The organism is Flexivirga sp. (assembly GCF_051955415.1).
Taxonomy (GTDB): Bacteria; Actinomycetota; Actinomycetes; order Actinomycetales; family Dermatophilaceae; genus Flexivirga.
Genome location: NZ_JBQCGS010000081.1, coordinates 1 through 57,671, shown reverse-complemented (window position 1 = coordinate 57,671; position 57,671 = coordinate 1). Strand labels below are relative to the sequence as shown.

At 68.7% G+C, this 57,671-nt stretch carries 47 protein-coding genes and 2 tRNA genes (1 of these 49 running past the window's edge); 27 read left to right on the top strand and 22 right to left on the bottom strand.

Annotated features, from left to right (window positions below; all coding sequences use genetic code 11):
* The 4 genes from ACTHL4_RS14105 to ACTHL4_RS14090 form a co-directional block, all read left to right on the top strand.
* Window positions 1-1,382 carry the 3' portion of a DNA polymerase III subunit gamma and tau gene (locus ACTHL4_RS14105; protein ID WP_440283399.1) on the top strand. 844 nt of this gene lie to the left of the window's left edge, so only the last 1,382 of its 2,226 coding nucleotides appear in the window; its start codon lies off the left edge, out of view; it ends in the stop codon at window positions 1,380-1,382.
* Between the two features lie 70 nt (window positions 1,383-1,452).
* Complete coding sequence (locus ACTHL4_RS14100; RefSeq protein ID WP_440283398.1) at window positions 1,453-2,130, top strand: lysophospholipid acyltransferase family protein; 678 nt, start codon at window positions 1,453-1,455, stop codon at window positions 2,128-2,130.
* Between the two features lie 59 nt (window positions 2,131-2,189).
* Complete coding sequence (recR, locus tag ACTHL4_RS14095; RefSeq protein WP_440283397.1) at window positions 2,190-2,789, top strand: recombination mediator RecR; 600 nt, start codon at window positions 2,190-2,192, stop codon at window positions 2,787-2,789.
* A complete protein-coding gene (locus tag ACTHL4_RS14090; protein ID WP_440283396.1) occupies window positions 2,782-3,357 on the top strand; it encodes a DUF5063 domain-containing protein in 576 nt (191 codons plus the stop codon). Before recR ends, ACTHL4_RS14090 begins: the two co-directional genes overlap by 8 nt.
* 147 nt (window positions 3,358-3,504) lie before the next feature.
* Here ACTHL4_RS14090 and ACTHL4_RS14085 read toward each other — a convergent pair whose 3' ends face one another.
* A complete protein-coding gene (locus ACTHL4_RS14085) occupies window positions 3,505-4,416 on the bottom strand; it encodes a phosphatase PAP2 family protein (RefSeq protein ID WP_440283395.1) in 912 nt (303 codons plus the stop codon).
* 228 nt (window positions 4,417-4,644) lie between these two features.
* Here ACTHL4_RS14085 and ACTHL4_RS14080 point away from each other — a divergent pair, with 228 nt between their 5' ends.
* From ACTHL4_RS14080 to ACTHL4_RS14045, 8 genes are all read left to right on the top strand, one after another.
* Window positions 4,645-5,913: an aspartate kinase gene (locus ACTHL4_RS14080; RefSeq protein WP_440283394.1), complete on the top strand. Its 1,269-nt coding sequence runs from the start codon at window positions 4,645-4,647 to the stop codon at window positions 5,911-5,913.
* Complete coding sequence (locus tag ACTHL4_RS14075) at window positions 5,910-6,950, top strand: aspartate-semialdehyde dehydrogenase (RefSeq protein ID WP_440283393.1); 1,041 nt, start codon at window positions 5,910-5,912, stop codon at window positions 6,948-6,950. Before ACTHL4_RS14080 ends, ACTHL4_RS14075 begins: the two co-directional genes overlap by 4 nt.
* Before the next feature lie 4 nt (window positions 6,951-6,954).
* A complete protein-coding gene (locus tag ACTHL4_RS14070; RefSeq protein WP_440283392.1) occupies window positions 6,955-8,016 on the top strand; it encodes an aspartate-semialdehyde dehydrogenase in 1,062 nt (353 codons plus the stop codon).
* Window positions 8,017-8,159: 143 nt separating this feature from the next.
* Window positions 8,160-9,602 (top strand): ABC transporter substrate-binding protein/permease, encoded by a 1,443-nt coding sequence (locus tag ACTHL4_RS14065; RefSeq protein ID WP_440283391.1) that lies wholly within the window; start codon window positions 8,160-8,162, stop codon window positions 9,600-9,602.
* Entirely contained in the window at window positions 9,599-10,378 is a 780-nt protein-coding gene (locus tag ACTHL4_RS14060) for an amino acid ABC transporter ATP-binding protein (protein WP_440283390.1), read from the top strand. Before ACTHL4_RS14065 ends, ACTHL4_RS14060 begins: the two co-directional genes overlap by 4 nt.
* 49 nt (window positions 10,379-10,427) lie before the next feature.
* Window positions 10,428-11,396, top strand: coding sequence for a DUF2332 family protein (locus ACTHL4_RS14055; RefSeq protein ID WP_440283389.1), 969 nt, complete (start codon window positions 10,428-10,430; stop codon window positions 11,394-11,396).
* Between the two features lie 64 nt (window positions 11,397-11,460).
* Complete coding sequence (locus tag ACTHL4_RS14050) at window positions 11,461-12,990, top strand: AMP-binding protein (protein WP_440283388.1); 1,530 nt, start codon at window positions 11,461-11,463, stop codon at window positions 12,988-12,990.
* Window positions 12,991-14,358, top strand: a complete 1,368-nt coding sequence (locus tag ACTHL4_RS14045; protein ID WP_440283387.1) for an alpha-hydroxy-acid oxidizing protein — start codon at window positions 12,991-12,993, stop codon at window positions 14,356-14,358.
* Here the strand turns inward: ACTHL4_RS14045 and ACTHL4_RS14040 are convergent.
* The 7 genes from ACTHL4_RS14040 to selD form a co-directional block, all read right to left on the bottom strand.
* Window positions 14,321-14,893 (bottom strand): cysteine hydrolase family protein, encoded by a 573-nt coding sequence (locus tag ACTHL4_RS14040; RefSeq protein WP_440283386.1) that lies wholly within the window; start codon window positions 14,891-14,893, stop codon window positions 14,321-14,323. The two genes, ACTHL4_RS14045 and ACTHL4_RS14040, sit on opposite strands and share 38 nt — an antisense overlap.
* 4 nt (window positions 14,894-14,897) lie before the next feature.
* On the bottom strand, window positions 14,898-16,424 hold the full coding sequence (locus ACTHL4_RS14035) for a purine-cytosine permease family protein (RefSeq protein WP_440283385.1): 1,527 nt from the start codon (window positions 16,422-16,424) through the stop codon (window positions 14,898-14,900).
* Window positions 16,425-16,484: 60 nt separating this feature from the next.
* Window positions 16,485-17,597, bottom strand: coding sequence for an NrfD/PsrC family molybdoenzyme membrane anchor subunit (gene nrfD / locus ACTHL4_RS14030; RefSeq protein ID WP_440283384.1), 1,113 nt, complete (start codon window positions 17,595-17,597; stop codon window positions 16,485-16,487).
* Window positions 17,594-18,523 carry a 4Fe-4S dicluster domain-containing protein gene (locus ACTHL4_RS14025; protein ID WP_440283383.1) on the bottom strand — a complete coding sequence of 310 codons (930 nt, stop codon included), beginning with the start codon at window positions 18,521-18,523 and terminating at the stop codon, window positions 17,594-17,596. The genes nrfD and ACTHL4_RS14025 overlap by 4 nt, the downstream gene beginning before the upstream one ends.
* Window positions 18,520-21,813 (bottom strand): formate dehydrogenase, encoded by a 3,294-nt coding sequence (gene fdh, locus ACTHL4_RS14020; RefSeq protein WP_440283382.1) that lies wholly within the window; start codon window positions 21,811-21,813, stop codon window positions 18,520-18,522. The genes ACTHL4_RS14025 and fdh overlap by 4 nt, the downstream gene beginning before the upstream one ends.
* On the bottom strand, window positions 21,813-22,403 hold the full coding sequence (locus tag ACTHL4_RS14015) for a hypothetical protein (RefSeq protein ID WP_440283381.1): 591 nt from the start codon (window positions 22,401-22,403) through the stop codon (window positions 21,813-21,815). Before ACTHL4_RS14015 ends, fdh begins: the two co-directional genes overlap by 1 nt.
* A 75-nt stretch (window positions 22,404-22,478) precedes the next feature.
* Window positions 22,479-23,468, bottom strand: coding sequence for a selenide, water dikinase SelD (gene selD / locus ACTHL4_RS14010; protein ID WP_440283380.1), 990 nt, complete (start codon window positions 23,466-23,468; stop codon window positions 22,479-22,481).
* Window positions 23,469-23,566: 98 nt separating this feature from the next.
* Here selD and ACTHL4_RS14005 point away from each other — a divergent pair.
* The 3 genes from ACTHL4_RS14005 (at window position 23,567) to selB (ending at window position 26,812) form a co-directional block, all read left to right on the top strand.
* Window positions 23,567-23,662 (top strand) — tRNA-Sec (locus ACTHL4_RS14005).
* 56 nt (window positions 23,663-23,718) lie between these two features.
* Window positions 23,719-25,017 (top strand): L-seryl-tRNA(Sec) selenium transferase, encoded by a 1,299-nt coding sequence (selA, locus tag ACTHL4_RS14000; RefSeq protein WP_440283379.1) that lies wholly within the window; start codon window positions 23,719-23,721, stop codon window positions 25,015-25,017.
* Between the two features lies 1 nt (window position 25,018).
* A complete protein-coding gene (selB, locus tag ACTHL4_RS13995; RefSeq protein ID WP_440283413.1) occupies window positions 25,019-26,812 on the top strand; it encodes a selenocysteine-specific translation elongation factor in 1,794 nt (597 codons plus the stop codon).
* A 9-nt stretch (window positions 26,813-26,821) separates the two neighbouring features.
* Here the strand turns inward: selB and ACTHL4_RS13990 are convergent, their stop codons facing one another.
* A complete protein-coding gene (locus tag ACTHL4_RS13990) occupies window positions 26,822-28,285 on the bottom strand; it encodes an MFS transporter (protein WP_440283378.1) in 1,464 nt (487 codons plus the stop codon).
* 67 nt (window positions 28,286-28,352) lie between these two features.
* Here ACTHL4_RS13990 and ACTHL4_RS13985 point away from each other — a divergent pair, with 67 nt between their 5' ends.
* Both ACTHL4_RS13985 and icmF read left to right on the top strand, forming a co-directional pair.
* Window positions 28,353-28,850 carry a MarR family transcriptional regulator gene (locus ACTHL4_RS13985; RefSeq protein WP_440283377.1) on the top strand — a complete coding sequence of 166 codons (498 nt, stop codon included), beginning with the start codon at window positions 28,353-28,355 and terminating at the stop codon, window positions 28,848-28,850.
* Window positions 28,851-29,081: 231 nt separating this feature from the next.
* The gene (gene icmF / locus ACTHL4_RS13980; RefSeq protein ID WP_440283376.1) at window positions 29,082-32,312 is read left to right on the top strand and encodes a fused isobutyryl-CoA mutase/GTPase IcmF; all 3,231 of its coding nucleotides are present in this window, start codon (window positions 29,082-29,084) and stop codon (window positions 32,310-32,312) included.
* A gap of 137 nt (window positions 32,313-32,449) precedes the next feature.
* Here the strand turns inward: icmF and ACTHL4_RS13975 are convergent, their stop codons facing one another.
* A complete protein-coding gene (locus tag ACTHL4_RS13975) occupies window positions 32,450-33,628 on the bottom strand; it encodes a trans-sulfuration enzyme family protein (RefSeq protein WP_440283375.1) in 1,179 nt (392 codons plus the stop codon).
* Between the two features lie 102 nt (window positions 33,629-33,730).
* Here ACTHL4_RS13975 and ACTHL4_RS13970 point away from each other — a divergent pair, with 102 nt between their 5' ends.
* Window positions 33,731-34,213, top strand: coding sequence for an Lrp/AsnC family transcriptional regulator (locus ACTHL4_RS13970; RefSeq protein WP_440283374.1), 483 nt, complete (start codon window positions 33,731-33,733; stop codon window positions 34,211-34,213).
* Between the two features lie 113 nt (window positions 34,214-34,326).
* Here ACTHL4_RS13970 and ACTHL4_RS13965 read toward each other — a convergent pair whose 3' ends face one another.
* Window positions 34,327-34,908, bottom strand: a complete 582-nt coding sequence (locus ACTHL4_RS13965; protein ID WP_440283373.1) for a helical backbone metal receptor — start codon at window positions 34,906-34,908, stop codon at window positions 34,327-34,329.
* Between the two features lie 64 nt (window positions 34,909-34,972).
* Between ACTHL4_RS13965 and ACTHL4_RS13960 the strand changes: the two genes are divergently transcribed.
* Window positions 34,973-36,679, top strand: coding sequence for an AMP-binding protein (locus tag ACTHL4_RS13960; RefSeq protein WP_440283372.1), 1,707 nt, complete (start codon window positions 34,973-34,975; stop codon window positions 36,677-36,679).
* On the opposite strand, the gene purU is transcribed toward ACTHL4_RS13960, so the two are convergent.
* The 7 genes from purU to glyA form a co-directional block, all read right to left on the bottom strand.
* Window positions 36,676-37,548, bottom strand: a complete 873-nt coding sequence (purU, locus tag ACTHL4_RS13955; RefSeq protein ID WP_440283371.1) for a formyltetrahydrofolate deformylase — start codon at window positions 37,546-37,548, stop codon at window positions 36,676-36,678. The genes ACTHL4_RS13960 and purU overlap by 4 nt on opposite strands.
* Window positions 37,549-37,625: 77 nt before the next feature.
* Window positions 37,626-39,017, bottom strand: coding sequence for an L-serine ammonia-lyase (locus ACTHL4_RS13950; protein WP_440283370.1), 1,392 nt, complete (start codon window positions 39,015-39,017; stop codon window positions 37,626-37,628).
* Window positions 39,017-39,625 (bottom strand): sarcosine oxidase subunit gamma, encoded by a 609-nt coding sequence (locus ACTHL4_RS13945; protein WP_440283369.1) that lies wholly within the window; start codon window positions 39,623-39,625, stop codon window positions 39,017-39,019. The genes ACTHL4_RS13950 and ACTHL4_RS13945 overlap by 1 nt, the downstream gene beginning before the upstream one ends.
* Window positions 39,618-42,524, bottom strand: coding sequence for a 2Fe-2S iron-sulfur cluster-binding protein (locus ACTHL4_RS13940; protein ID WP_440283368.1), 2,907 nt, complete (start codon window positions 42,522-42,524; stop codon window positions 39,618-39,620). The genes ACTHL4_RS13945 and ACTHL4_RS13940 overlap by 8 nt, the downstream gene beginning before the upstream one ends.
* A complete protein-coding gene (locus tag ACTHL4_RS13935) occupies window positions 42,521-42,817 on the bottom strand; it encodes a sarcosine oxidase subunit delta (protein WP_440283367.1) in 297 nt (98 codons plus the stop codon). Before ACTHL4_RS13935 ends, ACTHL4_RS13940 begins: the two co-directional genes overlap by 4 nt.
* 21 nt (window positions 42,818-42,838) lie before the next feature.
* Window positions 42,839-44,071, bottom strand: coding sequence for a sarcosine oxidase subunit beta family protein (locus ACTHL4_RS13930; RefSeq protein WP_440283366.1), 1,233 nt, complete (start codon window positions 44,069-44,071; stop codon window positions 42,839-42,841).
* Window positions 44,072-45,352 (bottom strand): serine hydroxymethyltransferase, encoded by a 1,281-nt coding sequence (gene glyA, locus ACTHL4_RS13925; RefSeq protein WP_440283412.1) that lies wholly within the window; start codon window positions 45,350-45,352, stop codon window positions 44,072-44,074.
* Between the two features lie 144 nt (window positions 45,353-45,496).
* Here glyA and ACTHL4_RS13920 point away from each other — a divergent pair, with 144 nt between their 5' ends.
* The 7 genes from ACTHL4_RS13920 (at window position 45,497) to ACTHL4_RS13890 (ending at window position 52,245) form a co-directional block, all read left to right on the top strand.
* Complete coding sequence (locus ACTHL4_RS13920; protein WP_440283411.1) at window positions 45,497-46,156, top strand: GntR family transcriptional regulator; 660 nt, start codon at window positions 45,497-45,499, stop codon at window positions 46,154-46,156.
* A gap of 373 nt (window positions 46,157-46,529) precedes the next feature.
* On the top strand, window positions 46,530-48,074 hold the full coding sequence (locus ACTHL4_RS13915; protein WP_440283365.1) for a purine-cytosine permease family protein: 1,545 nt from the start codon (window positions 46,530-46,532) through the stop codon (window positions 48,072-48,074).
* Window positions 48,071-49,030: a polysaccharide deacetylase family protein gene (locus ACTHL4_RS13910; RefSeq protein WP_440283364.1), complete on the top strand. Its 960-nt coding sequence runs from the start codon at window positions 48,071-48,073 to the stop codon at window positions 49,028-49,030. Before ACTHL4_RS13915 ends, ACTHL4_RS13910 begins: the two co-directional genes overlap by 4 nt.
* The gene (locus ACTHL4_RS13905) at window positions 49,027-50,280 is read left to right on the top strand and encodes a M24 family metallopeptidase (RefSeq protein ID WP_440283363.1); all 1,254 of its coding nucleotides are present in this window, start codon (window positions 49,027-49,029) and stop codon (window positions 50,278-50,280) included. The genes ACTHL4_RS13910 and ACTHL4_RS13905 overlap by 4 nt, the downstream gene beginning before the upstream one ends.
* Before the next feature lie 127 nt (window positions 50,281-50,407).
* On the top strand, window positions 50,408-50,890 hold the full coding sequence (locus ACTHL4_RS13900; RefSeq protein WP_440283362.1) for a nucleoside deaminase: 483 nt from the start codon (window positions 50,408-50,410) through the stop codon (window positions 50,888-50,890).
* Window positions 50,891-50,928: 38 nt separating this feature from the next.
* Window positions 50,929-51,720: an IclR family transcriptional regulator gene (locus tag ACTHL4_RS13895; RefSeq protein WP_440283361.1), complete on the top strand. Its 792-nt coding sequence runs from the start codon at window positions 50,929-50,931 to the stop codon at window positions 51,718-51,720.
* Window positions 51,721-52,041: 321 nt separating this feature from the next.
* A complete protein-coding gene (locus ACTHL4_RS13890) occupies window positions 52,042-52,245 on the top strand; it encodes a cold-shock protein (RefSeq protein WP_440283360.1) in 204 nt (67 codons plus the stop codon).
* A 438-nt stretch (window positions 52,246-52,683) separates the two neighbouring features.
* Here ACTHL4_RS13890 and ACTHL4_RS13885 read toward each other — a convergent pair whose 3' ends face one another.
* A complete protein-coding gene (locus ACTHL4_RS13885; RefSeq protein WP_440283359.1) occupies window positions 52,684-54,594 on the bottom strand; it encodes a penicillin-binding transpeptidase domain-containing protein in 1,911 nt (636 codons plus the stop codon).
* A 73-nt stretch (window positions 54,595-54,667) separates the two neighbouring features.
* Window positions 54,668-56,302: an LCP family protein gene (locus tag ACTHL4_RS13880; RefSeq protein WP_440283358.1), complete on the bottom strand. Its 1,635-nt coding sequence runs from the start codon at window positions 56,300-56,302 to the stop codon at window positions 54,668-54,670.
* 204 nt (window positions 56,303-56,506) lie between these two features.
* Between ACTHL4_RS13880 and ACTHL4_RS13875 the strand changes: the two genes are divergently transcribed.
* A tRNA-Ser gene (locus ACTHL4_RS13875) sits at window positions 56,507-56,597 on the top strand.
* A gap of 63 nt (window positions 56,598-56,660) precedes the next feature.
* Here ACTHL4_RS13875 and ACTHL4_RS13870 read toward each other — a convergent pair.
* Window positions 56,661-57,089, bottom strand: a complete 429-nt coding sequence (locus ACTHL4_RS13870; protein WP_440283357.1) for a GtrA family protein — start codon at window positions 57,087-57,089, stop codon at window positions 56,661-56,663.
* Window positions 57,086-57,671: sensor histidine kinase (locus ACTHL4_RS13865; protein WP_440283356.1), on the bottom strand; the 586-nt coding region annotated here is incomplete at its 5' end. The genes ACTHL4_RS13870 and ACTHL4_RS13865, both read right to left, overlap by 4 nt.

Here is a 57,671-nt window from a genome sequence, read left to right as displayed (position 1 = left end):
GGTTCGTCGAGGACCTGCTCGAGCGGTTGCGTGACCTGATCGTCATCGCGGCGGTGCCGGACGGCGCTGCCCAGGTGCTGCGCGGGGTGCCCGAGGACCAGTTGGAACGCATGCGGCAGCAGGCTGCGTCGTTCGGTCCCGGCGAGTTGTCCCGCGCGGCGGACATCGTCAACACCGGCCTGTCCGAGATGACCGGCGCGACCGGCCCGCGGCTGCAACTGGAACTCATCTGTGCGCGCGTGCTGCTGCCGGCCACCTCCGGCGAGCAGGGGTATGCCGCCCGCCTGGACCGCCTGGAGCGTCGCATGGACATCGGCGGCGAACCGCCGGCTAACGCTGGTCGAGTAGGCGGGGGGAGCGCGGCGGAGGAGGCCGTATCGAGACCCGAGCCGGCCGCCGCAGCCCCGGAAGCCGTCGCCGAACCCGCGCCGCAGCCGGCTAACGCTGGTCGAGTAGGCGGGGGGAGCGCAGCGGAGGAGGCCGTATCGAGACCCGAGCTGGCCGCCGCCCCCGCAACCGTCGCCGAACCCGCGCCGCAGCCGGCCGCGCCGACGGGCACGGTGACGACCGACGCGGTGCGCCGCGCCTGGCCGGACGTGCTGGATCGCATCGCCCGCACCAAGCGCGTGACCTGGGCGCTGCTCAGCCAGCACGCGCACGTCGCTGAGTTCGACGGCGAGACACTGGTGCTGGGCACCAGCAGTCCCGGGCTCGCCTCGGCGGTCGAGCGTGCGCCGCACCCGGACGTCGTCGCCGCCGCGCTGTATGACGCCCTGGGCGTCCGGGCTCGGGTGCAGGCCCGGCCGGATGCCGGTGCGCCGGCGCCGCATCTGCCGCCGGAGCCGGATCGACCGGGCCCCCCGGCATCGGGCCCCCCGGCCCAACCCGGACCTGACCAACCCCGACCTGACCAACCGCGACCTGACCAACCGCGACCTGACCAGCCGCGAATGACGGCGTCCTCGCCGACCGACGGTGCGATGCCGCCGTCACTCGCGGAGCAAGCCGTCACTCGGCAGAGTTCGGACGGTCCCGGTGGACCGTCGAGCGACGACGCCGACATACCGCACGCGGCGCCGGCGACTTCGCAGCCCGCCCGGCGTTCCCGTGCGGCCGAGGCGCTCGCTCAGGCCGGGCTCTCGGCTGCCTCGGGGGCCATGGACAGCGGCGGTGGATGGGGTTCGGTCAACGCGCCGCCACCGGAGTGGGCGACCGCCGAGAACCCCGCTGCGCCGGCCACGTCAGCGGAGCCGGACAAGCCCACGGAGGACGAGATCACCGAGTCGATGGACGACGAGGACGTCGACGATCCCGGCCAGGTGGGTCTGCCGGTGATGCAGGCGGTGCTGGGCGCCACCGTGATCGACGAGCAGGTCGACTGATGAGCGAGCGCAGCGAGCGATCGAACAAGGGCAGGGCTTACGACCGCACCCGCGGAACGAGGGGTCGGTCATGAGCGGCGGTCCGCTCTACCCGTTGTCGCGGATGACCATCTCGCCGATGCTCCGCGCGATCTGGCGGCCCCGTGTGGAAGGTGCGGACAACATCCCGAGGACCGGTGGCGTGCTGATCGCGAGCAACCATCTGACGTTCATCGACAGCGTCGTCATACCGCTGGTCGCGCCGCGCAAGGTGATCTTCCTGGCCAAGGCCGAATACTTCACCGGCAAGGGGGCGAAGGGCATTGCCATGCGCGCCTGGTTCAACGCGATGGGGATGATCCCGGTCGAGCGCGAGGACTCCCGCGCCGCCGTCAATTCCCTCGACCAGGCGTTGCGGGTGCTGCGGGAGGGCGAGGCGTTCGGCATCTACCCGGAGGGCACTCGCTCCCGGGACGGGCGGCTCTACCGTGGCCGGGTCGGTGTCGCACATCTGGCGATGCAGGCCGACGTGCCGGTCGTCCCGGTCGGACTGATCGGCACCCCGGACGTGCAGCCGAACCCGTCCGGTATGCCGCGGCTGGCGAAGGTCACCGTGAGGTTCGGCGAACCGCTGAGGTTCGGCGACGACTACCGGACGATGCCCGCGGGCAAGGCGCGCCGGCAGGCCACCGACGAGATCATGGACGCCATCGCGGAGCTGTCCGGTCAGGAGCGGGCCGCGTCATACAACGAACGTCCGCCGGGCTAGTCCGGCGCGTCGGGCGTCGATGCGGGCGGTGTCGCGGCCGAGGATTAGGCTCGACCACTGTGTATGAGGGTGTGGTCCAGGACCTGATCGACGAGCTCAGCAAGCTGCCGGGCATCGGTCCGAAATCGGCACAGCGCATCGCCTTCCACCTGCTGCAGGCCGACCCCGCCGACGTCTCCCGGCTCACCGAGGTGCTGGCCGTCGTCCGGGAGAAGGTCCGCTTCTGCGAACGCTGCTTCAACGTCGCCGAGGACACCCTGTGCCGCATCTGCCAGGACCCGCGCCGCGACGACAAGCTGCTGTGCGTCGTCGAGGAGCCCAAGGACGTGGTCGCGGTCGAACGCACCCGCGAGTTCCGGGGCCGCTACCACGTGCTCGGCGGCGCCATCAGCCCGATCGACGGCATCGGCCCCGACGACCTGAAGATCACCGAGCTGGTCCGCCGGCTCGGCGAGGAACCGGTCGAGGAGATCATCCTGGCCACCAACCCCAACCTCAACGGCGAGGCCACCGCGACCTACCTGTCCCGGCTGCTGCGCACGATGGGATTGCGCGTCACGCGGCTGGCATCGGGCCTACCCGTCGGGGGAGACTTGGAGTATGCCGACGAAGTGACCCTCGGCCGTGCATTCGAAGGACGGAGAGTTGTCGATGCCTGAGACACCGGACACCGAAGCCCTGCAGGTCGGTGCGCTGGCCGCCGAGACCGCGCAGGACGCCCGCGCGTTCTGCGAGTCCGTACGTCAGCTCGCGGCCGGTTCCGCGCCGGACGCCGCCCTGCCCCTGATGCTGCTGATGCTGTCGCAGCTGCAGGTCGCGGGAGCACGGCTGGGCGCCATACAGGATGTGGTGCCGGAGGAGCGTTACGAGGCCGACCCCGGCCCGGAGAGCAACCTGGACGCACTGCGGATGGGGCTGGCCAACATGCTCGACGGGATCGACGACTACGCCGACGTGGTCGACGCCGTCACCTCGGTCGAGCCGGCGCGCGGCGCGCTGTCGGACGACCTGGCCGACATCGTCGGAGCGCTCGAGCACGGACTGGTGCACTTCGACCACGGACGCCTCACCGAAGCGCTCTGGTGGTGGCAGTTCAGCTACCTGTCGCAGTGGGGTGTGCGCTCCTCGGCCGCGTTGCGCGTGGTGCAGACGATCCTCGGGCACCTGCGACTCGACGCCGACGAGGACACGATGGCCGACGCGGAGTTCGAAGCGCTGCACCCCTGACCGGCACACGCCGTGAGCGTGAACGCGGCGACGGGACGAATAAGTGACGACAGTCGCGCGATCCTCGCCGGATCCACTCCACGCTGGCGAGTAAGTGACGACAGTAGCGATCTTCGCCGGCACCCCGACGAGCGGAACGCCGAACCCTCAGACGGAGGTCTTCGCGGATGCGTCGGTGTCCTCGTGCGACGCCGATGCGACGGCGTCGCCGACCCGCTCGGCCTCCGGCGACTCACCGCGCAGCAACTGCGCCTTGTCGCGCGCCGGACTCCACGGGCTGTGGCCGAACAGCAACCACACCGCCAGCACCGAGACCGCGACGCACGCGTAACCGGCGAATGCGTCGAAGATGAAGTGGTTGGCCGTCGCCATCACCACGAAGACCGTCCAGAACCCGTAGGCCAGACCGACGATCCGGACCAGCTTGTGCCGCGCGACGAAGAACACCGACAACCCCACCCACAGGGCCCACGCACAGTGCAGGCTCGGCATGGCGGCATACAGGTTGGAGTGCTGCGCCACCGTCGGGCTGCCCCACGACCCGAAGGTGTTGAAGTAGACGACGGTGTCGGTGAATCCGCTGCCGTGCAGCAGCCGCGGCGGCGCCATCGGGAAGAGCCAGAAGCCGATCAGCCCCAGGATGGTGGTGAAGACCAGCACCGTGCGCGCCGTCTTGTAGACGCGCCGATGCATCCAGAACAGCCAGATCAGCACCGCGCCGGTGATCGGCAGGTGGAAGAAGGAGTAGTCGTAGTTGGCGATCTGCGCCAGCCACTCGTGCCGCATCACGAAATGGTTGAGGGTCAGCTCGATGTCCAGCCCGATGCGCTGCTCGAAGTCGAAGAGATCCCACCCGCGGTCCAGTGCGGCGGCCTCCCGCAGCGGGACCAGATTGCGCAGGTGCTCGTAGACGAGGTCGAGCACGACCAGCACGATGACCTCGAACCACCAGCGCGGTCGTCGGTAGGCGCGCCAGCCCAGCGGCAGCAGCGCCGGTCCCGATTCGGGTCGGCGTCGCTTCACGCTGAGGCCGTCGACCCCTCCCGAACGATTCGACACATGACCAATTCTGTCACTGAACTCTCACAGTCCGAAATCGCACTCCGTTCACGGAGTGTTCGTGTTATCGCCCGCGTGACGTGCGTGGGCGCGGGCGCGCCGTGCTGTGGTGTCCGTATGACGGAGCCAGGTCCCGACATACGGGCGGCACCCGGCGGGCCGGGTGCGCTCGTTAGACTCTGCACATCCCATTTCCGTGATGTCGACCCGTGAAGGGAACCCCGACCAGTGCCTCTCGTGGTCCAGAAGTATGGCGGCTCGTCGCTCGCCGACGCCGAAAGCATCAAGCGGGTCGCCCGGCGGATCGTGGACACGCGCAAGGCCGGCAACCAGGTCTGCGTCGTGGTCTCCGCGATGGGCGACACGACCGATGAGCTGCTCGATCTCGCCGACGCGGTGTCTCCGGCGCCGCCCGAGCGTGAGCTGGACATGCTGCTCACCGCGGGCGAGCGCATGTCGATGGCGCTGGTGTCCATGGCGATCGCCAACCTGGGCGATTCCGCCCTGTCTTTCACCGGATCGCAGGCCGGTGTGATCACCGACGACGTGCACGGCAAGGCACGCATCATCGACGTGACGCCCGGTCGCATCACCGAGGCGCTCGAGGGCGGCCACATCGTGATCGTCGCCGGCTTCCAGGGCGTCAGCCAGAACACCAAGGAGATCACCACCCTCGGCCGGGGTGGCTCCGACACGACGGCGGTGGCGCTCGCCGCCGCGCTCGACGCCGACGTGTGTGAGATCTACACCGACGTGGACGGCATCTTCACCGCCGACCCGCGGATCGTGCCGACAGCACGCAAGGTCGACCGGATCAGCAACGAAGAGATGCAGGAGATGGCCGCGTCGGGCGCCAAGGTCCTGATGTTGCGCTGCGTCGAATACGCCCGACGGTTCAACCTGCCGATCCATGTGCGGTCCTCGTTCAGTTACCGCGAGGGCACCTGGGTGCACCCAGCAGAAGGAGAAGAAGACGTGGAAGCCCCGATCATCGCCGGCGTCGCGCACGACCGCAGCGAGGCAAAGATCACGGTCGTCGGTGTGAAGGACACGCCGGGCAGTGCCGCGGCGATCTTCAACCTGATCTCCGTGCAGCAGGTCAACATCGACATGATCGTGCAGAACGTCTCGGCGGTCGCGACCGGCAAGACCGACGTCTCCTTCACCCTGCCCAAGAGCGACGGGCAGCGTGCGGTGCAGGCCCTGCAGGAGGCCAAGGACGAGCTCGGTTTCGAGTCGCTGCAGTATGACGACCAGATCGGCAAGCTCTCCCTCGTCGGCTCCGGCATGCGCAGCCACCCGGGGGTGTCCGCGACCCTCTTCCAGGCACTGGCCGATGCCGGCATCAACATCGAGATGATCACGACCTCGGAGATCCGGGTGTCCGTGGTCACCAAGGGTGATCTGCTGGACGACGCGGTCCGCGCGGTGCACACCGCCTTCGGGCTGGACTCCAGCGAGGGCGAAGCCGTGGTCTACGGAGGCTCGGGAAGGTGAATGGGTTGAACATCGGTGTCGTGGGCGCGACCGGCCAGGTCGGTGGCGTCGTGCTGAAGCTGCTCGCGGAGCGCAACTTCCCGGTGGGGGAGCTGCGGCTCTTCGCGTCGGCCCGGTCGGCCGGTCGTGAGATCGACTGGCAGGGCAAGCGATTGGTGGTCGAGGACGCCGCGACGGCGGACCCCGCGGGCCTGGACATCGCGATCTTCTCCGCCGGTGGTGAGACGTCTCGGTCACAGGCGCCGCGCTTTGCCGCGGCCGGTGTGACGGTGATCGACAACTCGTCCGCCTGGCGCAAGGACCTCGACGTGCCACTGGTCGTCTCCGAGGTCAACCCGGAGCAGATCGCCGATCCGCCCAAGGGCATCATCGCCAACCCCAACTGCACCACGATGGCGGCGATGCCGGTGCTCAAGCCGCTGTCCGACGCAGCGGGGCTGCGCCGGTTGATCGTCGCCACCTATCAGGCGGTCTCGGGCTCCGGGCTGGCCGGCGTCGAGGAGTTGGCCGGGCAGATCCGCCAGGGCGTCGAAGGCAACCTCGAGGGCCTCGCCCACGACGGATCCGCCGTGGAACTCGGCCCGGCGAAGAAGTATGTCGCCCCGATCGGCTACAACGTGCTGCCGATGGCCGGCACGGTCGTGGCGGACGGCAGCGAGGAGACCGACGAGGAGCAGAAGCTGCGCAACGAGTCGCGCAAGATCCTCGGGCTGCCCGATCTGGCGGTCGCCGGCACCTGCGTGCGCGTGCCGGTCTTCTCCGGACACTCGCTGGCCATCCATGCCGAGTTCGACAAGCAGATCAGTCCGGACGAGGCCAGGGCGCTGCTCGCGAACGCGCCGGGTGTCGTGGTGACCGACGTGCCGACTCCGTTGGAGGCGGCGGGCAAGGATCCGTCATACGTCGGGCGCATCCGGCAGGACCAGTCCGTGCCCGACGGCAAGGGCCTGGTGCTGTTCGTCTCCGGCGACAACCTGCGAAAAGGCGCTGCGCTCAACACGATCCAGATCGCCGAGGTAATCGCCGCAGGACGGTGAGGGCATGAAGTCGGACAAACCCATCCTGGCGGTGGTCGGCGCGACCGGTGTGGTGGGGCTGTCGCTGTTGTCGCTCCTGCCGACCCGCGACGACCTGTGGGGCGAGATCCGGCCCATCGCGTCGGGCCGCTCCGTGGGCCGGCGGGTGTCGATCCTCGGTCACGAGACCGTGGTGCGGGAGCTCAAACCCGCAGCGTTCGAGGACGTCGACGTGGTGATCATGGCCGTGCCGAGCGACGTGTCGGCGCCATGGACGCCCGTCGCCGTCGATGCCGGAGCCACGGTCATCGACAACTCCGGCCACTTCGTCGGTGCACCGGACGTGCCGTTGGTGGTGCCCGAGATCAACCCGGACGCCGCACGCAACCCCGCTGCCGGCATCATCGCGAGCCCGAGCGCAGCCACCCTGATGATGGTCGGCGCGCTGCACTCGCTGCACAGTTCGTGGCAGCTGACATCGGTCGTGGCGACGACCTTCCAAGCGGTCACCGACGCCGGCGTCTCCGGTGCCCTGCGGCTGTATGACGAGACCATGGAGCTCGCCGGCAATCAGAGTGTCGGCCAGTCGCCGGGTGACGTCCGCCGGATGCTGTCCGACCTGGGGGAGTCGCCCTTCCCGGCGCCGGTGGCGTTCAACGTCATACCGTGGGTCGGCGGCGAGGCGAAGGACGGAGCCACCGACTCCGAGACGGCGGTCCGCGACGAGTTGCGCAGCCTGTTGCGGGTGCCGCATCTGCCGGTCGCCGTGACGTGTGTGCAGGTGCCGGTCGTGCGGACCCACTCGGTGTCGATCCACGCGACGTTCGCGACCGACACCGACCGCGACGACGCGGTGCGCGTGCTCACCGAGTCATCGAACTCCGTTGTGGTCCTTGACGATTCGGCCGGGTCGTTGGACGACAGCTGGCCGACACCGGTCGATGTCGTCGGCGCCGACCCGATCTTCGCCGGCCGCGTGCGCCGACTGGACGGCTTCCCCAACGCCATCGAGTTGTTCATCTGCGCCGACAACCTGCGCAAGGGCTCGGCGCTGAACGCGTTGCAGATCGCCGAACACACCATCTGAGGCCTCCCGAGCCTCCGACTCGCGGATTCGCGACAGAAAGTTCGCACACGTATGCTTTTGCGGTGCATAAGATCCGCTTATCGGTCACCCCACGAAGTTCTCCCCCGCTGCGCTCCTCCGATACTTCGCGGGGACCCCGAAGCGTGGCTCGTGTAGCGGCGCTCCTCGCGACCCTCTTCCTGGTCGGCGGCGTGGCGCTCGCGCCATCGGCGCATGCCGCGTCCGATCCCTCGTCGGGGCTGCCGTCGACCCTGCGAGTGGGCACCGAGGGCGTCTATCCGCCGTTCAGCTATCACGACTCCTCCGACAAGCTGACCGGTTACGACGTCGACTACATCGAGGAGATCGGCAAGCGGCTGGGTGTCAAGATCACGTTCGTCGAGACGCCGTGGGATTCGATGTTCTCGGCGCTGCAGTCCCACCGCATCGACCTGGTCGCGAACGAGGTCACTCTCAACCCGGAGCGGAAGGCGAAGTACGACCTGTCGGCGCCATACGTCACCACGACCGGGGTGCTGGTCGTCGCCTCGGACAACAAGTCGATCACGTCGCTGCAGGACCTGAAGGGCAAGCGGGCCGCGGAGAACGTCACCAGCAACTGGGCTGACGTCGCCACACAGCATGGCGCCACCGTCGTCGGCGTCGAGGCGATGGACAAGGCGATCAGCGCGCTGTCCCAGGGGCGGGTCGACGCGATGGTCAACGACCAGCTCGCCGTCAAGAACTACCTGAACACCAAGGGCGACAGCGGAGTCAAGATCGTCGCCACGACCGCCGACAAGAGCCAGTCCGTCTTCGCCGCTCGCCAGGGCAGCGGCTACATGCCGGCGATCGACAAGCAGATCGCGGCGATGCAGCAGGACGGCACCGCGCAACGCCTGTACGACAAGTACTTCGGCGCCAAGGCGCAGCAGGCGTCCGGCACCAGTGACTGGCAGGTGGTCAAGGACAACGCCTGGCCGATGTTGCAGGCAACGCTGAAGACCACCATCCCGTTGACGATCGTGGCATTCATCATCGGACTGGCCATCGCCGTCGTCGTGGCGCTGATGCGACGTTCCAGCGTGCTGGTGCTGGCCTGGATCGCGCGAGTCTTCATCTCGATCATCCGCGGCACGCCGCTGCTCGTGCAGTTGGTGATCGTCTTCTACGGGCTGCCCGAGATCGGCATCAAATTCTCGACCTTCGTCTCGGCCGCGATCGCGTTGAGTCTCAACGTCGGCGGCTACGGCGCGGAGATCGTCCGGTCGGCCATCTCGTCGGTGCCCGACGGGCAGTGGGAAGCTGCCGAGACGATCGGCATGGACTATCCCACCTCGCTGCGTCGGGTCGTGTTGCCGCAGGCCGCCCGGATCGCGGTGCCACCGCTGGGCAACACGCTGCTCTCACTGGTCAAGGACACCTCGCTGACCTCGACCATCCTCGCGCTCGATCTCTTCCACCAGGCGCAGATCGCCGCCGCACCGACCTACAGCTATTTCGCGCTCTACTGCGCCGCAGCGGTCTACTACTGGGTGATCTGCTTCGTGCTCAACCATTTTCAGGGTCGTCTGGAAACCCGACTGAACAGGTATGTCGTCGCATGAGTGAGCTGTTGGAGGCCACCTCACTGGCCAAGAAGTTCGGTGACCACGAGGTCCTCAAGGACGTGTCGTTCAGCGTGCCGCGTGGCACGGTGACGGCGATCATCGGACCGTCCGGGTCGGGCAAGACGACGCTGTTGCGCGGACTCAACGCCCTGGAGCGGCCGGACAGCGGCGTGGTCCGGATTGCCGACGTCACAGTGGATTTCGCCACGATCCGGGCGTCGCGTCGAGGCCGGCTCGGGTCGCGCGACCGGTCCGTGCTCAGGCGTTACCGGTCGCACAGTGGCATGGTCTTCCAGGGTCACAACCTCTTCCCACATCGCACGGCGTTGCAGAACGTCACCGAGGGTCCGATCGTCGTACAGGGCCACCCCGCGGCCGAGGCGAATGAGCAGGCCCGGGCGCTGCTGGCGAAGGTCGGCCTGGCCGAACACGCCGACAAGTTTCCCTACCAGTTGTCCGGCGGTCAGCAGCAACGGGTCGGGATCGCTCGAGCGCTCGCGCTGCAGCCGGATCTGCTGCTCTTCGACGAACCCACCTCGGCGCTCGATCCGGAGCTGGTCGGGGAGGTGCTGGACGTCATCCGCCAGCTGGCCCGGGAGGGCCGCACGATGGTGATCGTGACGCACGAGATCCGCTTCGCCCGAGACGTCGCCGACCAGGTGCTCTTCATCGACGGCGGGGTGGTGGTGGAGCGGGGCACGCCGGCCGAGGTGCTGGATCATCCGCGACAGCCGCGGACCCAGGCCTTCCTGCACCGCATGCTGGAGGTATGACGCGGGCGTGTGTCGTCGGCTGCGGCCGGCTCATTAGATTGGACCGACCATGATCGACATCGCCGAGTGCCGCGCCGCATTCGCTGCGGCCGCCGAGGTCTTCACCGGTCCGCTCTACCGGCATTGGTGCGCTCTTGCCGGGGCCGAGACCGGGTCGGACGACCGGACCTTCACCGCGTTCACGTCCTACGGGCTGGACTTCGCCGACTGGCGATCGCCGCAGCAGCTGTTGCGTGCGACCAGTGAGGAACTGCGCGCCCTCGGAGCGAGTCGGCCGCTCGCCGGCTACTTCCCGGTGCTGCACGGGACATTGCCACCCGACGGGCGCTCCTATCAGCTGTGGACCGAGCTGCTGCGCGACCGGCGCGGCCCGATCGGTCGTCGCCTGCTGGAACCGCCGCTGCCGCTCAACGATCCGCTGGCCGGTGTGCGCATGCTGCGGCTGGCGACCGAGCACCTGCAGGCCATGTATGCCGAACCGGTCACCCTCGAGCTCGTCGCGGTCGGCGCGGCCGCCGGACTCGAGCTGGTGGCCGAGGCGTTCGAGCCGGATCTGTTGCGGGGACAGCACATCGCCGCCCGTCGCGGCTACGATCTGCACCCGCTGCACCCGCAGCAGGACGGCGTCCTGGACCGCATGCTGGCGCAGTTGGAGCCGGAGCAGGTCCAGGCGCAGGCGCGCGTGCGCCGCGCTGCGCAGATCGTGGACGAACAGGACATCGTCGTGTCCCGCCGGAACGCCTTCGAGGTGGTCTCGGCCGACGGATTCGGCTTCGGCCGGCTGCCCGTGGTCATCGGCTCGTCGTTCCTGTCCTCGGTCGAGGACCGAGGACGGATGGACCAGCTGATGCGAGCTCGGCACGCGGAGGGGATCTGGGTGTCGGATGACACCGTCGCGGTGCTGCGTTCGGTGAGCGACTCCCCGGTGCTGCGGGATGCCGATCCACGGCGACGCGCGACGAGGCTGACGCACTACCGAGCCGGGGAACTGCTCGCCGAAGTGGTCGAACTCGACTGATCTCCTGGCGGCATACAGCTGTGGTTGCCAGAATGACCGGACCTCGACCCGTAGGAGGACGCACATGGAAGTGCCACTGATCGTCCGTGATTTCCTCGACCGCGCGGAGACCGTCTACGGCGACCGCGTCGCGATCGTGGACGAACCCGACCAGCCGGCAACGCCTTTCGGCGGCGGCGCGATCACCTACCGCAGGATGGCCCAACTCGCACGGGCACAGGCGGCGGGGTTGGACCGGATGGGCGTGCCCGTGGGCGGCCGCGTGGCGGTGGTGTCGCACAACAGCGCGCGCCTGCTCACCTCGTTCTACGGAGTTAGTGGCTACGGGCGCATCTTGGTGCCGGTCAACTTCCGGTTGTCGGTCCCCGAGGTGCAATACATCGTGCAGCACTCCGGCGCCGAGGTCCTGATGGTCGACCCCGAACTACGCCACCTGCTCGACGCGGTCGACTGCAACCGCAAGTTCGTGCTCGGTGAATCGGACGACGAGATCTTCGGCGCCACGGCGGAGCCGCGCGCGTGGGACGGCGACGAGCACGCCACCGCGACGATCAACTACACCTCGGGCACCACGGCGCGGCCCAAAGGTGTGCAGCTGACCCACCGCAACAACTGGCTCAATGCGACGGTCTTCGGTTGGCAGGCAACCGTTTCCGACGAGGACGTCTATCTGCACACGTTGCCGATGTTCCATGCCAACGGCTGGGGTATGCCGTTCGCGGTGACCGGCATGGGCGGCAAGCACATCGTGCTGCGCAAGGTCGACGGCACGGAGATCCTGCGTCGCGTCGAGGAGCACGGCGTGACCCTGATGTGCGCCGCGCCGGCCGTGGTCGCAGCGGCGCTCGACGGCGCCCAGCAGTGGGACGGTCCGATCCCCGGCCGGGACCGCACCCGGATCGTCGTCGCCGGCGCACCGCCGCCGACCCGCACGATCGAACGGGTACGGGACGAACTCGGCTGGGAGTTCATCCAGATCTACGGCCTCACCGAGACGGCACCGTTGCTCACCATGAGCCGGATGCGCGCCGAGTGGGCCGACCTGTCGCCCACCGACCAGGCCCGCAAACTGGGCCGCGCCGGTTATCCGGCGATCGGTGTGCGGATGTCGGTCGACCAGAGCGGCGAGGTCCTGTCGCGGACCAATCACAACCTCGAGGCCTACTGGGACAACCCCGAAGCCACCAGCGCGGCGCTGGCGGGCGGCTGGTTCCACACCGGCGACGGCGGCCACCTCGAGGACGGCGCGGTGGTCATCGCCGACCGGAAGAAGGACGTCATCATCTCCGGCGGCGAGAACGTCTCGTCGATCGAGGTGGAGGACGTGCTCATGTCGCACCCCGCCGTGCGCGAGGTCGCCGTCATCGGCATACCGGACGAGAAGTGGGGTGAGCTGGTCACCGCACTCGTCGTCGCCGACGGCGAGGTGACCGAGGACGAGCTCATCGCGCACGCCCGCGCGTCGCTCGCCGGTTACAAGGCGCCGAAGAAGGTCGAGTTCCGCGACGAACTCGCGCGCACGGCGACCGGGAAGTTGCAGAAATTCAAACTGCGCCAACCGTTCTGGGCCGACCAGGACAAGCAGGTCAACTGAGTGGCGCGCGAGCTGTCCGGCATCGGTCGCGCCGTGCAGGGCGCGATCTACGCGGCAGGTGCCTATGGCCGCAAGTCGAAGGTGCCGGTCGAGCCGGCCGCACTGTATGACGCCGCGCGTCGCCGGATGAGCCCGCAGGCGTGGTCGTATGTCGCCGGCAGCGCCGGGATGCAGCGCACCGACCGGGCGAACACTGCTGCGTTCGAACGGTTTCCGATCGTTCCGCGTGTTCTGCGGGACGTTTCGGAGCGCTCCCTCGGCGTGACGCTCTTCGGGCACGACCTGCCGGCGCCGGTGCTCTTCGCGCCGATCGGAGTGCTGGAGATGGTGCAGCCGGAGGCCGAGTTGGCTGTCGCACGAGCGGCGCGATCGCTGGGCCTGCCGATGGTGTTGTCCACGCAGGGTTCGGTCCCGATGGAGCAGACCGCCCAGGAGCTGGGCGCCCATCCGATGTGGTACCAGCTCTATTGGAGCAACAACGACGAGCTCGCCCGATCGCTGGTGCAGCGCGCCGAGGCGGCCGGCGCCCAGGCGATCGTGGTCACCCTCGACACTCACCTGCTCGGCTGGCGGACCCGGGACCTCGACCTCGGCTACCTGCCCTTCGCCCGCGGGGAGGGCATCGCGCAGTACCTCACGGACCCGGTCTTCCAGGAACTCATCCACAAACGTGTGGCGGAGCAGACTACTACAAGCAAGTACAGCACTGCAGAGAGGAGTCCGGGGTCCCCGCGAAGCATTCGGGGGAGCGAAGCGGAGGAGAAACTTCGGGGGGCGGAGCGGCCCACACCGGCCGCGGTGCGCACGTTGCTCTCCATCACCCGCCATTACCCGGGCCGCTTCCGCGACAACCTCCGCTCGCCGCTGCCGCGTGCCGCGGTCGAGACGTTCCTGGATGTGTTCCCCTGCCCAGCGCTCACCTGGGACGACCTGGCGAAACTGCGCGAGTGGACCTCGTTACCCATCGTGCTCAAGGGCATCCAATCGGTGCAGGACGCGCAGTTCGCGACCGACCACGGCGCCGACGGCATCATCGTCTCCAACCACGGCGGCCGTCAGATCGACGGCGCGATCGCCTCGCTGGACGCGCTGGCCAGCATCGCCCCGGTCGTCGACGGCCGCCTGCCCGTGCTCTTCGACAGCGGGATCCGCAGCGGCGCGGACGTCTTCAAGGCGCTGGCCCTGGGTGCATCGGCCGTGCTGGTCGGCCGGCCCTGGCTCTACGGGCTGGCGTTGGACGGTGCCGCCGGAGCGGAGGCAGTCATGGAGCGGATCCTGGCCGAGCTCGACCTGACCATGGCGCTGTCCGGCGTCACCTCGATCGAGCAGATCACCCGCGACTGCCTGGCCGATCCAGCTCGATGGTGATCTGCGGGCCGTAGAGCGCCATGGCCGCGAGTGCCCGGTCGTGGTTGTCCTGCGTGGACCCGGCACACAGTGCCGACGCCACGTGGACGGTGGCGCCGGCATCCGCGGCGGCCAGCGCGGTGGACAGGACGCAGCAGTCGGTCGCCACCCCTGCGAGCGTGAGTCGTGGTGTGCTGCCGACGATCTCGGCGAGCGCCGGCCACTTGCCGAACGTCGGGGCGGTGATCACCGGTGCACCGTCGGCGACCACACCTGCGAACTCGGGCACCAGCGCGTAGAGCGGGTCGTCGTCAGGGACCTGCGCGAACGGCCATTCCCGGTAGTAGCCGACCCAGGATCCCCGCGGCCGCGCGTCCGCGACGAAGCGGGTGAAGACGACCCGGCCGGCATACGCCTCGACGGCGGCCCGGATCCGCCGCACCGTGCCCGCCCACATCGGCGAACCCCACGGTGAGGTCTGCGGGTCGGCGAAGATCGCCTGCGCGTCGATGACGACCAGCCACCCGTCGCCGGGCGAAAAGCCTCCGGCGTCCATCGGATCAGGCCTCCACCGCGGCGCGGTCTGCGATTTCCTCGGTCGAAGCTTCCTGGCGGGCCACCGTGCCGCGCCGCAGGAGGTATGCCGCCACGAACGACAACACGAGGGCGACGATCACACCAAGGTTGGCGTAGGCCCAGTTGCCGCTCCAGGAGGCAGTTTTCGGGTCATACGTGCCGAGCCCGAGCGGATGCAGCAGGTAGCCCTGCCAGTTGTTCCAGGACGCGTCCTGTGCGTAGTTGTTCACCACCAGACCCCAGCCGACCACCGACGTGACGACCAGGATGCCGATCGATGTCCAGTCCCAGGACCCGTAGCGGCCGGCGGAGTCGAAGAGATCGTTCTCGTCATACGACCGCTGGCGCAGGACGATGTCGGCGATCATGATGCCGGCCCACGAAGCCAGCGGCACGCCCAGCGTGATCAGGAACGACTGGAACGGGCTGGCGAAGTTCTCCGCCACGAAGACGACGTAGATCGTGCCGGCCGTGAGGATCACGCCGTCGACGAAGGCCGCTGCCGGACGCGGGATCCGCACCCCGAGCGAGAGCAGGGTCAGTCCCGAGGAGTAGATGCCCAGCACCGCACCGCTGACCAGGGACAGGATGGCTGCGACCAGGAAGGGCACCAGGAACCACGTCGGCAGGATGTCGGCGAGGGCACCGATCGGGTTGCTCAGAATGCTCTCGGCGACCGTGCCGTCCGAGCCGGCGAGCAGCAACCCGAAGATCACCAGGACCACCGGCGCCACGGCACCGCCGAAGGTGTTCCAGGCGACGATCGCCCCGCCGGAGGCGTCCCGGTGCTGGTAGCGCGACCAGTCCGCGGCGATGTTGATCCAGCCCAGGCCGAAGCCGGTCATCACCATCACCAGCGCGCCGACCGTCTGCTGCCAGCTGCCGGTGGGCAGCGCCGTCACCTTGGACCACTCGATATGTGACGCGGCCACGACCATGAAGACGACGGTGATGATGCCGGTGATCCAGGTCAGCCAGGACTGCAGCCGCATGATGACGTGGTAGCCGGCGACGGACGCGAGGACGACGAGGGCCGCGACGACGAAGCAGGCGATGATCTTCGTCGCGGTGCCGCCGCCCCAGCCGAGCTTGCGCATCACGGTCGCCGTGGCCAGGGTGGCGTTGATGGTCAGGAAGGTCTCCCAGCCGATCGAGGTCAGCCAGCTGATGACGCCCGGCACCTTCTGCCCGGTCACGCCGAATGCCGCACGGGACAGGATCATGGTGGGTGCCGAGCCGCGTTTGCCGGCCAAGGCGATGACCCCGCAGAGCGCGAAACTGACCACCACACCGACGAGTACGACGAGGACCGACTGCCAGAAGGAGATCCCGAAGCCGAGCACAAAAGCGGCATAGGAGATCCCGAACACCGACACGTTGGCGGCGAACCACGGCCAGAACAGGTCGCGCGGCTGCGCGGTGCGCTCGGACTCCTCGATGATCTCGATGCCGGTGGTCTCCACGCCGAGGCGCCGGACCTCCTGCCCGGTTGCGGTCGCTGGGGTGCTCATGGCGAGAGCATGGCAGATCCGCGGCGTCGGCGCCGACCAGATCGGCGACGACCTCCGCGGTCAGGATCCGTCGGTGGAGTGACGGACCTGTCGGCCCGCGTCGACTCGCTCGCGCTGCGGCACCACGGTGTACTTGGGGTCGCGGGCGGAGGCCTGCCCGGCCTCGAAGATGCCGAATCTGGTCAGCGCAGAGCCGACCAACAGCGCCACGCCGGACGCCATGGCGACGGGACGCGAGCGCCGGCCGAGCACGGTGCCCAGTGCCCCGATGCTGGAGGTCACCGCGGCGGCGCGCAACATCGCCCCGGGTCGGCCCTCATCCAGCGTGCGTGCCGACAGGCCCATGGACCGGCGCATCCAGGTGTATGCCGCGAGCTCCGCGGCCACTCCGCCGACCGCCATCCGGCGGGCGGGTGCGGCTTCGTGCCTCGGAGAGGTCAGCATCGCCAGGCCACCGGCGGCGCTGGCGGCCGACCCGGCGAAGACGAAGGGCAGCTGGCCGGACGCCTCGTGCCAGGCCGGAGTGGCGGTGTCCCCGAGCAGCACCGCGGTGTAGGTCGCGACCGCCGAGCCGGTCACCGCGGCCAGCAGCCCGGCCGGTCGAGCTGCCAATTGCAATCCCGTGGTGGCCACATCCGGCAGCGCGTTGCGGGCGCCGGCCGGTAAGGCGGCGACGGCTTCCGCGGTGGCGGCCAGGCCGGCCGCCGGCCCGTAGGCGAAAAGGATCCAGGAGCCCATCGACATCGGCGAGGTCGGCCGGAACACGCGCAGCATATTGAGGAACCGGCTGGGCCGGCCCAAGTCGTGGATCAGGAAATAGGTGCTGGCGCCGATCGACACCAGCGCCGAGATCCGGCTGTTACGAGCCAACGCCCGGCGTCCGCTCAGCTCCGCACCGGCCGCCAGGAGCGAAGAGGCCCCGGCCAGCCCACCGGTGAACAAGTATGCCGGGATGTCGGCCTGCCACGGCGACGCCTTGACCACGGGTCGCCCGTAGTACGAGGTGAATTCGGCCTCGGGCACCATCGCACGCTCACCGCCGCGGCCGCCGCGGCGCCGTCGGCCCGCGCCGGCAGCCCGTCGCATCCGCCCCGCCGCGCGCCGTCCTCGGCGGGGCTGGTCGTCGTCGGGCCACCGGCCGTACCTGCTCTCGGCGTGTCCGGCGGTGCTCATCCGCGCGCCCCCAGGAAACTGAGCACGGCCCCGGTCGCGAGCCCGGCTGCTGCCAGACCCGCTCGCTGCCACATCATCGGCAGGTCACGGGTGGTGACGACCGGGTCGGGTGGCAGTCCGTAGACCTCCGGCTCGTCCAGCAGCAGGAACATCGCACCCGTGCCGCCGACCCCGTCCTGCGGGTCGGCGCCGTACAGCCGGGCACTGTCGACACCTTGCTCCTGCAGTTGCGCCACGCGCTGCCTGCCGCGCTCGCGCAGTTCGTCGACGGCGCCGACCATGCTCGACTCGGTCGGGCAGGCCTTGGCGCACGCCGGCATGTCACCGACGCCGATCCGGTCGTAGCACAGCGTGCACTTCTGGGCGATGCCGGCGTTCTTGACCTCCGGGCCGCCGCCCCGGCGCTCGATCACGCCATACGGGCAGGCGGGGACGCAGTAGCCGCAGCCGTTGCACACGTCCTCCTGCACGACAACGGTGCCGAACTCGGTCCTGAACAGCGAACCCGTGGGGCAGACGTCCAGGCAGGCCGCGTGGGTGCAGTGCTTGCACACGTCCGAGGACATCAGCCACCGGAAGTCCGGACGTGCGCCGGACTCGTCATCCGCCGCATCCGCCCCATCCGCCGGCGGACCCACCGACGGCATACCCAGGTCGACCGTGGGGGGACCGGCGGGGACGGTCTGCTCGATGAAGGCGACATGCCGCCAGGTGTCCGCACCCAGTGCACCGGTGTTGTCGTAGGAGTCGCCGGTCAGGCCCTCACCGAGATCTGCCGGTATGGCGTTCCACTCCTTGCAGGCGACCTCGCAGGCCTTGCACCCGATGCATACCGAGGTGTCGGTGAGGAACCCCTTGCGGGCCTGCTGGTCCCAGCCGGCGTCGGCGGCGGGGTCGAGCGGGCCGAACAGGCGATGTGAACTCACGCTTCCTCCGGGTCCTGGTGCCGGGTATTGCTGGTCTCCACGGTGATCCCTGCCCGGGACACGTAGTCCTCGACCAGCTGCCGCACCCGGCTGTCGTCCGGCCGGCGCCCGGCTCGTACGTCGCAGGTGCCGGCCTTGCTCTCCTGGATGTGCACGTTCGGGTCCAGCGTCACGCCGATGAGGTCGTTGGCGCTGTCACCTTCCACGACGGCACCCTTGCCACCCTGCCCCCAGTGATAGGGCAGCCCGACCTGATGCACCGTCTGCCCGTCCACGACGAGCGGGACCATCCGATCGGTCACCAGGACGCGCGCCTCGACGGCGCTGCGGGCGGTGACGATGGTCGCCCAGCCACCGTTGACCAGTCCGCGCTCGGCTGCCAGGGCCGGCGACACCTCACAGAAGAACTGTGGTTGCAGCTCGGACAGGTAGGGCAGCCACCGGCTCATGCCGCCGGCGGTGTGGTGCTCGGTCAGCCGGTAGGTGGTGAAGACGAACGGGAATTCGTCGGCACCGGGCGTATCCGCCGACGGGTTGGACAGGTTGTCCTTGCGCTTGTACACCTGGCGGGTCGGGTTGGACTGCTGGGCATAGACGCGGTTCCGGAACGGCGATTCCTGCGGCTCGTAGTGTGCGGGCAGCGGCCCGTCCAGCAGCCCGCTCGGCGCGAACAGCCATCCCTTGCCGTCCGACTGCATGATGAACGGGTCATCGCCGGCCAGCCCCTCCGGCCCGGCGGTCCCGTCCTCCGGCTGGAAGTCCGGGCGCTTGCTCGCCGGGAAGTCCGGTATGTCGTGGCCGGTCCACGTGGCCGCTTGCTCGTCCCACCAGACGTACGCCTTGCGTTCACTCCACGGCTTACCCTGCGGGTCCGCGGACGCCCGGTTGTAGAGGATCCGCCGGTTGGCCGGCCACGCCCAGCCCCACTCGGGGGCGACCCAGGACTGCTCCGACCCGGGCTTGCGTCGCGCCGACTGGTTGACGCCGTCGGCATACACACCGGTGTAGATCCAGCATCCGCCCGCGGTGCTGCCGTCGTCCTTCATCTCGGTGTAACTGGACAGCAGGTCGCCCGCGCTGCCGTCGGCGTTCACCTGCCACCCGTTGATCTCGCGCAGCACCGCGTCCGCGGACGGCTCGTCGCTGCCCTCCTGGCCGTAGTCCCAGGTCAGGTCGAGCAACGGCCGGTCACGTTCGTCGGTGGAGTCCGCGAGTCGCTGACGGATCTTGTTGCCCAGGTGCCACATGAAGTGCAGCTCGCTGCGGGCATCGCCCGGCGGGTCGATCGCCTTGTGGTGCCACTGCAGCATGCGCTGGGTCTGGGTGAACGTGCCGTCCTTCTCGACGTGGGTCGCGGCCGGCAGGAAGAAGACCTCGGTGCCGATGTCCTCCGTGCGCAACTCGCCGGAGCGGACCTCCGGACCGTCCTTCCACCAGGTCGCCGATTCGATCAGCTGGAAGTCACGCACCACCATCCACTTGCAGTGCGCCATGCCCAACCGTTGCAATCGGCCGTGAGCCGACCCGACCGCAGGGTTCTCACCCATCACGAAGTAACCGTCGACCTGGTCGTCCAGCATCCGCATGACGGTGTTGTAGGTGCCGTGGTCGCCGCTGATCCGCGGCAGGTAGTCGAAGCAGTAGTCGTTGTCCGCCGTGGCGGCTTTGCCCCACCACGACTTCAGCATGCTGGTGGTGTATGCCGCCGCCTCGGTCCAGTAGCCCTTCTGCGTGTCGCTGGTGACGGACGTGAGGTATTCCTGCAGCGTGCCGTGCTGGTCGGCGGTGGGCATCGGCAGGTATCCGGGCAGGATGTTGAACAGCGTGGGGATGTCGGTGGAGCCCTGACTGCTGGCGTGCCCGCGCAACGCCATGATGCCGCCGCCCGGCCGGCCCATGTTGCCCAGCAACAGCTGAATGATCGCCGCGCCACGGATGTATTGCACCCCGACCGTGTGCTGGGTCCAGCCGACCGAGTAGACCCACGCGGTGGTGCGGTCCCGGCCGCTGTTGGCGGTGACCGCCTCGCACACCGACAGGAAGTCCTCCTCGGAGACGCCGCACACCTGCGCCACCAGCTCGGGGGTGTAGCGCTGGTAGTGGCGCGCCAGGATCTGGAACACGCACCGCGGATCCTGCAGCGACTCGTCCCGCTCGGTCTGGGTGTGACCATGCCCGACCGCACCGGCGCCGCCGTGTGTGTCACCGGCCGCACGGTCCCGGTGATCGTCTGCCGACGCCGCGGACGCACGGGCATTGCCCGCCGACGCGTATGCCTCGACGCCCTCATAGCTCCAGCTGGCGGGATCGTAGGTGCCGGTCTCCGGGTCGTAGCCGGAGAACAACCCGTCCAGGTCCTCGGTGTCGCGGTAGTCCTCGCCGACGATCGTGGCCGCATTGGTGTAGGCGACCACGTAGTCTCGGAAGTACTTCTGCTGCTCCAGGATGTAGTGGATGATCCCGCCGAGGAAGACGATGTCACTGCCGGCGCGCAGCGGCACGTGCTGATCGGCGACCGCGGAGGTGCGCGTGAAACGCGGGTCGATGTGTATGACGCGAGCGCCCCTGCGCTTGGCCTCCATCACCCACTGGAAGCCGACCGGGTGACACTCGGCCATGTTGGAACCCTGGATGACGATGCAGTCAGAATTCTGCAGATCCTGCTGGAACGTCGTCGCGCCACCGCGACCGAAGGAGGTCCCCAAACTGGGAACCGTGGCGCTGTGTCAAATACGCGCCTGATTCTCGATCTGGATCGCGCCCAGCGCGGTGAAGAGCTTCTTGATGAGGTAGTTCTCCTCATTGTCCAACGTGGCGCCCCCCAGGTGCGCCATACCGAGGGTGCGGCGCAGCATGCGCCCCTGCTCGTCGGTGTCCTGCCAGGTGCGCCGACGGGCCTCGAGCACCCGGTCGGCGATCATGTCGGTGGCGGTGTCCAGGTCCAAGTGTTCCCACTCGGTGGCGTAGGGACGCCGGTAGAGCACCGATGTCTGCCGGGTGGAGGAGTTGACCAGCTGCTCACTCGCCGACCCCTTGGGGCACAGGCGACCGCGCGAAATCGGCGAGTCCGGGTCTCCCTCGATCTGGGTGACCCGACCGTCCTTGACGAAAACCCGCTGACCGCACCCGACGGCGCAGTAGGGGCACACGCTCTGCACGACCTTGTCCGCGGACTCGGTGCGCGGCGTCCAGTCCTTGCCGGATTTGGCGGCGGCGCCGCGACCCAGCCGGTCCGGCCCCAGCGCCTGGCGCACCACGGGCCAGGAGAGGAAGGTTTTGCCGCGACCCATCACAGCCACCAATGGTAGCCGAGGGAGAAGTTCACCGTGGCTGCGAACGTCAAATACATCAGCCACACTCCGGTCAGTGTGTGGAACAACCCGAGGGCGCGTTCCCCGAGCTCGATGGCCAGGGACGCGAAGAAGTCCGCGAAGTAGACGAGGAACAGCCCGACGAACAGGATGAACACCGGGATGTCGTCGGCCTGGAAGAACACCGTCGCTCCTAGCGCGGAGATCACCATGTACGCGATGCACATCCCGGCGTTCGGGCGGGGGTCGTTGCCCTGATAGCGGTTCCAGCCGATCGCGAACCAGTGGATCCCGTATGCCGAGAACGCTAGGGCAGCCATGTAGACGGGCCCTTCGCGGAAGACCTGGAACCACGTCATGCCGACGAAGAGCAGCACTCCGGTGACGAACTGGCAGAATCCGGGAAGCCAGATCCCCCAGACCCCGACGGACCGGTCCACGCTCGCATCACGTGGCGGATAGCCGAACAACTCCTGCGGGCCGTAGATCAAGTAGCCGGTGCCGAGCCCGAAGAAGCCCAGTGCGAACGGCAGGTACGGCGACGCGAGGAGGGTGACATCTGCGCCCATGGTCGACTCCTTCGCGACTGTCGGTCCTCAGCGTCATACCCACACCGGACCGTTGGAATCGCCGAAGGTGCCCGATCAGCTGATCCGGATGCCGGAGCCGGCGACCGTGTGACCGATGACCGGGTAGCCGGGCACTTCGCCGGCGACGAGCAACCCGCCGGACGTCTGCGCGTCGGCCAGGAAGAGTAGGTCGTCCTCGGTCACGCCCGGGCCGACCGACAGGTGCGGCCGCACCCAGTCCAGGTTGCGCCGGGTGCCCCCGGACACGTAGCCGCCGGCCAAGGCGTCCAGCGCGCCGTCGACCGCGGGGACCGCGGAGCGCTCGAGCACCGCGCCGATGCCCGACGCTCGGCACAGCTTGTGCAGGTGGCCGAGCAGGCCGAAACCGGTCACGTCGGTCGCGGCCGTGACGCCGGCGGCGAGTGCCTCGCGGGCCGCGACGTCGTTCAGGGCGGTCATGCTCGCGATCGCCGCTTCGAAGACCTCACCGGTCTGCTTGTGCCGGTTGTTGAGCAGGCCGACGCCGATCGGCTTGGTGAGTGTCAGCGGCATACCGGCGACACCGGCATCGTTGCGCAGCAAGCGATTCGGGTCGGCGACCCCGGTGACCGCCATGCCGTACTTCGGCTCCGGGTCGTCGATGGTGTGCCCGCCGATCACCGGGCAGCCGGCCTGCGTGCCGACGTCGAGTCCGCCGCGCAGCACCTCGGTCATCAGCTCCATCGGGAGCACGCCGCGCGGCCAGCCGACCTGGTTGATCGCCACCACCGGACGGCCGCCCATCGCGTAGACGTCGGACAGGGCATTCGCCGCAGCGATGCGGCCCCAGTCGTAGGGCGAGTCCACGACGGGTGTGAAGAAATCGGCTGTGGAAAGCACGGCGAGGTCATCGTGCACCCGGACCACCGCGGCGTCGTCGCCGTCGTCCACGCCGACGAGCACATCCGGTCCGGTCTGGCCGACGAGTCCGCGCACGGCGTCCTCGAGTTCGCCGGCCGGGATCTTGCACGCGCAGCCGCCGCCGTGCGCGAAGCTGGTGAGTCGGAGCGTCGGGGTGCCGGTCATGTGATCGAGGGTAGACAGCTCGCGCTGCCCGGGTGCCGGCGGCGCGCAGCGCGGGAGGTGCCGCGCGAGCGAACACCACGGACGGTAGGTTGACGCCTGGAGGCGTCAGGGTTCCTGGTGGGCCCCCCGGTCTTCAAAACCGGTGAGGCCGAGCATCTCGGTCTGGCGGGTTCGATTCCCGTCCGTCTCCGCCAGGTCGTGACGTTCGACGAGAAGAGCCGGCCACGTTGCCATGCCGCTGGAGGTGCCGATGTCGTCGCAGGACCCGCGCAGTCGCATCCCGCGCACCGACACGCTCCTCGCGTCACCGCTGGTCACCGCCGCCGCGGCACACCTGGGCGCCGACACCGTGCGCCGTCTCGTCTCTGCCGCGCAGGAGCGGGCCCGCCGTGGCGAGATCGAGCCGGAACAGGTTCCCGCGGCGCTGGAAGCGTCGCTGCGCGGTGGTGCCACGCAGCTGCGCCCGGTGATCAACGCCACCGGCGTCGTCATACACACCAATCTGGGGCGTGCGCCTCTGTCGCCGGCGGCGGTCGAGGCGATCCGCGCGGCCGCGGGGTATGTCGACGTCGAGATCGCCCTCGCGACCGGCAAGCGGTCCCGACGGGGCACGGCGGCGCGTGCGGCCCTGCTCGCCGCGTGCCCGGCCGCGGAGGAGGCGCTGGTCGTCAACAACGGCGCCGCGGCGCTGGTGCTGGCCACGACCGCGCTGGCGCAGGATGCCGAGATCATCGTCAGCAGAGGCGAACTCGTCGAGATCGGCGCCGGCTTCCGGCTGCCGGACCTGATCGCCTCCACCGGTGCCCGGCTGCGCGAGGTCGGCACCACCAACCGCACCCATCTGCGTGACTACGCCGACGCCATCGGGGCCGGCACCGGCGCGATCCTCAAGGTGCACCCCAGCAACTTCCGCGTCGATGGCTTCACGTCCGCCGCGCCGGTCGATGCACTGCACGACCTCGCGCTGCAGCACGACGTGCCGCTCGTGGTCGACCTGGGCAGCGGGCTGCTGGCGCCGGACGCGCTCATCCCGGACGAGCCCGACGCGACCACCACGCTCGTCGCCGGCGCCGATGTGGTCACCGCCAGCGGTGACAAGTTGCTGGGCGGACCGCAGGCCGGCATCGCGCTGGGCCGCAAGGCATTCCTCGACCGTATGGCGAAACACCCGCTCGCCCGGGCGGTCCGGGCCGACAAGCTCGCGTTGGCCGCACTCGAAGCAACGCTCCGCGGACCGCATCCACCGACCACCGAAGCGCTGCACGCCGACGCCGACCGGCTCCGCAGCCGCGCCGAGGCGCTCGCGGCGGCGGTCGGAGGAGTCGTCATCGCGCACGACGGACGAGTCGGAGGTGGCGGCGCCCCCGGCGTGCCACTGCCCGGCTGGGCTGTCGCGCTGCCCGAAAACCTGGCGACCGCACTGCGACTCGGCGATCCGGCGGTGCTGCCGCGCATCCACGGTGGTCAGTGTCTGATCGATCTGCGCTGTGTGCCGGAGTCCGACGACGAGCGGCTCACCGTCGCGGTCCGTGCGGCGCTGGGCAGCTGACATGTATGTCGTCGCCACTGCCGGACACGTCGACCACGGCAAGAGCGCGTTGGTGCGCGCCCTCACCGGGACCGAACCCGACCGGTGGAGCGAGGAGAGGCGCCGCGGACTGACCATCGACCTCGGGTTCGCTTCGATGACAACACCTTCGGGCGCCCAGCTGTCCTTCGTCGACGTGCCGGGACACGAGCGGTTCCTGGGCAACATGCTCGCCGGGATCGGGCCCGCGCCCGTCGTCTGCTTCGTCGTCGCCGCCGACGAGGGCTGGCGACCGCAGTCCGCCGAGCACCGGGACGCGCTGCGCGCCCTGGGCATCGAACGCGGTGTGGTGGTGATCACCCGCACCGACCTGGCCTCCGAGCGCGTCGACACCGTCACGGCGCAGGTGCGCGAGGAACTGGCCGGGACAGGACTGCACGACGCGCCGGTGGTGGCGGTCTCGGCACACACCGGTGCCGGGCTCGGGCTGCTGGTCGACACGCTCGACGAGGTGCTCGCTGCTGCGCCGAAACCGTTGCAGCAGGGCAGGATCCGTCTCTGGATCGACCGCTCCTTCTCGATCCGCGGCGCGGGGACGGTGGTCACCGGAACGCTGCCCGCCGGCACCCTGACGACCGGCGATCGACTCAGCCTGCTCGGCGCGGGCGCGTCGGCGGTCACGGTGCGCGGCCTCCAGCAGCACGGTGCGACGGTCGCGACCGTCGGTCCGGTCAGCCGGGTCGCGGTCAACCTGCGGGGGATCGCAGCGGACGCCGTCCATCGCGGCGACGCCCTCCTGACACCGGACGCCTGGCAACTCACATCTGAGCTCGACGTGCGTCGCGGGTCGGGCCCTGAGCTACCCGAGTTGCCGGAGCATCTCATGGTCCACTTCGGCACTCTTGCCGTCCCCGCGCGACTGCGGCCGTTCGACGGGACGACCGCCCGCGTCCTGCTGGAGCGCGAGGTGCCGGCCACGCTCGGCGACCGGATGATCTTGCGGGACAACGGATCCCGTCGGTTCGCCGGGGTGCGGGTGCTGGACGTCGAGCCACCGCGGTTGCGGCGCCGTGGTGCGGGTGCCCGGCGCGCCCGGCAACTGGCCGACCGTCCCCCGACCGGTGATCTGCGGGCCGAGGTGGCGCGGCGTGGTGCGGTCCGTCGGGACCAGCTGGAACGGCTGGGCATCGTGCTGCCGGCGAACCCCGCGCAGGACATCGTGGTGCACGGCAATTGGTGGATCCACCGGGCGGCATTGGATGGCTGGTCCGAGGCGCTGCAAGCCGCGGTCGCCGCCGACCTGGCGCGTCACCCGTTGTCGGCCGGACTGACCCGTGGCGCCGCGATCAGCGCGCTGGGCCTCCCGGACGCCTCGTTGCTGGACGTGGTGGTCGCCGCAGCGGGTCTGACCCGGCAGTCAGGTGTCGTGACCGGCACCACCGCCTCGGACCTGGGCAGTGCGGAAACGGCTGTCGCGACGCTGGAGCGGCGACTGCGGCAGGCGCCGTTCGCGGCACCGGAGGCCGACGAACTCGCCGAGCTCGGCATCGGTCGCGAGGCGCTGGCCGCTGCCGAACGGCTCGGCCGGTTGCTGCGACTGGGTGACGGCGTCGTGTTGCTGCCGACCGCCCCGGCCTTGGCGATGCGTGAACTGGCTAGATTGCCAGACGTGTTCACCACCAGTGAGGCACGAAGAGCGCTGAGCACAACGCGCCGTGTCGCCATACCCCTGCTGGAGCACCTGGACGCTCGTGGCTGGACCAGACGCATCGACGCCGGACACCGCACCGTGGTGCGGGCCGGCGTCAGGGCGTGAAGCGACGGCTCAGGCGTCGGCGAGCGCGGGCTCGTCGACCACCGGCTCCCAGTCCTTGGGACGACGTCCGGAGATCGTCAGGGCGATGGCGCCGCCCACCAGCGCGGCGAGCGCGCCCACCAGGAAGCACACCTTGAACGCATCCTCGGACGGTATGGCGGGTGTGCCCGGCTTCAGTGTGATGGTCTGGCTGGTCAGCAGGCTGGCCATGACAGCGCCGGCGACCGTGGTGCCGATCGACCGCATGACGGTGTTAATCCCGACGCCGGAGCCGGCCTCGGCCGGCGGCACGTTCTCCAGGATGAGGGTCGGCATGGCGGCATACCCGATGCCGACGCCGGCCATGCTGATGCAACTGGCCACCAGTAGCTGCCACGGCGCGCTCATCATGAACAGCGCCACCAGGTAGCCGGCGCCGATGACTCCGGCACCGATCGCCAGGGTGATCCGTGCGCCGAGGGTGGTCATCATCTTGCTCGACACCGGGGCGAGGAACATCATCATCAGCCCGCCGGGCGCCATCCAGAGGCCGGCCTCGAGGATCGACTGACCCAGGCCGTAGCCGGTGGCCGCGGGCATCTCCAGCAGCTGCGGCACCACGATGGACTGCGCCATCATGCCGAATCCGATGAGCATGGCGGCGATGTTCGTCAGCAGGACCGGCCGGCGCGCGGTGGTCCGCAGGTCGACCAGCGGGTCCTTGCGGCGCAGTTCGTAGAGTCCGAACAGCACCAGCACCGCGAGCCCGCCGATCACGCAGAGCAGGGTGTCGGACGATGCCCAGCCCCAGTCGTTGCCCTTGGAGACGCCCACGAGAGTGGCCACGAGCCCGATCGCCAGGGCGACGGCGCCGACGACATCGATCGATGCCGGGTGTCCGTCGGAGACATTGGGCACCAGCAGCCCGGTGGCGACGACCATCAACACGGCGAGGACGGCAGACACCCAGAAGAGCGCGTGCCAGTTGTAGTCCTGCGCGATCCATGCGGCGAGCGGCAGGCCGATGGCGCCGCCGACGCCCATCGTGGCGCTCAGCGTGGCGATCGCGGTCGAGGCCATCTGCGGCGGCACCACTTCGCGGACCATGCTGATCGCGACCGGGATGAAGCCCATGGCGATGCCCTGCAGGAACCGGCCGCCGATCATCGGCCAGACGGTCGTGGACAGCGCGCAGATGATGGAGCCGACCACCAGGACGATCGATGATCCGACGAGCACGCGCTGCTTGCCGATGATGTCGCCGAGACGTCCGGCGACCGGCATGGCGACGGCGCCGCCGAGCAGCGTCGCGGTGACGACCCAGGAGGCGTCGCTGGCTGACGCGTGCAGCAGGTGGGGCAGCTCGATCTGGATCGGCAGCACCAGTGTCTGCATCAGCGCGGCGGACAGCGCGCCGAAGCACAGCACGGCGATGATCAGGTGGGGTTTGACCGCGGTCGGTGGCGCGGGTGGTGCATCAGCGGTGGTTTTCATCGGACCTCACGTTTCTCTTGTTATATGTATGGTGCATGCATATGACTCCATCTGTCAAAATGCCGACATGACCACCGATGACGTGCCGCACTCGCGCACCCAGGAGGCCGAGCTGACCGTGCTCGCGCGCAATGCGCGCCTCACCCCGGCGCAGCGAGCGGCGGCGATCCTGCACTCGTTCGACGTCGACCGACGGGTGGTCGAGGCTCGGACGAGTCTGACGACCGCGGACCTCCGCCTGCTGTGGTTGCTGTCCGACGGTCGGGCGCGGACGCAGCGCGACATCTCCACCGAGCTGAATCTCGAGCAGTCGACGGTCAATCGGCAGGTCAACGCAGCGCTGCGCGCCGGCCATCTGGAGCGGCAGGCCGCCGACTCGGGTCCCGCGCTGTTGGTGGCGACCGGCGAGGGCCGGCGGCGGTATGACGCCGACGTCGAGGCGCTGATCCGGTTGCTCGGGACGGCGTTGCAGTCGCTCGGTGACGAGCGCGAGCACTTCCTGGTGTCGCTGGCGACCTTCGTGGAGGCCTATCGGGCGGCGGCCGGCGTCCATTCGGGCCCCTGATCTCGTGTAGCCCCGGCTCCTGGGCTGTTGGGACCCCGCCATCGCAGAGTGGCGTCCGGGTGTCCGGGTGTCCGGCGGCGATTGGACCGCAAATACTTGGACGTCCTACCATTGAGGCGAGTATGTCGAGTCCGATCCTGAACAAACACGGGAGACTCGGGCTGAGGTGGTGTGGCCGAGCTCGCGAGTGACAGCACCACCTCGGACCGGGTCTCGATGAGTGGAGATCCCATGTCCGAGGCACCCGAGCTGCACGTCCCGGAGAACCCGGTGCGCATCATCACGGCGTCCAGCCTGTTCGACGGGCACGACGCGTCGATCAACATCATGCGGCGCATCATGCAGAGCCAGGGCGCGGAGGTGGTTCACCTCGGTCACAACCGCAGCGTCCAGGAGGTCGTCGACGCGGCGATCGAGGAGGACGCACAGGGCATCGCGGTCAGTTCCTACCAGGGCGGCCACGTCGAATACTTCGAATACCTGGTGCAGCTGCTGCGCGACGCCGGAGCCGACCACATCCGCGTCGTCGGCGGTGGCGGCGGTGTCATCGTGCCGGAGGAGATCGACCGGCTGCGCGCATCGGGCGTGACGATCTTCAGCCCACAGGACGGCCAGCGGCTCGGCCTGGTCGGCATGATCAACCAGGTCATCAAGGACTGCGACTTCAATGTGTATGACGTCTCCCGTCCCGACGCGCAGGCGGTGATCTCCGGGGATCGCGCGGCCGTCGCGCGCACCATCAGCGGCGCCGAGCAGGGCGCGCTCGGTGCGGGTCTGCTGGACCAGTTGCGGTCCGCCGCCGAGGACCGCCGGACCCCGGTCCTGGGCATCACCGGCACCGGCGGCTCGGGCAAGTCCAGTCTGACCGATGAGTTGGTGCGCCGCTTCCGGATGGACCAGCAGGACAAGCTGCGCGTGGCGTGCGTCGCGATCGACCCGACGCGCCGCCGTGGTGGCGGCGCGTTGCTCGGTGACCGGATCCGGATGAACTCCCTGGACGGCGAGCGCATCTTCTTCCGGTCGCTGGCCACCCGCGGGGGTCGGGAGGTCCCCGAGGAACTCGCCGAGGTGCTGACGGTGCTGCGCGCCGCGGCATACGACCTGGTGATCGTGGAGACACCCGGCATCGGCCAGGGCGATGCCGCGATCATCGACTTCGCGGACGTCAACCTCTACGTGATGACGCCCGAGTTCGGCGCGCAGAGCCAGCTGGAGAAGATCGACATGCTCGACTTCGCCGACGTGGTCGCGATCAACAAGTTCGAGCGCCGTGGGGCGATGGACGCGCTGCGCGACGTCGGCCGCCAGATGGTCCGCAACCGCGAGGCGTTCGGCAAGAAACCCGAGGACATGCCGGTCTTCGGCACCTCCGCCGCCACGTTCAACGACGACGGCGTCACCGCTCTCTATCAGGAGCTGGTCGCCGAGCTCGGCGCGAAGGGCCTGGAGCTGCCCGCGGGGACGCTCGAGCCGGTGTCGGTGCGGCACTCCTCGGTGCTGCGGCAAGTGGTGCCGCCGCAGCGGGTCCGCTACCTGGCCGAGATCAGCGAGACGGTGCGTGGCTATCACGCCGACACGCGCCGGTATGCCGACGCGGCGCGCCGGGTGCAGCATCTGACGACGGCCCGGGATGCGCTGGCGGACAAGGCTCCCGGAGCGCTCAATGTCCTGATCGACGAGGCCGGCGAGGTGCTGCCCGGCTCGGTGAGCCGGCTACTCACCGACTGGCCGAAGGTCGTGGAGTCCTACAGCGGCGACGAGCAGGTCGTGACCATCCGCGACAAGGAGATCCACACGACGCTTGCGCGGGAGTCGTTGTCCGGAAACAAGATCCGCCGGGTCGCCTTGCCGAGGTACCAGGACGACGGTGAGCTGCTGTCGTTCCTCCGCCGGGAGAACCTGCCGGGCCACTTCCCTTACACAGCAGGGGTTTTCCCGTTCAAGCGGGACAACGAGGACCCGGCCCGGATGTTCGCCGGCGAGGGCGACCCGTTCCGCACCAACCGCCGCTTCAAGCTGCTGTCAGAAGGGCAGCCGGCGACCCGCCTGTCGACGGCGTTCGACTCGGTGACCCTCTACGGCCGGGACCCGGATCTGCGTCCGGACATCTACGGAAAGGTCGGTACCTCAGGCGTTTCCATCGCGACGCTGGACGACATGAAGGTCCTCTACGACGGCTTCGACCTCACCTCGCCGTCGACCAGCGTGTCGATGACGATCAACGGACCGGCGCCGACCATCCTGGCGTTCTTCCTCAATACGGTGATCGATCAGGAGCAGGCGAAGTTCTCCGAGCGTGAGGGGCGCGAGCCGAATGCCGAGGAGACGCAACAGGTTCGGGCGCGGGCGCTCGCGACGGTGCGTGGCACGGTGCAGGCGGACATCCTCAAGGAGGACCAGGGCCAGAACACCTGCTTGTTCTCCACCGAGTTCTCCCTGCGGATGAGGGCCGATATCCAGGAGTGGTTCATCGCCAACCAGGTCCGCAACTTCTACTCGGTGTCCATCAGCGGCTACCACATCGCCGAAGCCGGCGCGAATCCGTTGAGCCAGCTGGCGTTCACGCTCGCCAACGGGTTCACCTACGTGGAGGCCTACCTGGCGCGCGGCATGGACATCGACGATTTCGCGCCGAACCTGTCGTTCTTCTTCTCCAACGGCATGGACCCCGAATACTCGGTCATCGGCCGGGTGGCGCGACGCATCTGGGCGGTCGCGATGAAGGAGAAGTACGGCGCCAACGCGCGCAGCCAGAAGTTGAAGTACCACGTGCAGACGTCCGGCCGTTCGCTGCACGCGCAGGAGATGAACTTCAACGACATACGCACGACGCTGCAGGCGCTCATCGCGATCTACGACAACGCCAACTCACTGCACACCAATGCGTATGACGAGGCAGTGACCACGCCGTCGGAGGAGTCGGTGCGCCGGGCGCTCGCCATCCAGCTGATCATCAACCGCGAGTGGGGGTTGGCGATGAACGAGAACCCGCTGCAGGGTTCGTTCATCATCGACGAGCTGACCGATCTGGTCGAGGAGGCCGTGCTCGCGGAGTTCGACCGGATCGCCGAGCGCGGCGGGGTCCTGGGTGCGATGGAGACCGGTTACCAGCGCGGCAAGATCCAGGACGAGTCGATGGTCTACGAGCACCGCAAGCACGACGGCTCGCTGCCCATCGTCGGGGTCAACACCTTCCGCAACCCGCACGAGGACCAGCAGCGGCAGAAGGTCGAGCTCGCGCGAGCCTCCGAGCAGGAGAAGGAGTCGCAGCTGTCCCGCGTCGGTGCCTTCCAACAGGAGCACCGCGACGAGGCGCAGGTCGCGCTGGCCCGGTTGCGCGAGGCGGCGACCAAGGGCGAGAACGTCTTCGCGGTGCTGATGGACGCGGCCCGGGTGTGCTCGCTCGGTCAGGTCACCGAGGCGTTCTTCGAGGTGGGTGGGCAATACCGCCGCAACGTCTGACCCGCCTCACCGAGCGGACACAATCGACACCGAGCGGACACGAAATACGGCCCTGAGTGGGCCGTATTTTGTGTCCGCTCGGTTGTTTTGTGTCCGCTCGGTCAGTGGGTGCCGAGGCGGGTTTTGGGTCCGCTCGGTCAGGGGGTGGCGAGGGCTTGCTCGAGGTCGGCGCGCAGGTCTTCGACGTCCTCCAGCCCGATCGACAGGCGTACGACACCGGCGTCCGGGCGGGCGTCGGGCGGGACCGGACGGTGGGTCAGCGACGCCGGGTGCGAGATCAGCGAGGTGACCCCGCCGAGGGACACGGCGTGCTCGAAGAGCCGGACCGATCCGACCAGCTGGGCCGCGGCGGCATACCCACCGGCGAGGCGCAGTGCGAACATCGCACCCGGACCGCGCAGCTGACGGCCGACCAGGCCGCGTGGGTCGCACTCCGGCAGGCCGGGGTAGAGCACCTGCTCGATGGCCGGGTGGTCGCTCGCCCAGCTGACCAGCTTGTCGGCGGAGGCCTGGCCGGCGCGCACCCGCAGCGGCAGGGTCGCCAGGCCGCGGTGCAGCAGATAGCCGCCCAGCGGGTGCAGCAAGCTTCCGGTGATCGCGCGTACCCGACGCAACGCCTGGGCCCACCCGGTGCTCGTCGCCACCACGCCGGCGATCGCATCACCATGGCCACCGATGAATTTCGTCGCGCTGTGCAGCACCAGCGCTGCACCGAACTGTGCCGGGTTCTGCAGGACCGGGGTCGCGAAGGTGTTGTCGACCACGACGGGTGCCGTGCCGGCGGCCGCGGTGATCGCCGCGATGTCGACCAGTTGCAGCGTCGGGTTGGCCGGGGTCTCGACCACCACCAGGCAGGTGTCCGGACGGATCGCGTCGGCGACCTCTTCCGGTGTGCAGTACGTGGTGTCGATGTCCAGCAGCGGTGAGCCGAGCAGGTGATCCGTGCCGCCGTACAGCGGGCGTACGGCGACGACGTGCCGCCCCTGGTGCTCGCTCTTGGCCGTCAGTATGACGGCGGTCATCGCCGCCATGCCGGAGGAGAAGGCGACCGTTTCGTCCGTGCCCTCCAACGCCGCCAGGCCCTCCTCGAAGCGGGCGACGGTCGGGTTCCACAGCCGCGCGTAGACGTTGCCGCCTTCCGGCACCGGCCGGCCGCCGGCGGCCATCGTCTCGTAGGACAGGCCGCTGGCATCGAGATCGGGCACCGGGTTGGTCGTCGACAGGTCGATCGGTGGAACATGCACGCCGTCTGCGGCCAGACCGGCGCGGCCGGCGTGCGTGGCGATCGAATCGAACTGCAGGGGCGGTGTCGTCATACCCCGGACCGTAGGAGGGATCCGCGCAAATTCCGCCTCCCGATGCAGATCCTGCGCCAGAATGCGTCAGATGGGACGGAATCCGATGACAGGACCGCCGCGATGACCGCGCCGTCGAAGAATCCTCCGCCGGGGCTGGACGGTGTCGACCTGGCCATCCTGGCCGAGCTCGCCGGCAACGCGCGCATCACCGGCGCGGCGCTCGCCAAGCGCGCCGGCATCGCGGAGTCGACGTGTGCCAAGCGGGTTCAGCTGTTGCGCGAGCGGGGAGTCATCACGGGGTTCACCACCCAGATGGATCTGGCCGCGCTCGGTCACCCCATCCAGGCCGTCATCGCGGTGCGGCTGACCAGCCACAACCGCGACCACGTGCTGCGGTTCCACGACACGCTCACCGCCATACCGGGTGTGCTGACGGTGTTCCACGTCGCCGGCGAGAACGACTACCTGCTGCACGTCGCGGTGCGAGGGCCGGAGCAGTTGCGCGACCTGGTGCTCGAGCACATCAACGTGCACCCGGGTGTGCGGCACACCGAGACGCAACTGGTGTTCAGTGTGATGCCCGGTGCTGGAGTCTTTGCTTAGCAGAGCTGCCGCCGAGCCTCGATGAGGGAGGGGCCGTACCAGGTGATGAGGCGGCCGCTGACCAGTCGTGTAGGGGTGCGGAACACCACGGGCCCGTCGTCCGCGGTGAACACCTACGGCTCGTCCGGCAGGAGTATGACGTCCGCCCCGGCGGCGTCGATGTCCGCGACCTCGGTGCGCGGGTACCGACCGGCGGCATCGGCATACACATTGTCGAAACCCGCGCGCCGCAACAGATCCCCGGTGAAGGTGCGCGCGCCGACCACCATCCACGGGTCGCGCCAGATCGGCACGGCGACCCGTGCGCGGACCGGTGGCAGGTCGCCGGACCACAGTCGCCGTGCCTCGTGCAGCCATGGCGGGCGTGGCCAGTGCAGCACGTCGTCATACAACTCGTCATACGCCGCGAACGCCTCCGGTACGGTTTCGATCTGGCTCACCCAGACGGTGACGCCGGAGTCCCGTAGCCGCCGCACGTCCAGCTCGCGGTTCTCCTCCTTGTTCGCGACCACGACGTCCGGCCGCAACGACCGGATGGTGTCCAGGTGCGGGTTCTTCGTCCCGCGGACACGGGTGACATCCAGGTCGGCCGGATGGGTGCACCAGTCCGTCGCACCGACCAGCGACTCCGGCCGGGAAGCGGCCAGCGCCTCGGTGATCGACGGCACCAGCGACACGACACGACGAGCAGACATCGGCACGATCCTTTCATCGCAGGAGTCGTCGCCCGGGAACCGACCCCGGTGCCATGATGACGACATGGACTCGACGGCGACCACGGCATACCGTGCGGCACGGGACTTCCTGCTGCAGCACCACGACGACTACGTGGAGGCAACCCGCGGCTTCCGGTGGCCGGAGCTGGGCGACCAGTTCTGTTGGGCAGTCGACTGGTTCGACGCCATCGCGGTCGACAACGACCGGCCGGCGCTGGTCATCACCGAGCAGGACGGCTCACGCACGAGCCGCAGCTTCCAGGAGATGTCCCGGCGTTCGGATCAGGTCGCGACCTGGCTGCGCACGCTCGGGGTCGGCAAGGGCGACTCGGTCATCATCATGCTGAACAACCAGGTCGAGCTGTGGGAGACGATGCTCGGCGTGATGAAGCTGGGTGCCGTGGTCGTGCCCACCACGACGGCGGCCGGACCCGCCGACCTGACCGACCGGGTCGAACGGACGGCGGCTCGCGGGGTCGTGTGCAATCCCGTCGACACCGCCAAGTTCGACGAGGTGCCGGGGGACTATCTGCGGATCAGCGTCGGCGAGGCGGATGGTTGGCGCGACTTCGCCGGGGCGTTCACCGCCGAGTGGCAACCGGCCCCGCATCCCGGCACCGCCCCGCAGGACCGGCTGCTGCTCTACTTCACCTCCGGCACGACATCCAAGCCGAAGCTCGTGGAGCACACCCAGGTTTCCTACCCGGTCGGGCACCTGTCGACGATGTACTGGATCGGTCTGCGCCCCGGCGACATACACCTGAACGTCTCGTCACCCGGCTGGGCCAAGCACGCCTGGTCCAACTTCTTCGCGCCGTGGATCGGCGAGGCCACGATCTTCCTCTACAACTACACGCGTTTCGACGCTGCCGCGATGCTGGATCAGCTGCGCACCGAGGGCGTCACCAGCTTCTGCGCACCGCCGACCGTATGGCGCATGCTGATCAACACCGAACTGGGCGCGAAGCCGGACGCACTGCGCGAAGTCGTCGGCGCCGGAGAACCGTTGAACCCGGAGGTGATCCGGCAGATCGAGCGATCCTGGGGCCTGACCATCCGGGACGGTTACGGGCAGACCGAGACCAGTGTGCAGATCGCGAACACGCCTGGTTCGCAGGTGAAGCCGGGCTCGATTGGCCGCCCGTTGCCCGGTGTCCCGTCCGGCCTGGCCGACCCGGTCACCGGCGAGCTGTTGCCGGCCGAGGCCGACGAAGGCGAGATCTGTCTCGACCTCGGCCGGCGTCCCGTCGGCCTGATGACCGGGTATGTCGCAGATCCCGAGCGTAACGACGCCGTCATGGCGCACGGCGTCTACCACACCGGCGACGTCGCCTCCCGCGACAGCGACGGTTACTACACCTACATCGGCCGCACCGACGACGTGTTCAAGGCGTCCGACTACAAGATCAGCCCGTTCGAGCTGGAGTCGGTGCTCATCGAGCACCCGGCCGTGGCGGAGGCCGCGATCGTGCCCGCGCCGGACCCGGTGCGACTGGCCGTGCCGAAGGCCTACATCGCGCTCGCGCCCGGCCACGAGCCCACGGAGCAGACGGCGTTCGAGATCCTCCAGTACGCGAGGGAGCACCTGGCGCCATACCAACGGGTGCGGCGGGTGGAGTTCTACGAGCTGCCGAAGACGATCTCGGGCAAGATCCGCCGGGTCGAACTGCGCGGCCGCGAGGAGCAGATCGCCGGCGAGCGTCCGGTGCCCGAATGGCGCGACGACGACTTCCCGGAGTTGAAGGGCTAGCGCAGCACGACGGTGCGTAGTCCCTGCACGAACACCCGGCCCTCGCAGTGCCAACGCACCGCGTTGGACAGTGCTTTGCACTCGGTGTCCCTGCCCGCGGCGACCAGGTCGGCCGGCGTGTAGGCGTGGTCGACCTCCTGCACCTGCTGGGAGATGATCGGGCCCTCGTCGAGGTCGCCGGTGACGTAATGCGCAGTCGCGCCAACGGTTTTCACGCCTCGCTCGTACGCCTGGTGGTACGGCTTGGCGCCCTTGAAACTCGGCAGGAACGAGTGATGGATGTTGATCGCCCGGCCACTCAACGTGCGTGCGAGGTCGTCGGACAGGATCTGCATGTAACGCGCGAGCACGACCAGGTCCACGTCCAGCTCGTCGACCAGCTGCAGCAGGCGAGCCTCCGCCTCCGGCTTGGTGTCGCGGGTCACCGGCACGTGGTGGAAGGGCACACGATGCCAGCGCACGAGGTCCTCGTGGTCGGGGTGGTTGGAGACGACCGCGACGATCTCGATCGGCAGGTCGTCGACGTGCGCCCGGAAGAGCAGGTCGTTGAGGCAGTGCGCGAATTTGGACACCATGACCAGCACCCGCTGCTTGTCACCGGCCCGGCGCAGTCCCGCGGTGAGCTGCCACTCCTGCCGCAGGCCGTCCAGTGAGCGTTCCAGCGCCTCGATGCCGGGGTCCGCGTCGTCGGGCACCACGAAGTCGACCCGGCACACGTAGCGACCGGCCAACTGGTCGTCGAACTGCTTGATCTCCCGGATGTCGGCCCGGTGGTCGACGAGGAAACCGGTGACCGCGTGCAGCAGCCCCGGGCGTTCGGCACCGTCGAGGGTCAGCACGTAGCGGTGTGCACCGTTGTCTGGGCTCATGCCGAATCTCCTTGTCCTGCGAGCACTGTCCGTACGAGAAATATCCCTGCGAGCAACGTCCCTGCGCGCAGCTTCACTCAGCACTCAACCACGTTGACCGCCAGCCCTCCGCGGCTGGTCTCCTTGTACTTGCTCTTCATGTCCCGGCCCGTCTGCCGCATGGTCCGTATGGCGGCATCCAAGCCCACCCGGTGGTCCCCGTCGCCCTGCATCGCCAGCCGGGCGGCGTTGATCGCCTTCACCGAGGCGATGGCATTGCGCTCGATGCACGGCACCTGCACCAGGCCACCGACCGGGTCGCAGGTGAGCCCGAGATTGTGCTCGATGCCGATCTCTGCGGCGTTCTCCACCTGAACCGGCGCACCGCCGAGAACGGCGCACAATCCGGCCGCGGCCATCGAGCAGGCGGACCCCACCTCGCCCTGGCAGCCGACCTCCGCCCCGGAGATCGAGGCGCCCTCCTTGAAGAGGATGCCGATGGCCGCGGCCGTGAGCAGGAAGTCGACGACGGCTGCCTCGTCGGCGCCGTCGACGAACCGGGTGAAATAGTGCAGCACCGCGGGCACGATGCCCGCGGCACCGTTGGTCGGTGCCGTGACCACGCGGCCACCGGAGGCATTCTCCTCGTTGACCGCCAGCGCGTAGAGGTTCACCCACTCCATCGCCCACAACGGATCGCTCATCGTGCCGGTGCGGGCACGCTCGGCCGCCTCGTGAGCGCGCAGTTTCCGGCGCAGTTCCGGCGCCCGGCGCCGCACCTGCAGCCGACCGGGCAGGAACTTCTCGTCCCGGGTGCAGCCGTTCTCCACGCACTCCTGCATCACCGCCCAGATGCGTAGCAGCTGCGCGCGCGTCTCCGCCTCGGGCCGGAATGCCGCCTCGTTGGCAAGCATCACCTCGGCGATCGAGCCGCCGGTGCGTGTGCATTGCGCGAGCAGCTCCTCGGCGGTGGCGAAGGGATGTGGCACCGCCACCTCGTCCGCGCCGAGCCGTTCGCCGTCGTCCTTGTCGACGACGAAACCGCCTCCGACCGAATAGCTCTCGGTCTCGGCCAGCGCAGCGCCCGAGGCGTCATACGCGATGAAGCGCAGGCCGTTCGGATGGCGGGGGAGCGGCTTGCGGTGGAACTCCACGTTCACGTCGGGGTCGAACTCGATCGGGTGCGCGCCGTCGAGCATCAGCCGCCTTCGGTCGCAGATCTCGTCGAACTGCTCGAACGCCGCTGTCACATCGATGGTCTCGGGGTCAGCACCGGTCAGCCCGAGCACCACGGCCCGGTCGGTGCCGTGCCCGACACCGGTGGCGGCCAGCGAACCGTGCAGCTGCACCGTCACCCGCTGCACCTGCCGGAGCGAGGACTGCCGTCGCAGCCCGGCGACGAACCGGGCTGCGGCACGCATCGGGCCGACCGTGTGGGACGACGACGGCCCGATGCCGATGGAGAACAGGTCGAGTGCCGAGAGCGCCATCAGTGGTACTCGCGCATGCCGTCCAGCAGCCACCGCGCGGTGTATGACGCGAACGACGATCGGGGCATGATCCGCCAGACGTCGGCAGCGACCCGCCACAGGATGACGTTCACCGTCCCGAGCAGAGTGACCAGCGCGGATCCGGCCGGGAAGGTGATCGGGTCCAGGTCCAGCCGGCAGGATTTGTCGAGCACCTGCTGCGCGCGAGCCCCGCGCAGTTCCAGCGTTGTGCGGTTGGCCGACAGGTCGACCACCTGACCGGGCAACGCGCCGAGTGCGGCACTCAACCGGTCCACGATGCGGGCCGGATCCTCACCGCCGTTGGCCTCGTCCGGTGCCACGAGTAGGAATTCGTCCGGGCCCAGCCACAGCAGTTGGCGGTCGCCGCCGAGTTCGGTGACGTCACCGACACCGTGCGGCAGCGGTCCGGCCAGGACCGCCTCCAGGGCCGCAGCCGAGGCGCTGCCCGGTTCGGCGCGCAACCCGACCTGGGCCAGGAACGGGATCTCGCGGAGGGCGACCTGTGGACTGCTGCCCGCGGCCAGTTCCTTCGCCATCCGCTGCAGGGGACTACGGCGGCGCTCCAACACTGCACTGCGCTCAACCATCGCGACGTGCTCCTTCCTTGTCGTAGACGACTGCTTCGGCGATCTGCACCGGGTGGAACCTGCCCTCGAACGAGGCCATCACCTGCTCACCGATCCGCGATCGGCCGTCCCGCACCAACGCCAACGCGAAGGTGCGATCCAGCGCCTCACTGCGGTAGCTGGAGGTGACATGGCCGATCATGGGGATCGGTTCGGCCGCGAAGCCGTCGATCGGCTCGGCTGGCGCGTCGGCCTCCGTCACCAGCTGGCTGCCCTCGGGCAGCCGTAGCTCACGGTCCAGCGGCAGCACGCTGACCAGCTGCTTGCGGCCCGCCTCGACGTGGCCGGCACGCGCGTAGGACCGCATCCCGATGAAGTCCTTCTTCTTCTTGGCCACCACCCAGTCCATCCCGAGATCCTGGGGCGTGACCGTCCCGTCGGTGTCCTGCCCCACGATGGGGAAGGCCTTCTCCGCGCGCAGCACGTGCATCGTCTCGGTGCCGTACGGCGTGATGCCGAACGGCGCACCGGCGTGCGTGATGTCGTCCCACACCGCCTCGCCGTACCAGCCACTGACGTTCACCTCGAAGGCCAGTTCGCCGGAGAACGTCACGCGGGCGATCCGAGCGGGTATGCCGCTGGCCAGCACCGTGTCGTGGAAGGCCATGAACTCGAAGCCCTCCTTCGAGACGTCCAGGTCCGGCGCGATCGCGTGGATGACGTCCCGCGAGCGCGGACCGGCCACGACCGTGGTGGACCACTGCTCGGTCACCGAGGTGCAGCAGACGTCCAGTTCGGGCCATTCAGTCTGGTGCCACTCCTCGAGCCAGTCGAGCACCCCGGCCGCCCCGCCGGTGGTGGTGGTCATCAGGTAGCGGTCCTCCGCCAACCGGAACGAGACCCCGTCGTCGAACACCATGCCGTCCGGCCGGCACATCACGCCGTACCGCTGCTTGCCGACCGGGAGCTTGGCGAACGCGTTGGTGTAGATGCGGTTGAGGAAGGTCGGCGCATCCGTGCCGCGGATCTCGATCTTGCCCAGCGTCGATCCGTCCATGTAGGCGACACCGGTTCGCGCTGCACGGCATTCACGGGCCACGGCCGCGTCCATGTCCTCACCCTCCTGCGGGTAGAACCACGGACGCTTCCACTGGCCGACATCCTCGAACCGGGCTCCGCGGGCGACGTGCCGGGCCTGTGCCGGGGTCACCCGGGCCGGGTCGTAGAGCTCGCCACGGGCCCGCCCGGCCAGCGCCGCGAAGGCGACCGGAGTGAACGGCGCGCGGAAGGTCGTCGTGCCGATCGCGCCCGGCGAGGGTGCCGGGATGGCTGTGCCGCTGATGCCTTCGGCGCTGTCTTGTCCAGGCTGCCCGGCGGGCACGGACGCCATGTCGTGCTCGCCGAGCAACTGGCTGAGCAGGCCGATGGTCAGCACTCCGCCGATCTTGCCCTGGTCCAGGCCGGTGCTGATCGAGGTGTAGCGCTTCACGTGCTCGACCGAACGCATCCCGGCGTGCACCGCGCGGACCACTCCGGCCGCCGTCTCGTCCCGCTGCAGGTCGACGAAGTGGTTGTCGAATTCGCCGGTGGGAGAAGCGATCACCCACAACGCGTCGGTGCTTCCGGAGCGGCTGCGGCGATCCTCGATGGTGGTCGGCACGGCGTTGCCGGCACCGGCGGCGTGGCCCTCGGCGACCGCGCCGTCGGTCCAGTACGTGCCGGTCACCGATCCGGCCAGCTCCTGGTCACGCACGGTGCCGGACGGCACGAAGCCGAGCAGTGCGTCGTCCCAGTGCAGCGCACCTTGACGCTGCGAATGCAGGTTGACGTTGGCCGACCATCCGCCGGACACGGCGAGCAGGTCGCACGGAAGCTGTTCGGTCTGCTGCGGATCGACGCCGGCAGGCGCGATCCGGACACCGACGAGTTCATCGGAGCCGACGGCTTCGACCACGACGCTGCCGTGGCGGACGTCGACGGCTGCCGGGTCGGCGACACCGGCCGCCCGCCGGCTGTCGACCAGAGTGACCGTCGCACCTGCCGCGGTTAGGTCAGCCGCCACCTCGTATGCCGAGTCGTTGGTGGTGAAGACGACGATCCGGTCGCCGGCCAGGACGCCGTAGCGCCCGAGGTAGTTCTGCGCCGCAGACGCGAGCATGACACCCGGGAGATCGTTGCCCGCGAACACCAGGGTGCGCTCGAAGGCGCCGGTGGCCAGCACGACCCGGCCGGCATTGACGTGCCACACCCGCTGCCGGGAGACACCGTCCTGTCGAGGGGCGTCCACGCGCTTCTCCAGGGCGATCAGGTAGTTGCTGTCGTAGCTGCCGAAAACGCTGGTGCGGGTGAGGATCCGGCAGTTGTCCGACCGCTCCAGCTCGTCCTGCACGTCGGTGATCCAGGCACCGGCGGGCACGCCTTCGACGATCTCGTGCGGGCGGCCGAGCAGGCTGCCGCCGAGCGCGAAGTCCTGCTCGAAGAGGGTGACGCGCACGCCGGTCGCGGCGGCCGCGCGGGCCGCTGCCAATCCTGCCGGTCCGGCGCCGATCACGGCGACGTCGGTGTGCACGTGCATGTGGTCGTACTCGGCCGGATCGACGGACTGGTCGAGGGTGCCGATGCCGTCCTCCCAGCTCAGCTGCAGTCCTTCGGTCAGCTCGGTGGTGGTGGCCGGCTGCATCGATTCGCCGTACTCGCCGCCGATGCGCACGAAGGCGTTCGGTTCCTCGACACCGCTGGTCAGGACACCTCGCGGCCGACCGCGATAGATCGAATCGCCCACCCGGACAGCGCCGTTGGCCAGCGCAGCCGATGCGACGGTGTCACCGGCGAAGCCTTCCAACGGGCGGCCGTCGATCGTGAAGCGGCGTGTGGCGGCGCGGTCGACGACGCCGCCGGCCTCGAGACGGTGTGCGCTCATGAGCGGGCTCCTTGCGTGCTGGTCGCGTCGGCGGGCGCGGCGCCGAGGTAGGTGGCGGTGATGTCGTAGGTGCGGGTGTCACGGACGGCGTTGAACCACTTGCGGCAGCCGGCGCTGTGCACCCACCGCTCGCGGAACGCACCCTTGGGGTTGTCCCGGTAGAAGAGGTATTGCGCCCACTGCTCGTCGGTCAGCGCGTGCGGGTCCTCCGGGTAGGGGATGTGCGCCTGTCCGCCGTAGCCGAACTCGCCCTCCGGGCGGACGCCGCAATGGGGGCATTCGATCATCAACATCTGAAGGTGTCCTCTCGGTGGTCAGTGGGCGACGGCGGCCGCGCCGTGCTCGTCGATCAGCTCGCCGGTGACGAAGCGCTCGAGCGAGTAGGGACGGTTGAGCTCGTGTGGCTGGTTGTGGGCGATGGTGTGCGCGAAGGCGAAACCTGCGCCAGGCACGGCCTTGAAACCGCCGGTGCCCCAACCGCAATCGACATACATGCCCTCGACGGGCGTGAGCCCCATGATCGGCGACGCATCCAGCGTGACGTCGACGATGCCGCCCCAAGTGCGCAGCAGGTGCGCTCGGGAGAAGGCCGGGAAGAGTTCGACCGCCGCCGACATCTGATGCTCGATGACGTGGAACGACCCGCGTTGGCCGTAGCCGTTGTAGGAATCGACGCCGGCGCCCATCACCAGCTCGCCCTTGTGCGCCTGCGAGACGTAGACGTGCACGTGGTTGGACATCACCACGGTCGGGTGGATCATCTCGTGCAACTCGGAGACCAGGGCCTGCAAGGGGTGCGACTGGATCGGCACCCGGAAGCCGGCCAGTTCGGTCAGCGTGGAGGTGTGGCCGGCGGCGGCCAGGGCGACGCGTCCGGCCTTGATGTTGCCCCGGCTGGTCCGCACGCCGACGACGCGATCACCGTCCATGTCGAAGCCGGTCACCTCACAGTTCTGGATCAGATCGACACCGAGTTCGCTGGCGCGCCGGGCGTAACCCCAGGCGACCCAGTCGTGCTTGGCGATGCCGGCACGCGGCTGATAGGTCGCCCCCATCACCGGGTAGCGGATGTCCTGACCGATGTTGATGATCGGGCAGATCTCCTTGACCTGCTCCGGGGTGACGAACTCCGCGTCCACCCCGTTGAGCCGGTTCGCCTCCACCCGGCGCACCGAGTCGCGCACGTCCTGCAGCGTGTGGGCGAGGTTCAGCACGCCGCGTTGGGAGAAGAAGATGTCGTAGCCGAGCTCGTCCTCCAGCCCCTCCCAGAGCTTGAGCGACTTCTCGTAGATCGCGGCCGACTCGTCCCACAGGTAGTTGCTGCGGATGATGGTGGTGTTCCGAGCCATGTTGCCGCCGGCAAGCCAACCACGTTCCAGCACGGCCACATTGGTGATGCCGTGCACCTTGGCGAGGTAGTAGGCGGTCGCCAGCCCGTGCCCGCCGCCGCCGACGATGACGACGTCGTAGGAGTCACGGGGGTCCGGGTTGCGCCACAGGAAGGACGGATGCGGCGGCAGTGCGCGCTGGTCTGATGAGGTGGTCATTCAGCCCTCCAGGTCGGGGTAGAGCGGGAAGCGAGCGGTGAGCGCGGCGACGCGCGAGCGCAGGTCGTCCGCGACGGCGTCGATGTCGTCGGCGATGAGGGTGGCGGCGATGATGTCGGCGACCTCGGTGAACTCTGCGTCGCCGAAACCGCGGGTCGCCAGCGCCGGGGTGCCGATGCGCAGCCCGGAGGTGACCATCGGAGGTCGAGGATCGTCGGGAACGGCGTTGCGGTTGACGGTGATCCCGATGCTGTGCAGCCGGTCCTCTGCCTGCTTGCCGTCCAGCTCCGCATCGCGCAGGTCCACCAGCACGAGGTGCACGTCGGTCCCGCCGGAGAGCACGCGTATGCCGCGCTGCGCAGCGTCCTGCTGCAGGAGTCGCTCGGCGAGCAGTCGAGCACCGGACAGGGTGCGGCGTTGCCGGTCGGCGAAGTCCGCCGAGGCGGCCGCACGGAAGGCGACGGCCTTGGCCGCGATCACATGCTCCAGCGGGCCGCCCTGCATGCCCGGGAAGACGGCGGAGTTGATCTTCTTGGCGAGCGCTGCGTCGTTGGTCAGGACGATCCCACCGCGCGGGCCGCCGAGGGTCTTGTGCGTGGTGCTGGTGGTGACGTCGGCGAAGGGCACCGGGTTGGGGTGCAGGCCGGCGGCGACCAGACCGGCGAAGTGCGCCATGTCGACCATCAACAGCGCGCCGACCTCGTCGGCGATCGCGCGGAAGGCCGCGAAGTCGAGGGTCCTGGGGTATGCCGACCAGCCGGCGACGATCAGCTTCGGCCGGTGCTCGCGCGCCAGCCGCGCGACCTCGTCCATGTCGATCCGGCCGTCCTCGCCGACGTGGTAGGCGGCGACGTCGAACATCTTGCCGCTGTAGTTGATCCGCATGCCGTGCGTGAGGTGGCCGCCGTGCGCCAGGTCGAGGCCGAGGATGGTGTCACCCGGCTGCAGCAGTGCGAAGTAGACCGCGGTGTTGGCCTGGGCCCCCGAGTGTGGCTGGACGTTGGCGTATGCCGCACCGAACAGGGCCTTGACCCGGTCGATCGCCAGACTCTCGATCACGTCCACGTGCTCGCAGCCGCCGTAGTACCGCCGGCCGGGATAGCCCTCGGCGGACTTGTTGGTCAGCACGCTGCCCTGCGCCTGCAGCGCGGCGACCGGCGCGAAGTTCTCCGACGCGATCATCTCCAGCGTGTCCTGCTGGCGGTGCAGTTCCTGCGCGATGGCGGCAGCGACCTCCGGATCTGCCTGTGCCAACGGCGAGTTGAAGCCGCCTTGCGCCATACCGGGTTCTGCTGCGTCCGGCAGGACGGTGCTTGCTGTGGTCACGACGCTTCCTTCCGCGAGTGAAATCGACAACTGATATATCAGTTGTCGGGTAAGCTAGGCCCGCACTCCTCACCTGTCAACCCCTGGAGGTGCGTCATGATGCGGACCGTGCCCAACCACACGCGGACCAACGGATCGTTGACCGAGGCTGCCTACCGGGCGCTCAAGGAGCGCCTGGTGTTGCTCGACATCGAGCCGGGGGATCCGCTGAGCGAACACGCGCTGGCCGCGGAGCTGGCGGTCGGTCGCACGCCGTTGCGCGAGGCGCTCAAGCGCCTGGAGTCCGACCACCTGGTCGTGACCTATCCCCGGCGGGGCACCTTCGCCACCCCGGTCGACATCACGGCCCTGTCGGAGATCTCCGAGATTCGCCGGGTGCTCGAGCCGCTGGCCGCCGGGCTGGGCGCGGTGCGCGCCGACGCCGTGAACCGCCGCGAGCTGGAGGAGCTGCGCGACGGGCTGCGCTCGTTGTCGTCGGAGACGTCGCCACGCGACCACATGGAGTGGGACCTGCAGGTCCACCGCGCGATCTACCGGGCGACCCACAACGCCCACTTGGAGACCGCGCTGGTGCGCTACGGCAACCTCGCCACCCGCATCTGGTCGGTCGCGGCGCCGAGACTGACCGACGTGGGTGCGCACATCGTCGAGCACATCGAACTGCTCGAGGCGGTGCGCGACGGCGGCAAGGAGCACGCCGAACGCCTGATGCTGGAGCACATGGAAGCGTTCGAAGTCAGGATCCGCACCGTCCTGTAGGGGTTCCTCTCGCGCTCCGGCGCTCCCGCCAGCAGCGAGAGGTGAGTAGTTGTCGCCTGCGCTCCTCCGGAACAACTACTAGCCACCTTTCGACGCCGGTCGCCGAAAGCTACTGCCGGGTAGCTCTTGACGGTGTCGTGGATCACATCTAGTTTCGGTGCAACCAAGTTGCGTTCAACGCAACAAGGGCGTTCTCGAGGGAAACGCCTCGGTCGGCAATAGCTCTCCGCGGCACCTGAACTCATCCACGCAGCACGAGGCGGACGGGCCGACCGGACCGGATCTCCCGATCCTGGCCACGACGCCGTCTCGGCGGCTACAGCGGACCGCTGGGTCCCGACACCCGGAATCCCTTCCCCCAGAAAGAACCGGAATGCAAACCACTGATGCATCAGCCGACGAAGGCCGGACGGCCGACGTCGAGGACGTGTTGCAGCCGATCCCCGAGTCGAAGCGGACGACCAAGGTCTCCGGTCAGTTCTGGATCTGGCTCGGCGCCAACGTCGCGCCGATCAACTGGATCCTCGGCGCCCTCGGCGTCCAACTCGGGCTGAGCCTGCGCGACACCATGATCGTGCTCGTCGTCGGCAACCTCATCGGCATGTTCGGCTTCGGCTTCTTCGTGCTGCTCGGGCAACGCTCCGGAGCCACCGGAATGTTGCTGTCCCGCGGCGCTTTCGGCCGCAAGGGCGCCTACCTGCCGGCCGCCATACAGGCGATCGTCGCCATCGGCTGGGCCGCCGTGAACACCTGGATCATCCTCGACCTGGTGATGAGTCTCTTCGGCCTGCTCGGCTGGGTGGACCCGCACGCGCACAACTATGGCGCGCGCATCGCCGTCGCGGCATTGATCATGGTCGTGCAGGTCACCATCTGCTTCCTTGGTTACCGCGCCATCGCCGCCTTCGAACGTTGGTCGATGCCACCCACCATGATCGTGCTGACCATCATGACGATCCTGGCCTGGACCAAGGTCGACGTGAACTGGGGCTACCAGGGCGCGGGCCTGCACGGAACCGCGCGCTTCGCGACGATGACCGCGATCATGACCGCCATCGGCATCGGCTGGGGTATCGGATGGTTCACCTACGCACCCGACTACTCCCGGTTCGTCAGTCGCACCGTCCCGCGCCGCCGGCTCTACCTGGCCAGCGTCTCGGGCCAGATCATCCCGGTGATCTGGCTGGGCGCGCTCGGTGCGTCACTGGCCACCACGAACCCCAAGGCCGACCCCGGCCAGTTGATCGCCGGCAGCTTCGGCACCATGGCGATCCCGATCATCCTGTTGGTGATCCACGGGCCGATCGCGACGAACATCATCAACATGTACACCTTCAGCGTCGCCAGCCAGGCCCTCGACATCAAGATCTCCCGGCGCAACCTGTCGCTGCTGGTCGGCGGGCTGTCGATGTGCGCCGTGATCGGCTTCATGTTCGCCGGGGACTTCGCCACCGTGGTCGACACCTGGCTGGTCGCGATCGCCGGCTGGGTCGCCACCTGGGGCGGCATCATGGCGGTGCACTACTTCATCTTCGAGCGCAAGCACCGCAACTACGACTACCTCTTCCGCGACCCCAAGGACACCCACCTCAAGGCGGTCAACAAGTACGCGATCATCGCCTTCTTCTGCGGGCTGTTCATGACCTGGATGTTCATGTATGGCGGCATCCCCGCCCTGCAGGGACCGGCAGCCCGCGCCCTCGGGGGCGCCGACTTCTCCTGGCTGGCCGGCACCGTCACCTCCGGCAGCATCTACTTCCTCACCGGCTACCGACGGTTCAAGAGCCGGATCCACGACGGCATCCCGCTCGGGATCCGCGGTGACATCGAGGACCACCAGGCGGTCGCAGAGCTGCAGTCCTGTGAGCAGGATGCTCTGGTCCGCGATCGGGCCGAGGAGGAGGGGGTTCCGGCGTGAGCGAACTCTTCCACCCGCCATCGGGCTTCCCGTGGCCCGAAGGCAAGAAGTTCGCCGCATCGCTGACCTTCGACGTCGACGCGGAAGCCGGTGCGCTGGCCTTCGATGCGACCTTCCACCGGCGTATGTCGCTGATGAGCCACCAGAGTTACGGGCCCACCGTGGCGGTTCCGAAGCTGCTGGCGATGCTCGAGCACCACGACATACGGGCGACGTTCTTCGTGCCCGGCTACACGGCCGACCTCTACCCGGACATGGTCAAGCAGATCGCCGACGGCGGCCACGAGATCGCGCACCACGGCTGGATGCACGAGAAGACCACCGCGCTGACCGACGCGCAGGAGGCCGAGATGCTCGACCGGGGGCTGGAGAGCCTGGACCGCGTCGGCGTCCGTCCGGTCGGCTACCGCGCGCCCTGGTGGGAGTACAACTACCGCACGACGGATCTGCTGCTGGAGCGCGGGTTCGCCTACGACTCCAGCCTGTTGGACGGTGACGTGCCCTATCGGTTCACGTCCGCCGATGGCGTCGAGCGCGATCTCGTGGAGATCCCGGTCGACTGGGCCCTGGACGACTGGGAGCAGTTCGCCTTCTACCCGGAGTGGACCGGAAGCGGACTCATCGAGTCGCCACGCAAGGCGCTGGAGATGTGGTCCGACGAGGCGACAGTGGCGGCCACGGCCGGCAACTGCTTCGTGCTGACCAACCACCCGTTCATCTCCGGGCGACCGACCAGGCTCAGTGCGCTGTCCGAACTGGTCGAGCACATCACGTCGCTCGATGGCGTGTGGTTCGCAACCCTCCAGCAGATCGCTCAGCACACCGCAAACACCTTGTCCGACATACGAATCCATCGCCGGATCGCTGATCCCGGCCCCCAGCCCGGCCAGAGCGGTGACGGACACCCGCTGGGCCACCTGCACGACAACCTCTCGACAGAAGGAGACCTCTCATGACCACCACCGCTTCCCCCGCCACCAGCGTCGCCGACCTCGAGCGCCTCAAGGTGCTGCACAATGGGTCGAAGGTGCCGCTGACCTTCAGCGACGCAGAGCTCGAGCGCCGCATCGACGGTCTGCGGTCCATCATGTCCGACCTGCAGCTCGACGCGGTCGTGCTGACGTCATACCACTCGATCAAGTACTACAGCGACTTCCTGTTCACCTACTTCGGCCGCTCCTACGCCATGGTGGTGACGGCCGACGACACCGTGACGATCACCGCCAACATCGACGCCGGTATGCCGTGGCGTCGCTCGTACGGCGAGAACATCGTCTACACCGACTGGAACCGCGACAACTACTACTACGCCATCCAGCAGGCCCTCAAGCAGCGTGGCGTGACGGCCAAGCGCGTCGGCGTCGAGGACGACCAGCTGCCGCTGATGCTGCGGCAGCGACTGGCCGCCGCGCTCGACGGCGCGCAGCTGATCGACGTGTCGCAGGCGGCGATGCGGCAGCGGATGATCAAGTCCCCGGAGGAGATCGAGGTCATCAAGCACGGTGCGCGCATCGGCGATCTCGGTGGTGAGGCCATCCGGCAGGCGATCAAGGTCGGCGTCAGTGAATACGAGGTGGCGCTGGCCGGCACCGAAGCCATGGTGCACGAGATCGCAAAGACATTCCCCAACAGCGAGATTCGCGACACCTGGGTGTGGTTCCAGTCCGGCATCAACACCGACGGCGCACACAACTGGTCGACCACCCGCAAGCTGCAGGACGGCGACATCCTGTCGCTCAACTGCTTCCCGATGACGTCCGGCTACTACACGGCGCTGGAGCGCACCCTCTTCCTCGGTGAGCCGGACGCCAGGTCGCTCGAGCTGTGGAACATCAACGTGGAGGTGCACCGGGCCGGCCTGGAGCTGATCAAGCCCGGCGCGGTCTGTAAGGACATCGCGGCGGAGCTCAACGAGATCTACGTCGGCTACGGTCTGCTGCCCAACCGCACCTTCGGCTACGGCCACTCCTTCGGTGTGCTGTCGCACTACTACGGTCGCGAGGCGGGCCTGGAGTTGCGCGAGGACATCGACACCGTGCTCGAGCCGGGCATGGTCGTGTCGATGGAGCCGATGATCACCGTGCCGGAGGGCGAGCCCGGAGCGGGCGGCTACCGCGAGCACGACATCCTTGTCGTCGGCGACGACGGCGCCGAGAACATCACCAAGTTCCCGTTCGGTCCGGAGCAGAACATCATCAGCGCCTGACGACACCCCGGACACCGGGGGACGCGCTGGTTCGGCGGAGCCGGCTCGTCCCCCGGTCGCTGCGTTCGCACGTCGTATGGCGGAGGATGCGCCACCATCGCGGGTGGCACGGAGGAGGATGACAACCATGCACCTGAACGCACTGCGCGAACGCTTCTCACGATCGGCGTTCGAGGCCGCCGTCGAGGCGGCCGAAGCGTCGCTCGCCGACGGTGGCGTGCCGATCGGGTCGGCGCTGGAGCGCGGCGGAGCACTGCTGGCCAGCGGCCACAACCAGCGGGTGCAACACGGTGACCCGACCGCGCACGGAGAGATCGACTGCCTGCGCCGGGCCGGTCGCATCGGCTCGTATGCCGGCACGATCCTGCACACCACTCTCGCGCCGTGCGCGATGTGCTCCGGCGCAATCGTGCAGTTCGGGATCACCGACGTCGTCGTGGGTGAGAACCGCACGTTCGCAGGAGAACTCGAGTGGTTGCGCAGCCGAGGGGTCACCGTCCTGGTGCTCGACGACGACCGGTGCGCCGGGCTGATGGCACAGTTCCAGCAGCGCTTCCCGCGGGTGTGGGCCGAGGACATCGGCACCCTGCCGGTCGACGATGCGAAGTAGCATCCGAGGAGACCCGCAGCGTAAGCGACCGGGAGGGGATGAGCGAGCCGATGGCCGAGCAGGTCGCCAGGACACCGCGTGTCACGTCACCCGTGGCCACTGCGATGGCCGTGCTGCGCTGCTTCAGCCCCGACCGTCCGGTGCTCGGCGTCGTCGAGATCGCCGAGCAGATCGGGCTGCACAAGTCGTCCGTCTCCCGGATGATGACCACCCTCGAGGCGGAGGACCTGGTCGAGCAGGACCCGCTGTCCAAGAAGTTCCGGCTCGGCCTCGGTCTGCTCAGTGTCGCGGGCGCGCTGCTGGCCGACCTCGACGTACGTCGTGCCGCGCTGCCGGTGCTGACGGCGTTGACCGAGCGCACCGGCGAGACCAGTTCGCTGGTGATCTGGGACGCGTCCGCGGCGGTCATCGTCGAGCAGGTGCCTTCCGCGAACCCGATCAAGCACGCTACCGAGCTGGGCACGCGTTACAGCCGGATCGAGGATGCATCGGTCCGGGTGCGCCTGGCAGCGCTGACGGACGACGAACGCGAGGAGTCCTTCGCCGCCGCGTCGATCAGCGCGGCGGCATACCGGCGACTGGCCGCGAAGGACAGCGTGCACGGCACAGCTGGCATCGCGGTGAACGACGGCGACACGACGCCGGACGAGGTGGGGGTGGCAGCCGCGGTGCACGACCACCGGGGGCGGCTGATCGCCGCGATCCTGCTTGCCGCGCCGCGCTACCGGGTTGGCCCGGAGCGACTTTCGCAGCTGTGCGATGACTGCCGGCTGGCGGCGGCCGACCTCACCCGCGCCCTGGGCGGCACTCCGGGGCAACGCAGCGCGTAGTCGTCCCTCCGGGCGTTCGAGCACGAGCGTGGAGTGACCACGACGGCGGGCCCCCGACGGGTCCGCGCGCCCGGGCGGCGAACACCCCGCCCAGTCGGTGAGATCGGTCAACTGCTGGACACCGTGCGGCCACCCTCACCGTGCTACCGTCAAGGCTCGACTGCAGTTGCAGTTCCTCGTGGTGCGGCGCCCGACTCACTGGTTGGGCGCCGAGTTTGTGAGCGGACGGTTCACTCCATTGGGGGGATGCCTCGGCGGTCAGGTGGCCACGTAAGGTGCGCGGTCATGCGAAGAAGAACAATAGATTGAGAGTTACCCCCAATGGCACAGGGAACCGTCAAGTGGTTCAACGCTGAAAAGGGCTTTGGTTTCATCGCTCAGGATGGCGGCGGTCCGGACGTTTTCGTCCACTTCACCGCGATCCAGTCTCAGGGTTACCGCAGCCTCGAAGAGGCACAGCGCGTCGAGTTCGAGATCACCCAGGGTGACAAGGGCCCGCAGGCGGCCAACGTCGTTCCGGTCTGATCGACCTCTCGAAGTAGCACCCCAGATTTAGCAACACCCATGGTCGGGCACTGGTCCGGCCAGCAGGACGCCCCGGCAGCGCAGCAGCGTTGCCGGGGCGTTCTGTGTGCGCGTCGGGCGGGGCCGGGACCCGGTCGTATGTCGACCCTGGGGAGACTTTGGTACGCCGGCAGGCCCGGCACCCGGTCCAATCTCGACCCTGGGGAGACTTTGGTACGCCGGCAGACCCGGCACCCGGTCCAATCTCGACCCTGGGGAGACTTTGGTACGCCGCCGGGGCTGGGACCCGGTCGAATGTCGACCCTGGTGAGACTTTGGTACGTGGTCGGGCTGGGACCCGGTCGTATGTCGACCCTGGGGAGACTTTGGTACGCCGCCGGGGCCGGGACCCGGTCGTATGTCGACCCTGGGGAGACTTTGGTACGCCGCCGGCGCCGCTCAGCTGTTGGCCAGGGTGGTGAGGAATTCCGCGGCAACCGGCGCGGCGGTGTCGCCGCCGCTCTTGCCCTTCGGGATGTCCTCGACCAGCACACAGAATGCCGTGTTGCCCTGCCAGCCGGTCAACCAGCCGTTGACCCCGGTCTTGCCGCCCTCGGCCCACTCCGATGTGCCGGTCTTGGCGTAGACGGGTCCGCCCGGCACGGACTTGACGGCCTTCGCCGTGCCTTGAGTGACGGTCAACCGCATGAGCTTCTGCAGCTCCTGCACGGCGCTCTGGTCCAGCGAGGTGGCCTTGTGCGAGCCGCCCGGAGCCGGTGTGGTGACCAGTGACGGCGGGATCGTCGAACCGCGCGCGACCGACCCGGACATGACCGCGATGGCGAGCGGCGAACCTTGCACCCGGCCCTGACCGAAGACCGAAACCGCTTTGTCCGTGGGCCCGTTCGCGGTCGGGACATTGCCGTCGAAGACGCCGTTGACGCCGACGCCCTTGGCCCACCCGGAGCCGAAGCCGAGCGCGTGCGCCGCCTGCTGGAGCTCGGTGTCGCTGAAGTCGGACGCCGCCTTGACGAAGGCGGTGTTGCACGACTTGGCGAAGTCCTCGCTGAACTTCGGGCTACCGGCGGTCTCGCCCTCGAAGTTGCCGATGCGATAACCGTTGACGGTCACCGACTTGGGACAGGGCACCACCGTGTCGGGATTGAAGCCGTGTGTCAGCAGCGCGTAGGTGGTGGCGATCTTCATCTGCGAGCCCGGTGCGTAGCGGCCGGTCAGCGCGCGGTCGATCCCGTATGTCGGCGAGTTGGCCACGGCACTGACTCCGCCGGTCTTGACGTTGATCGCCACGATCGCTGCGGGTTTGCCCTTCTGCGACTCCAGCGCCTTCTCGGCGGCATTCTGGACACGCGGGTCCAGCGTGACTGTGAGGTTCTTGCCATTCACGGCCTTGCTGCCGAAGAGCACCTCGGAGGTGTCCGAGCGCGGTGTGATGGTGAAGCCAGGAGTGGCGCTGAGCCTGTCGTCATACTGCGCCTGCAGTCCGGACAGTCCGGCGATGTCGCCCGCGTGGTAGCGGTTGGGATGCTTCTTGATCATCTCCGCGGTGACCGGTCCGACACTGCCGAGCAGCGGCTGGCCGAAGGTGCGCGTCTCGGCGAGTGGCTGCTTGCGGCTCTGGACCACCACGCCGGCCAAGCCCTCGACGCCGTTCTGGTAGATGATGTAGTCATCCTGCCGGTAGGTGATCACCGGGATCAGCGCCTGTGAGTGCGCCTTCTGCGCCGTGTGCAGCTTGTCGACCAGACCGGTGATGTTGAGGACGTTCTGCAACTGGCCGATCGACGCGTCGGTGCCCTTGGTCGGGTCGATCGAGATGTCGTAGACGGTTCGGTTGATCATGATCGCGCTGCCGTCGGTGCTGCGGATCTCGCCGCGGAGTCCGTGGTCCTGGTGCACCACGAACGCGTCGGACGCCTGCAGCTTCGGGTGCCACAACGACGTGGAGTTGTCGACCTTGACACCCCAGGTCTGTCCGCGCTTGGCCAGCTCGATCGGGTCGTTCCAGCTGAAGGTGCGCTTGTCGCTGAGCGTCCACGCCACGTGCAGGGTCGCGGTGGCCGTGTCGCCGTCGCGGTTGAACTTCGTCACGTCGACCTTGATCGGGCCGTCGCCCAGCGCAGCGGTCGCCGTTGCGAAATTGGCGGCCGCGCCCTGGCTGGTGGTGCCGATGTATGACGCCGCGCCGAGCTCCCGCGTGGACCAGTCGTGCGCGAACTGTGTCGCAGCGGCCCTGGCCGCAGCGTCCTGCTTGTGCACACTGTCGGCCTGCTGCCAATACATGTAGCCACCAACCCCGCCGGCGATGACCAGGGCTCCGGCAGTGACTCCCAGCACAGTGCGCGAACTCATGACTGCATCCAACCCCATCGGTCCGTCACGACCGGGCGGTGGGCACGACTCACAGCTGACCGGCAGCGCACGATCAGCAGGAGTCGGCCGTGTCGCTGATGGCGTTCTGGGTCGTGCTGCTGGAGCTGCTGGACGGCGTCGTCGAGGACGAGCTGGTGCTGCTACTGCCGCTCTTCTTCGGGGTCGACGCCTTCTTGCTGTGCTTGGCGGTGATCGCCTTCTGCACCAGCGCGTGGATCTTGGCGTAGTCGGGGTTGCTGTTGCTGACCGGGTTGGAGATGTCGACCGAGCGCATGTTGCCACTCTTCATCCGCTCGGCGAGCGTAGCGAAGGCCGGCAGGTCGTCCTGGCTGATGTCCAGACGGATGTTCTTGGCGGCGACCTGCATGATCGAGGGGAACTTCTGCACCATCTGGAACGGGTTGACCTGGGAGATGAGGCTGTTGATCATGCAGCGCTGACGGCGCATCCGCTGGTCGTCACCGCTCGCGACGCGGCTGCGGGAGTACCACAGTGCTTCGCGTCCGTTGAGCTTCTGGTAGCCCGGCTTGATGTAGCCGGTGATCGAGCCGGGCTGGACCTGGCCGTTGATGATCCGGCCACCGATCGGTATGCCGAGCTGCGGGTTGGTCTGCCCCGGGTCCGGTTTGACGTTGACCCAGACACCGCCCATGGCGTCGACCAGCTGCTCGAAGCCCTGCAGGTCGACGGTGGCGGTGTAGTCGATCTCCAAGCCGGTGATGCCGGTGACGGCGTCCTTGGTGGCGGTCAGGCCGGGCTGCGGGTCGTCCTTGGGGAAGAGGTCCCGGTGATCGTCGCCCGCCTGCCAGATGCTCTCCATCAGACCGGCGGCCGGGTCGGTCTGACCCGGCAGCTTGACGAAACCGTTCGGGTAGATCTTGTGCAGCGGGTCGCTGGCCGGGATCGGCGCGTGGCCCATGTTGCGCGGCACGCTCACCAGGACGGTGTCACCGGTCTTGGTGTCCACGCTCGCCACGATCAGGGAGTCCGGGCGTTGCTTGATGCGGTCGGCGCCGGCGTCGGATCCGAACAGCAGGATGTTGACCCGCGGCACGTCGGCCCACGGGTCGCTGCCGCCGCCGGGGGTCGCCGCGTCGGTGTTGGTGGTGTAGCGCTCGTGGAAGATGTTGTTGAAGGCGTTGCGGGTGATCCAGACGTCATGTGCGGCATACGCGGCCGGTGCCGCGACGACCAAGCACATGAGTGTGGCGAAGACACGGTGCATCCACCGGGTCTGCTCCGGCCAGCGCCGTCCGGTCGTGGTCATGGCGGTCAGCACGATGCCGGCGATCCAGAGCAGGCCGCCGCCGATCGTGCAGACGAGCAGCAGCACCAGGCCCTTCTTGGTGAGCAGCTGCGCGGTGCCGTGGATGAGGCCGCCGCTGGAGACGATGATGCCCAGGCAGATCGCGCCGATGACGGTGATGCCGACCATCGCCAGGCCGACCATCTTGCGGCGCGTCCACAGCAGGCCGAGACCGGGCAGCAGCACCGACAGCGCAGTAAGGCCGAGCGCGCGCCGGACGTCCCGCACCCGTGCGGTGCGCATGTCGGCCCGCGAGCCGACGGGCGGGCGGGCCGCAGCCTGACGCCGGACGAGTTCCTGCCGGGTGGCGATGATGGTCTCGTCCGGGTCATGCTCCGGTATGTGACGTCGTCCCCCGACGTCCCCGACGTTCCCCGTCATTCGCCTGCCTTCATCATGGTCCGTTACCGTTCTGTGATCATGTGATGAACGAGTCTGACCGACAGATCGTGCCGATCACAAATCGGCGCCCCGTCACAGTAGACGCCGAACCTTTGTCTCCGGTTGTCCGAAGCGGCGACCCGTTTTGAACTCGGGCCCGTCTCTTGGGTAGCCTTGCCACGCTTCACCGCACGGTGCAGCACTGGAGGCGTCGCCTAGTCTGGTCTATGGCGCCCGCCTGCTAAGCGGGTTTGGGGATAAAACCCCATCGAGGGTTCAAATCCCTCCGCCTCCGCACACTGGAACCCCCGGGAGCTTGCGACCGGGGGTTTTCCGTGTGCCGGACCGGTGCGTGCACTCACCCTCGCACCGTCGTCGGCCGGGGCGCGAACCATCGACGCAGCATCACGAAGCGGATGACCGTGGCGACCACGTTGCCGGCCAGCTGCACCGCCGACTGCGCGGTGTGCGAGGCGTGCGGTTGGGTCCGCAGCAGCAGGAAGAGCGCGAGCGCGGTGGCCGCCCACATGACCAACCACAGCACCAGGCCCTGCATCTGTGCTCTGCCCGCGCCGTCGCGGGAACGCACGCCGAAGGTGAAGCGCCGGTTGGCGGCGGTGTTGCCGATCGTGGTGACGACGAGCGCCAGCGCGTTGGCGAGCTGCGCGTGCATGGTGAGGTTGAGCAGGTAGAAGAGCACCACGTTGGCGACGGTGCTGACGATCCCGATCACGGCGAAACTGCTCAGCTGGTGTTTCAGCCGGGTATGGCGCGGCGCCGTCGTCATACCGGCACCCGCGGGTCGTGCGGTGCGGTGGGGGCCGGTGCCTTGGCCGGCGGGGTCGGCTGCCGGCGCGGCAGCCAGATGGAGAAGACCGTCTCGCCGGGACGTGAGGTGACGTCGACGGTGCCGTGGTGCGCGGCGACCACCGCGGACACGATCGACAGGCCGAGCCCGGTCGAACCCTCGGTCCGGGTGCGGGCAGCGTCCCCGCGGGTGAAGCGCTCGAAGATGTGCGGCACGAGTGCGGCAGGTATGCCGGGGCCGTTGTCACGGACCTGCAGGAGCGCGCCGTCGCCCTGTGGCCGGACTGCGGCGACCACCTCGGTGCCGTCGGGGGTGTGCTTGCGCGCGTTGCCCAGCAGGTTGATCAGGATCTGCCGGATGCGCGCCTCGTCGGCCTCGATCTCGATGCCTTCCTCGGGCAGGTCGAGCGACCAGCGGTGGTCGAGCCCGGCGGCGCGGGCGTGGCGGATAGGCGCGATTGCGTTCAGCGGCCGCTCCACCGGGTAGCAGTTCAGCGGGCGGGCGGCGGGGGCCCGGGCCCGCAGCAGCCGGTCCGCCCCCCCCCTGGTCATACGGGGCGCC

What these genes read in the sequence shown, in the direction of transcription:
- ACTHL4_RS14070 (WP_440283392.1), top strand. Translation starts at nt 6,955, where the DNA reads ATGAAGTCGGACAAACCCATCCTGGCGGTGGTCGGCGCGACCGGTGTG.
- ACTHL4_RS13920 (WP_440283411.1), top strand. Translation starts at nt 45,497, where the DNA reads ATGCGGACCGTGCCCAACCACACGCGGACCAACGGATCGTTGACCGAG.
- ACTHL4_RS13890 (WP_440283360.1), top strand. Translation starts at nt 52,042, where the DNA reads ATGGCACAGGGAACCGTCAAGTGGTTCAACGCTGAAAAGGGCTTTGGT.
- selB (WP_440283413.1), top strand. Translation starts at nt 25,019, where the DNA reads ATGTATGTCGTCGCCACTGCCGGACACGTCGACCACGGCAAGAGCGCG.
- ACTHL4_RS13990 (WP_440283378.1), bottom strand. Translation starts at nt 28,285, where the DNA reads ATGAAAACCACCGCTGATGCACCACCCGCGCCACCGACCGCGGTCAAA.
- ACTHL4_RS13970 (WP_440283374.1), top strand. Translation starts at nt 33,731, where the DNA reads ATGACCGCGCCGTCGAAGAATCCTCCGCCGGGGCTGGACGGTGTCGAC.
- ACTHL4_RS13870 (WP_440283357.1), bottom strand. Translation starts at nt 57,089, where the DNA reads ATGACGACGGCGCCGCGCCATACCCGGCTGAAACACCAGCTGAGCAGT.
- ACTHL4_RS13895 (WP_440283361.1), top strand. Translation starts at nt 50,929, where the DNA reads ATGAGCGAGCCGATGGCCGAGCAGGTCGCCAGGACACCGCGTGTCACG.
- ACTHL4_RS14060 (WP_440283390.1), top strand. Translation starts at nt 9,599, where the DNA reads ATGAGTGAGCTGTTGGAGGCCACCTCACTGGCCAAGAAGTTCGGTGAC.
- ACTHL4_RS13940 (WP_440283368.1), bottom strand. Translation starts at nt 42,524, where the DNA reads ATGAGCGCACACCGTCTCGAGGCCGGCGGCGTCGTCGACCGCGCCGCC.
- ACTHL4_RS13965 (WP_440283373.1), bottom strand. Translation starts at nt 34,908, where the DNA reads ATGTCTGCTCGTCGTGTCGTGTCGCTGGTGCCGTCGATCACCGAGGCG.
- ACTHL4_RS13915 (WP_440283365.1), top strand. Translation starts at nt 46,530, where the DNA reads ATGCAAACCACTGATGCATCAGCCGACGAAGGCCGGACGGCCGACGTC.
- ACTHL4_RS14090 (WP_440283396.1), top strand. Translation starts at nt 2,782, where the DNA reads ATGCCTGAGACACCGGACACCGAAGCCCTGCAGGTCGGTGCGCTGGCC.
- ACTHL4_RS13960 (WP_440283372.1), top strand. Translation starts at nt 34,973, where the DNA reads ATGGACTCGACGGCGACCACGGCATACCGTGCGGCACGGGACTTCCTG.
- ACTHL4_RS13885 (WP_440283359.1), bottom strand. Translation starts at nt 54,594, where the DNA reads ATGAGTTCGCGCACTGTGCTGGGAGTCACTGCCGGAGCCCTGGTCATC.
- selA (WP_440283379.1), top strand. Translation starts at nt 23,719, where the DNA reads ATGTCGTCGCAGGACCCGCGCAGTCGCATCCCGCGCACCGACACGCTC.
- ACTHL4_RS14050 (WP_440283388.1), top strand. Translation starts at nt 11,461, where the DNA reads ATGGAAGTGCCACTGATCGTCCGTGATTTCCTCGACCGCGCGGAGACC.
- ACTHL4_RS13900 (WP_440283362.1), top strand. Translation starts at nt 50,408, where the DNA reads ATGCACCTGAACGCACTGCGCGAACGCTTCTCACGATCGGCGTTCGAG.
- icmF (WP_440283376.1), top strand. Translation starts at nt 29,082, where the DNA reads ATGTCCGAGGCACCCGAGCTGCACGTCCCGGAGAACCCGGTGCGCATC.
- ACTHL4_RS13880 (WP_440283358.1), bottom strand. Translation starts at nt 56,302, where the DNA reads ATGACGGGGAACGTCGGGGACGTCGGGGGACGACGTCACATACCGGAG.
- glyA (WP_440283412.1), bottom strand. Translation starts at nt 45,352, where the DNA reads ATGGCGCAAGGCGGCTTCAACTCGCCGTTGGCACAGGCAGATCCGGAG.
- selD (WP_440283380.1), bottom strand. Translation starts at nt 23,468, where the DNA reads ATGACCGGCACCCCGACGCTCCGACTCACCAGCTTCGCGCACGGCGGC.
- ACTHL4_RS13950 (WP_440283370.1), bottom strand. Translation starts at nt 39,017, where the DNA reads ATGGCGCTCTCGGCACTCGACCTGTTCTCCATCGGCATCGGGCCGTCG.
- ACTHL4_RS13975 (WP_440283375.1), bottom strand. Translation starts at nt 33,628, where the DNA reads ATGACGACACCGCCCCTGCAGTTCGATTCGATCGCCACGCACGCCGGC.
- ACTHL4_RS14035 (WP_440283385.1), bottom strand. Translation starts at nt 16,424, where the DNA reads ATGAGCACCCCAGCGACCGCAACCGGGCAGGAGGTCCGGCGCCTCGGC.
- ACTHL4_RS14100 (WP_440283398.1), top strand. Translation starts at nt 1,453, where the DNA reads ATGAGCGGCGGTCCGCTCTACCCGTTGTCGCGGATGACCATCTCGCCG.
- purU (WP_440283371.1), bottom strand. Translation starts at nt 37,548, where the DNA reads ATGAGCCCAGACAACGGTGCACACCGCTACGTGCTGACCCTCGACGGT.
- ACTHL4_RS14040 (WP_440283386.1), bottom strand. Translation starts at nt 14,893, where the DNA reads ATGGACGCCGGAGGCTTTTCGCCCGGCGACGGGTGGCTGGTCGTCATC.
- ACTHL4_RS13935 (WP_440283367.1), bottom strand. Translation starts at nt 42,817, where the DNA reads ATGTTGATGATCGAATGCCCCCATTGCGGCGTCCGCCCGGAGGGCGAG.
- ACTHL4_RS13945 (WP_440283369.1), bottom strand. Translation starts at nt 39,625, where the DNA reads ATGGTTGAGCGCAGTGCAGTGTTGGAGCGCCGCCGTAGTCCCCTGCAG.
- ACTHL4_RS14055 (WP_440283389.1), top strand. Translation starts at nt 10,428, where the DNA reads ATGATCGACATCGCCGAGTGCCGCGCCGCATTCGCTGCGGCCGCCGAG.
- ACTHL4_RS13930 (WP_440283366.1), bottom strand. Translation starts at nt 44,071, where the DNA reads ATGACCACCTCATCAGACCAGCGCGCACTGCCGCCGCATCCGTCCTTC.
- ACTHL4_RS14015 (WP_440283381.1), bottom strand. Translation starts at nt 22,403, where the DNA reads ATGGGCGCAGATGTCACCCTCCTCGCGTCGCCGTACCTGCCGTTCGCA.
- nrfD (WP_440283384.1), bottom strand. Translation starts at nt 17,597, where the DNA reads ATGAGCACCGCCGGACACGCCGAGAGCAGGTACGGCCGGTGGCCCGAC.
- ACTHL4_RS13905 (WP_440283363.1), top strand. Translation starts at nt 49,027, where the DNA reads ATGACCACCACCGCTTCCCCCGCCACCAGCGTCGCCGACCTCGAGCGC.
- ACTHL4_RS13985 (WP_440283377.1), top strand. Translation starts at nt 28,353, where the DNA reads ATGACCACCGATGACGTGCCGCACTCGCGCACCCAGGAGGCCGAGCTG.